This window comes from Streptomyces sp. NPDC104106 (genome assembly GCF_055584345.1).
This window is the reverse complement of sequence record NZ_JBVJMF010000006.1, coordinates 1-56110: the sequence shown is the minus strand read 5'-3', so window position 1 is coordinate 56110 and position 56110 is coordinate 1. Positions and strand designations below refer to the sequence as shown.

The window sequence follows — 56110 nt, the reverse complement described above, 5'->3', positions numbered from 1 at the left end:
CAGCCTCTCCCACGCCCAGGACATCGCCCGCCGGGCCGGGGAACGCGGCCGGATCGTCCTGGCAGTCGGCGGGGACGGCATCGCCGGCGGCATCGGCGGCGCACTGAGCGGCACCGGGGCCGTCCTGGGGCTGGTTCCCGCGGGACGCGGCAACGACTTCGCCCGCGCGCTGGACCTGCCCTCCGACCCGGCAGCCCTCGCCGCCCTCCTGCTGAACGCAGACCCCCGGCCCGTCGACACCATCGAGGTGGAGTCGGCCGGCCATGAGCGCACAGTGGTCCTCGGCAGCGTGTACGCCGGAGTCGACGCCGTGGCCAACCGCTACGCCAACCACGCCCGACTGCTGCGCGGCGCGGCCTCCTACTACGCGGGCGGCCTGCGCGCCGTCACCACCTGGCGCACGGCCGACTACCGCGTCACCGTCGACGGCGAGGACCACACCCACCGCGGCTACACCGTCGTCGCCGCCAACTCCCCCTACTACGGCTCCGGCCGGCTCATCGCCCCCGGTGCCCGCGTCGACGACGGCCTGCTCGACGTCGTCATGATCCGCGAGGCACCCCGCCGGCTGTTCTTCGCCCTCATGAACGAGTTGAAGACCGGCGGTCATGTGCACCGCCCCGAGGTGCGCGTCCTGCGCGGCCGGGAACTGCGCATCGAGGCGAGCCGGCCCGTCTACTACGGCGCCGACGGCGAGGTGGAGGCTACCGTGCCCGTGACGGTGCGGGTCCGGCCCGGGGACCTGCCCGTGCTGTACTGACCGGCGCCCACCGTGCGTGAGCCGTGGCGGCGGCGGAGAAGTGACCCGCCCTCGGTGCATGACCGCCCGGCCCTGGGTAGGGGAGGAGAGCCCGGCCGAGCGCGCCGGGGGAGGGGTTGGTCGGTCATGACGCTGGAGCCCGCCGACGGTGTGGTGGAGGCCGTCGTCCTGTACGACGGGCGGCTGCTGCTGGCGGAGCGGGGCGAGGGCTGGAGACTGCCGTCCGGCACTCCCGAAGAGGCCGAGCCGGCCGAGGCCACCGCGGCGCGCGTCGTCTACGAACTCACCGGCTACCTCGTCGACGGCACCGAGAGCCTGAGCACGGACGACGGAGCCACGCCCGTGGTGTGCCAACTGCTGAGCGAGTCCCCGTCCGGCGGGGCCCGCCTCGCGCCGGAGCAACTGCGCTGGGCCTCGCTCGCCGAGACCGCCGACGCGGACCTTCCGGCGGCCGTACGGGCCTACCTGGAGGGGCACACACCGGTGTGAACCGCGCCGGTCAGCGATCGTCGTCCGGGTCGGGTGCCTGCGCGAGAAAGCCCTGCCGGTCCACGATCGCCCGGTCGATCTCGCCCGTCGCGACCAGCCGGCCGGCGCCGTCGACCGACGAGCGTCCGGGCACTGTACTCGACCACGCCTTCATCAGCGCCCACACCACCGGCTTCGCCGAGTTCGCCGAGCATGTCCGCAAGACCGCCTGGAAGGACGTCCTGGCCGCGACCGGACTGAGCCGCGAGGAGATCGAGGCCGTCCACGACCGGGTGCTGCGCAGCGGAAAGATCATCGTCTGCTGGGCCATGGGACTCACCCAGCACAAGCACGGCGTCCCGACCATCCGCGAAGTCGTCAACTTCCTTCTGCTCCGCGGCAACCTCGGCCGTCCCGGCGCCGGCGTGTGCCCGGTGCGCGGGCACGGCAACGTCCAAGCCGGCCACGACCCTGGACGAGTTCGGCCGGGACCTGACGGAAGAGGCCAGGGCGGGCAGACTCGACCCGGTGGTGGGACGTGCCGAGGAGATCGAGCAGACCGTCGAGGTCCTCTCCCGCCGCTCCAAGAACAACCCCGTCCTCATCGGCGAACCCGGCGTCGGCAAGACCGCGATCGTGGAAGGGCTCGCACAGCGCATCGTGGCGGGCGAGGTCCCCGACACCCTGAAGGACAAGCGGGTCGTCGCCCTGGACCTGTCGGGCATGGTGGCGGGCGCGCAGTACCGCGGCCAGTTCGAGGAGCGGCTGAAGAAGGTCATAGAGGACGTGCAGGCCGCCAAGGGCCGGATCATCCTGTTCATCGACGAACTGCACACGGTCGTCGGCGCCGGAGCCACCGGTGAGGGCTCCATGGGCGCGGGCAACATGCTCAAGCCCGCACTCGCGCGCGGCGAACTGCACGTCGTGGGCGCCACCACCATCGACGAGTACCGCAAGTACGTCGAGAAGGACGCGGCCCTGGAGCGCCGCTTCCAGCCGGTGACGGTTCCCGAGCCCACCGTCGAGGAGACCGTGCAGATCCTCGAAGGCCTCCGCGACTCCTACGAGGCTCACCACCAGGTCCGCTTCGACGACGCGGCGCTGGCGGCGGCCGCCGAGATGTCCGACCGCTACATCACCGACCGCTTCCTGCCCGACAAGGCCATCGACGTCATGGACCAGGCCGGCGCCCGGGTGCGGCTGCGCAGCGTGGGCCGCTCCACCGAGATCGTCAGGCGCGAGGACCGGATCGCCACGCTGCGCCGGGAACTCGAACAGGCCGTCTCCGCCGAGGTCTTCGAGCGGGCCGCCGAACTGAAGCGGGAGATCGCCGAGGTGCAGGGCGAACTCGCCGGGATCGAGGAGCACCGGGAGGGCGTCGTGTCCGTCACGGCCGCCGACATCGCCGACGTCGTCTCGCGCCGCACGGGCATCCCGGTGGCCCAGCTCACCGCCGGCGAGAAGGAGAAACTCCTCAGGCTGGAGGAGGAGATGCACGCCCGGATCGTCGGCCAGGACGAGGCTGTCACGGCCGTCTCGCAGGCGGTGCGCCGCAACCGCGCGGGCATGGGCGACCCGAACCGGCCCGTCGGCTCGTTCCTCTTCCTCGGCCCCACCGGTGTCGGCAAGACCGAACTGGCCAAGACCCTCGCCGCGTTGCTGTTCGGCGAGGAGGACCGCATGATCCGCTTCGACATGAGCGAGTTCCAGGAGAAGCACACCGTCACCCGGCTCGTCGGCGCCCCGCCCGGGTACGTCGGCTACGAGGAGGCGGGCCAGCTGACCGAGAAGGTGCGCCGCCGGCCGTACAGCGTGGTGCTGTTCGACGAGGTGGAGAAGGCCCACCCCGATGTGTTCAACACCCTGCTGCAGATCCTCGACGACGGCCGGATCACCGACGGCCAGGGCCGCACCGTCGACTTCCGGCACTGCGTCGTGATCATGACGTCCAACATCGGGGCGCACCGCATCCTCGACCACAAGGGCGATGTGTCCGAGCTGAAGGACGCGCTGACGGACGAGCTGCGGACCCGTTTCCTGCCGGAGTTCCTCAAACGCATCGACGACATCATCATCTTCCACGGCCTGACCGGGGACGACCTGAGCCGGATCATGGACCACCTGCTGGACCAGAGCAAGCGCCGGGTGCACGCGCAGGGCATGGGTCTGGAGGTCACACAGTCCGCGAAGAAGCTGCTCATCGCACACGGCCACCAGCCGGAGTTCGGCGCCCGCCCGCTACGCCGCACCATCCAGGCCGAACTCGACAACCGCATCGCCACCCTGCTGCTCAGCGGCGAGGCCGGACCCGGGGACACGATCGTCGCGGACGTGGTGGACGACTCGCTGCACTGCTCGGTGCGGAGGAACGGCGACTCGGGCGACCGTGCGGATCCCGCCGGAACGGGCACCACGGTGACGCAGCGGTGACGGCCGTGGCAGGTGCCGTCAGCCGTCCTCGCGGGCCTGGTCCGCCTCGCCGATCGCCACCACCACCGCGCTCGCCGGACCGCCCGGGGTGGTGAAACGGACGGTGTCGCCGGGCCGGTGGCCGAGCAGGGCACGGCCGAGCGGGCTGTCCGACGTGACCAGGTTCTGGTCCAGCACCTCGGCGACCTCGCCCACCTCCAGCGTGTCCACCGAGCCGTCGGGGAAGCGGACGGTGACCGTACTGCCCACGCCCACAGCGTCCGTGGGCGGGGGACCGGCCGTCTCCGCCTGACGCAGCCGTACCGTGATGTCCTCGATACGGCGGTCCAGGCGGCCGAGCTGGTCGGCGCGCCGCAACTCGTCGGCCTCGTCGGCGCTGTCCCCCACCTCGCTGGTGTCCCGCACGGTACCGGCGACGAGCCGCCGTTCCTCACGCAGGTCGGCCAGTTCCTGCTCCAACGCGCGGCGTGCCGTGGCGCTGATCGGTTCCGGATCGCTGGTCATGTCCGGCTCCTCTCCGATGCGTCCGAGATGCGAGGAATCCACACAAGAAGCATATTTTTCTTATCGTATAGCGCATCACTCCCCGTTGTTCTCCCCTCAGGAGGCCGTCATGTCCTCGAAGCGACGCAGGAAGAAGAAGGCGCGCCGCGGTCACGCCGCCAACCACGGCAAGCGGCCCCAGTCCTGAGCCGGGCCCCGCCCGGTCCCACGGGTTACGATCGTTCCGGCCGTGTGATTCGACGGCGTAACCCCCTGGGGGCAGGGCATGACATCCGCGGTCGTGGTCGGCGCCGGGCCCAACGGGCTCGCCGCGGCGGCCTTTCTCGCCCGGGCCGGGCTCGACGTGACGGTCCTGGAAGCCGCGGACGAGGCCGGCGGAGGCACCCGCAGCTCCGCGGCCCTCCTGCCCGGCCTCCGCCACGACCACTGCTCGGCCGTCCACCCGGTCGCGGCCGCCTCCCCGGCCCTGCGCGCGCTCGGACTCCAGCGGCACGGGCTGCGCTGGCGGACGGCCGACGTCGACTGCGTCCACCCGCTGGACGACGGCAGCGCCGGGGTCCTGCTGCGCTCCGTGCCGGACACCGCCCGCCTCCTCGGCGCCGACGGCGACCGCTACCGGGCCCTCCTCGGCACCCCGGTACGGCACTGGGACGCCCTGGCGCGCGACGCGCTGGGACCGCTCACGCGCATGCCCGCCCATCCGCTGCTGCTCGCCCGCTTCGGCCTGCCGACCACCCTGCCCGCCACCGTCCTCGCCCGGCTCTTCCGCACACCGCGGGCACGGGCCCTGTGGGCCGGAGTCGCGGCACACGCCATGCGGCCGCTGTCCCGCCCGTTCACCTCGGCCGTCGGACTCGGCATCCTCACCGCGGGCCACGATGCCGGCTGGGCCGTGGCCGAAGGTGGCTCGCGGTCCATCACGCTCGCCATGGAACGCGTGCTGCGCCGGCACGGCGGCACCGTCCACACCGGTGTCCGCGTCACCGACCACCGGCAGCTCCCGGCCGCCGACGTCACCCTCCTCGACCTCGACCCCGGCCAGGTCGCGGCCCTCTACGGCGACCGGCTGCCGGACCCGGTGCGCGCCGCCTATCTGCGGTTCCGCCGGGCACCCGCCGTCTTCAAGCTCGACCTGGCAGTCGAAGGCGGAGTGCCCTGGACGAACGAGCAAGCGCGCCGGGCCGTCACCGTGCACCTCGGCGGCCCGCTCGCCGAGGTGGTGCGGGCCGAGCGGGACGTGGTCGCCGGACGCATGCCCGAGCGTCCCTTCGTCCTGGTCGCCCAGCAGTACCTGGCCGACCCCTCCCGCTCGGCCGGTGACATCCACCCCGTGTACGCCTACGCCCATGTGCCGTACGGCTACGACGGCGACGCCACCGACGCGGTACTCCGCCAACTGCAGCGCTTCGCCCCCGGCGTCCGCGACCGTGTCGTGGCCCAACAGGCCACCTCGCCCGCCCGGTTCGCCGCCGCCAATGCCAACTTCACCGGCGGCGACGTCATCACCGGAGCCAAGACCACCCCTCAGCTCCTCCTGGGCGCCCGTCCGGCCCTCGACCCCTACGCCACCGGCCTGCCCGGGGTGTTCCTCTGTTCGGCGGCCACCCCGCCGGGCCCCGGCGCGCACGGCATGTGCGGAGCCCGAGCCGCCGCGTCCGCACTACGCCACCTGGGCATCCCCGTCTCCGGGCCGCCAGGCGGACACGACACCCGCACCCCGCGCCCGTAGCGTCGCCGCGTGCCTCGACAGACGCGGCCTGAGCACCGCCCGAGCCGTCTGCTTGCCCGCGTCCGCGAACGCACCGGTCAGGATTGCCTGGGCCCAGCGGCGAGCACGGCACGAAGGCCACGCCCGTCCGGCCGGGGGAGCGTTCGGCTTACGGCGCGTTCGGCGGCCCGGGGCGAGCCGGGGCGCACGGGCGGGGAGCCCCCTGCGCCCCGGCCCGCTCATGCCGCGTAGCCGCCGTCCACCGACAGCTCCGTACCGGTCATGTACACCGCCTCCGGGCCCGCGAGGTAGGCGACCGCGGACGCCACCTCCTCCGCGGTGCCGAAGCGGCCGAGGGCGGTCATGGCCGCCTGGCCGTGGGCGAAGGGCCCGTCGGCGGGGTTCATGTCGGTGTCGATCGGGCCCGGGTGGACGATGTGTGCGGTGATCCCGCGCCCGCTCAGCTCCCGTGCCAGCGCCTTCGTCAGCCCCACGACGGCCGACTTGCTCATCGCGTACAGGGTGGCGCCTGGGCCGGGCACGCGCCGGGTGACACAGCTGCCGACGGTGATGATCCGGCCGCCGGGTCCCATGAGCGCGGCAGCGGCCTGGGAGGCGAGGAACACCCCGCGGATGTTCACCGCGATCAGCCGGTCCACGTCGGCGAGCGACATGTCCTCCAGCGGCTGCATCAGCCCGAGGGCCGCGTTGTTCACCAGCACGTCCAGGCCGCCGAGCGCCTCCGCCGCACGGTGCACCGCCGCGGCTGACTCCTCCGCGTCGGCGGCATCGGCCCGCAGGGCGACCGCCCGCCGACCGAGTGCCCCGACGGCCCGTACCACCTCCTCCGCCGCCTCCTTTCCGTGCACATAGGTCACGGCCACGTCCGCGCCTTCCTGTGCCAGTCGTCGTGCCGTCGCCGCGCCGATGCCCCGGCTGCCGCCGGTGACCAGTGCCTTCTTGCCGTTCAGGTCTGCTCGTGCAGTCATGGGTCCATTTCACGGGCCTGGCGCACGGCACGCTGGCGGTGAACGGACCTCGACCTGACCGCGGGGCGCTGACCGGGACACCCATGGTCGGCCGGCAGGCGACGGGCCGGTGACGGCTCGTCAGATGAGAAAGCGCGGACGCTTCGTCCTCCCGCGAGGGTCCGTACAGGCCGTGCCGAAGGCCGCCGTCAGCAGCGCGGCCACGACCAGGGTCGCGGCTCAGCTGCCCAGGCCCAGCGGGTAGCCGGTCCACACCAGCAGGCTGCCGCGGTATCCGGGATGGCCTATGAGGCGGTACGGACCCTCCTGGTCCACCCGTTGATCGTCGACCGGGTGCGGGTGTAGTACTGCTCCAGAGTGCGCATGCCCCAGGCTCGCAGCGCCAGCCCGCCGGCCAGGGCCGCGCCCCCGAACCAGTGCACGCAGACGGGTAGTTGATCCGACGATGCCCAGTAAGGCGGACCACACTCGGAAGAGCCATCGCGTACGCTCCTCACCTTCGGCGATGTCACCATCCACGGTCGCCGACCGGTCCGTCGGCCGCACGCGCCCACGGGTGGAACAAGGGTGGAACGCGGGTGGAAAGCCTCTCCACCCCCCGGGTGACTGGGGTCCGGCGCGGCCGGAGCCACGAGTCGGAACTATTAGTCGTTCGGTATGAATTACCGTCGGGGAATCATTTCTTCATGATGACGGCCGTTAATGTGGACGAGCGAGGGTAGACGACGGAAAGCCGAATTCCTCCCACGCTCAAAAAAGTCGTGCGGAGGAAGAGAAATAAGGCTGCGAGGCAGTCGGCTGACAAGCGGCCGGCGGCGGTCTCAGGGGGAGCGGACCGCCGCCGGCACCCCGTCGTCGGGTCGGCTCAGGCGGTGTGCAGGGCCGAGTGCAGCGTGCGGATCGCCAGGTCGATGGCCGCGCCCGCCGCCTGGGTGCCACGGAGCGCGTCGAGCATCACGAAGTCGTGGATGACGCCCAGGAAACGGACCGCCGTGACCGGTACCCCGGCCGCCCGGAGTCTGCCCGCGTAGGCCTCGCCCTCGTCGCGCAGCACATCCGCCTCGGCGGTGATGACCAGCGCCGGCGGCAGTCCCGACAACTGCTCGATGGTGGCGCGCAGCGGCGAGGCAGTGATCTGTGAGCGCTCGTCCTCATCGGTCGTGTACTGGTCCCAGAACCACTGCATGGCATCCCGGCGCAGGTGGTACCCCGTCGCGAACTCGCGGTAGGAGGACGTGTCGAAGCCGGCTTCGGTGACCGGGTAGAACAGCACCTGCTGGACCAGCTCGGGACCGCCCCGCTCCTTGGCGATCAAAGTCAGGGCGGCGGCCATGTTCCCGCCGACGGAGTCGCCGGCCACGGCCATCCGCGCCCCGTCCAGGTCCTTCGTGGCACCCTGCTCGACCACCCAGCGCGCGACGGTGTGGTTCTGCTCGACGGCGACCGGATAGCGGGCCTCGGGGGAGAGGTCGTACTCGGGGAAGACGACCGCGGCGTCCGCGCCGACGGCCAGTTCGCGCACCAGCCGGTCATGGGTGTGGGCGTTGCCGAACACCCAGCCGGCGCCGTGGATGTACAGGATCACCGGAAGCATGCCCTCGGCCCCGGCGGGCCGGACGATCCGCGCCTGGACACTGCCGGTCGGGCCGCTCGAGACGGTGATCCACTCCTCGTCGACGGCGGGCTTCTCGATGTCGCCGGCCTGCACCTCGTCGAGTGCCTTGCGGCCTTCCGCCGGTGGCAGCTCGAAGAGGAACGGCGGATCGGCGGCCGCCTTCGCGAACTCCGCCGCTGCGGGTTCCAGGACCGGCTGGACCGGCGCTACGGCATCGGCCATCGCATCTCCTCGTGTGCACGGGGGCCGGAACCTCCGGCTGTCGTCCGGGCTCAGGCCCGCGTCCTCCGGCGTCACCGGACGCCGTCACGACACCATCCGGCGCAGGGCGATCCGCCCGTGAGCGTGCCGCTGCCATTCCACAGTGCACGGCATCGTCCGGCTCCGCACGCGGTGTGCTCCGGGACAGGCCCGGCACGAGGACCCGCCCGGGGCCCTCCGTGCCCGTGTGCGCGCCCGCCTGTCCGCCCCCGGCCTCCGCCCCCGGTCTGCGGTATCCGCTCGGCCGCCCGGGCCCGGCTCACCGCGCGGAGCGGGCGCGGCGGTGGGCCGCGACCCTTTCCCGGGTGGCACAGCGACGGGAGCAGTAACGCCGCTCGGGGCCGGGACCCTGGGTGATGAAGACGTTGCCGCACGCGGCCGAGGCACAGACCCTGCCGGGGGGTTGCTGGCGGTCCCACACGAGCACGGTCAGGGCCAGACAGGACGACGCGAGGAACCACTCGTCCCAGGGGGAGTCGTCGTCGCCGTCGACGTGCGGATGCCAGGGTGTGCGGCCGCCGTGGGAGGTCAGGCGCAGCGGCCCGGTGCGTGTGAGCAGCAGGCGGTTCAGGGCGCCGGCCGCCTCGTCCGCGTGCTCGGCGGCGAACACCTCCCGCAGCAGGACGGCGCCGGCACGCATCCGCGTGACATCCGCGGACGTGAGGCCGACCGGATCCGGCTCGCCGTGCGCGCGCAGCACCTCCGCCACGGCGACGGGGTCGGGGTCCTCCCCGGCGAGCGCGTTGACCAGCGCGGCGGTGCGGCGCGCCATGCTCAGCACGGAGTGCCGGGTGGACCAGTCGGCGTAGGTGCCGTCGCTGAGGGACATGGGCGCAATGTAACGCATATTGATGAGTTTTGGGTTACGTGCGTAACGTCAGCGACGTGAAGACGCGTGACGCGATGGTCCCCTACCTCGCCGGGGCGATGGCGGCCCGGACCGGCGACGAGATGTCGGGCCCGGCGCTGATGCTGGCGGGATTCGCGGTCGCCGGCTCGGCCGGTCAGGCGTCCGCCCTGCTCGCGGCCATCACGATGGCGGCCGCGACGGGCGGCCCGGTGCTCGGGGTCGTACTCGACCGGCAGGCGCGGCCGGGGCGGCTCCTGGCCGGTGCGCTCGTCCTGTACGCCCTCGGCCTGACGGCGATCCTCCTCTGCCTCGGCCGGCTCCCATTCCCTGTCACCGCGCTGATCGCCGTGCTGACAGGTCTGCTGGGCCCGGCCCTGTCGGGCGGCTGGACGGGGCAACTGCCCCGAGTCGCGGACCACGGCCGGCTGCCCCGGGCGAACGCGCTCGACGCCATGACGTTCGGCGCGGCCGGCCTGGCCGGCCCGGTCCTCGCCGGTGGCGTCGCCCAGGCGTGGGGAGCGGCGACGGCGGTCATGGTGGCGGCGGCCCTCGTCGGGGCGGCGGCGCCCGCCGCGTGGACCTTGCCGGTACCTGCCGTCCGCGAGCGTGAGGCACGGCGGCGGCCGCTGGGCGACGACCTCGCCGCCGGGCTGCGGGTCGTCGTCGGCGCATCCCGGCTTCTCCGGGCGACCCTGGTGTCGGTCGTGTGCAGCGCCGCTCAGGGCATGCTGACCGGCTGCGTCCCGATGCTGGGCGAACGCGTCCTCGGCGGCGCCGGGCGGGGCGCGCTGGCGCTCTCCTGCACGGCCGTCTCCGCGCTCGCCGCCAACGCCGTGCTCGCGCGGTTTCCGCACGCCCTGGCGCCGGACACGGTCATCTGGGTCGCCGCGCTCGTCCAGTCCGGCGCGTTCGCGTCGGCCGCGCTGGGCGGCCCGGTCCCCGTCCTGGCGGCCCTGTTCATGACCGGAGTCGCCGAAGGACCGCAGCTGACCGCCCTGTTCGCGGTACGGCACCGCGAGGCCCCGGACCGACTGCGCGGCCAGATCTTCACCACCGGCGCCAGCTTGAAGATCACCGGGTTCGCGGCCGGGGCGGCCCTCGCCGGACCGATCGCGAACCGGTCCCTGCCCGCGGCACTGGCGGCGGCAGCGGGGCTGGCGGCCCTCGCCGTACCGACGTACTTCGCCGTCACGGTGGTCAGCGCCGCCGACCCTCCGCGCCGGGCCGTACGGCGGTGAGACGCCCGCCGGACCGTTCACCGGCGGTGTACCGCACGGTGGCGGCCGTGCGGCTCGGCTGTGGCACCCGTCCCACGTCCGGGCATGAACCCCCTGCGACGCAACGTCTTTCCACCTGATGTGGCACACCGCGGAACAGGGCCATGATGACTCCATGGCATTGTCCACCGCGTTCACGAAGCTGTTCGGTGTGGAACATCCGATCGCGCTCGCGCCGATGGGCGGTTCGGCCGGCGGGGCCCTGGCGGGGGCGGTCTCGCGTGGCGGCGGGCTCGGACTGCTGGGCGCCGGGACGGACAGTCCCGACTGGCTGGCCCGCGAGGCGGCCGTCGTGGCCGCGAAGAGCGCCGGACGGCCCTGGGGCGTGGGCTATTTGGCGTGGGCGGTGGACGCAGGCGTGGTCGAACGGACGCTGGAGTACGGCCCCGCGGCGGTGATGCTGTCCTTCGGCGACCCCGAGCCGCTCGCCGGGCCCGTCCGGGACGCGGGCGTGCCGCTGATCGTCCAGGTCACCGACCTGGACGAGGCCCGCAGGGCGGTGGACGTGGGTGCGGACGTCATCGTGGCCCAGGGGACCGAGAGCGGCGGGCACGGTGCGCGCCACGGCCGCTCGACGCTGCCGTTCGTGCCCGTCGTGGTGGACCTGGCCGCACCGGTGCCCGTGCTCGCCGCCGGTGGGATCGCCGACGGGCGGGGTCTGGCGGCGGCCCTCGCGCTGGGGGCCGCGGGGGTACTGCTGGGCACCCGCTTCCAGAGCACGGCCGAGGCCCTGGTCGATCCGGGGACGGTCCGGGCCATCATCGAAGGGCGCGGTGAGGACACCGAGCGCAGCCGGGTGCTGGACGTCGCCCGGGGCTCGGCCTGGCCCGAGAAGTACACCGCCCGCACACTCGGCCATCCCTTCCTCGACCGGTGGCGTGGCCGGGAGGCCGATCTCGCCGGCGACCCCGAGGCCGTGCGGGCGTACCAGGCCGCTGTCGCGGCCGGTGAGATCCCCGCGCTGCCCCGCTGGGCCGGCGAGGCGGTCGACCTCATCGACGACCTGCCGTCCGCCGCCGAACTGGTCGGCGCCATCGCCGTACAGGCCGAGGAGGCGCTGGCCCGGGCCGGCCGGGGATGACCACGCGCGCGTCCGCGTTCCGGCCGCACGTCACGTGTGTCGTTCCGGCCCAGCGGCACCGGCGGGCTCGACGCCTCCCGCATGCCGCTTGACCTGGCTTCCCGTGCGCCGGCTGCCCCGGCCTCCCGCACACCTGCTGCCGCGGCCTCGCTCGCGTCGGTCGTCGCGGCGTCTTGCACACTCCTGCCGCGGACACCCACACCACCGGCCGTCACACCCACCGCACACGGGCCATCACGCCCGGCCGGTGCTGTCGGCCACGTGCGAACCACGGGTGTGGTGCACGGACGACACGATGGACCGCCGCCCCGTCCACGGCGGCAGCCGACGGTGCCGTCGACGACCGGTCCCGAGCGATCGGTGACACTTCTTCGACGCCCGGGCGGCACGGTCAGGACGGCAGGGATGTGACCGATGCGGTCATGGGCTACTCGGCACTCTCCGGCTTGGTGTCCGCCTCGCTCGCCGTCGCGGGCTCGGCGGGGGCGGCGACGGTGTAGAAGACGGACGTGCCCTGCTTGCTGCGCTGGGCGGCGTTGCGGGCGACCAGGTTCTCCAGCGTCGTGCGGATGACCTTGGTCTGGATCTCCCGGTCGGGGTGCGCCTTGCCGAGCGCCTCGGCGACCTCCGCCGCGGAGCGGGGCTCCTTCTGGTCCGTCAGGTGGCGGCGGACCAGTTCGACGAGCGTGGGCTGAGCGGCCTGCGGAGCCGCCTTCTTCGCCGTCGGCGCCTTCTCGGCGGACGCCTTCGACGTGGACGCCTTGGCGGTGGACGCCTTCGGCGCGGCCTTCTTCGCCACGGGCTTCTTGGCGACACGCTTCTTGGGCTCGGGCTCCGGCGTGCTCGTCTTCTTCGGGGCCTTGCCCGCGCTGGAGGCGGCCGTGCTCTTCTTGCGCGGCGCGGGCACCACGGCGCCCCCGGGCGCGGCAGGTGCGTCGGCCGGGGCGCTGATTCCGAGCGCCTGCCGCATGTTCACCAGCACACCGTGGTCGTGCTGGAGGGAGGCCAACTGCTGCTGGAGCGCCGCGATTTCCGCGGTGATGCGGTCCTGCTCCTTGACGTTGTTCTCCAGGTCGTTGGCCACCTGGCTGACGTACTGCGAGGTCAACTCGGTGACGGGTGTGGTGTTCTCAGACATCTGTTCCTCCGTGTCCGACGGTGATGTGCCGCTCCTCGAGGCCGACACCGGAAGGCGGGGAGCGGGAGTTGCGCTTCAAGCACGCACAACACATGGATGATACGGGTGGGTCGGCCTGTTTTCTGCTGAGTGAAACCTGTGCGTTGCGCCGAGTGAAGCTCATACACTACGCGCCAACAAGATGTGCCGCAGCCGCCGTTCATGTGTTCAGCCAATTCTCAGCGGCGCGGAGGAGGCGCGGGACCCGGCGCGGCACAATCCGATGGCCGGGGTGCGGCGCGGTCCGCACACTGTCTGCCATGGGATCCTTCACCTCCTACGACGGCACCGAGCTGGCCTACCGTGTCTCCGGCGACGGCGAGCCCGTGGTGTGCCTGCCCGGCGGCCCGCAACAGTCGACCTACCTCGGTGACCTGGGCGGACTGTCCGCACACCGCACACTGATACGACTGGACCCGAGGGGCACCGGCCGGTCCGCGACGCCCCGGGACATCGCCTCCTGCCGGTGCGACCGCCTCGTCGCCGACGTGGAGGCCCTGCGCACACACCTCGGTCTGGAGCGGATGGACGTGCTCGCGCACAGCGCGGGCGCGAACATCGCCGTGCAGTACCTGGACCGTCACCACCGACGCATCGGCAGACTCGCCCTCATCACCCCGAGTGTCCGGGCCGTCGGTCTGCCGATCAGCGACGGGCTGCGGCGCGAGACCGTACTGCCCCGCCGGGACGAACCGTGGTTCCCTGCCGCTTTCGCGGCGCTTGAGGCCATCGGCGCGGGCGCCGCCACCGCCGAGAACTTCCAGGCCATCGCGCCCTTTTCGTACGGCCGCTGGGACGAGGCGGCCCGGGCGCACAAGGCGGCGGAGAACGAACAGACGAACCGCGCGGTGGTCGCCGCCTTCGGCGCCGAGGGTGCCTTCGACCCCGACGCCACCCGCGCGGCGCTCGCCCGTTTCGAAGGGCCCGTGCTGCTGCTCGCCGGGGAGGTCGACCCCGGCGCCCCGCCGCCCGTGACAGCCGAGTTCGCCGCCCTGTTCCCGCACGCCGAACTCGTCGTACAACCCGGAGCCGGGCACTTCCCGTGGCTGGACGACCCGGACCGGTTCCGGTCGGCCGTCCTCGCGTTCCTTCACGGCCGACCGCACCGCCGTCATGGCTGACTGGCGGACCCGGCGGGCGACGCCCGCGGACGTCGAGGCGGTGGCCGAGTTGCGGGCCCTGGTGCTCAGGGCGGACCTGGAACGCCTGGGGCGCTACGACGAGCAGCGGGTGCGGCAGCGGCTGCGCGACGGGTTCGCCCCGGCGCACACCTGGGTGGTGGAGGTGGCGGGCGCGCCGGTCGGCAGTGTGGCGCTGCGCCCGGCGCCGGACGCTCACTGGCTGGAGCACTTCTACCTGGACCCGGCTCTGCAGGGCCGGGGCATCGGCTCGGCCGTGCTGAGGACGCTGCTGGAGCGCTGCGACGGCGCGCGTGTTCCGGTCCGGCTGAACGTGCTGCGCGGCAGCCGGGCCCGGCGGCTGTACGAGCGGCACGGCTTCCGGGCCGAGTCCGAGGACCCGGTGGATGTCTTCATGGTCCGCGCGCCGATGCCCGGTCCGGCGGCCGACGACCACTGAGGTCCCCGGCGGGCGGGGCGTGGCGGTCAGGAGGCGGGGGTGTGCCGGCCATGGGCGCGCACGGCGGCGGCGACCGCCACGTCATCGCCCCGCCGGCGCGCCTCCAGGCCGGCCATGACCCCTTCGACATTGCGCTCGGGCTGGTTCTGGCTGAGCTTGGCCTTGGCCTCGATCCGGCTGATGACGACCTCGACGCCGACGACCGCGCGCACCTGCCCCTCGAAGAACTTCGCCGGTGCCTCGTCGACGGACCAGGGCTCGGCCGAGCCGGCCTCGTGCCGGTCGGTGAGACGGCGCAGTTGGGCCTCGATCCAGGCGGGATCGTCGTGCACGACCAGCTGCCCGTACACGTGCGCGATGACATAGTTCCAGGTGGGGACCACTCGGTGATGCTCGGCCTTCGTCGCGTACCAGGTGGGCGAGACATAGGCCTGCGGCCCGTGGACGATCACCATGGCCTCGCCCCGCACCGGCTCCCGCCAGTGGCCGTTCGCGCGCGCCATGTGGCCGATCAGAGAGCCGTGTCGACCCGCGTCCGGGTCGTACTCGAAGGGCAGCAGGGTGGCCTCCAGGCCCCGCGGCGTCATGGTGACCAGGTCGGCCGCTCCGAGGCCGGCCAGCAGGTCACGGACGGTGGCGTCGTCGGGTGCGAAGGGCTTGGGGACGTACACGGGCGGGGCCTTTCGGTCGGTCGGTTGGCCGGAGTCGGGGGCAGGGGACACTCATGGGAGGGAGCCGGTGGCCGCTCGCTGCATCGGGTGTGCGCGCAGCCAGGTCAGGACCTCCTCGGCGTGTTCGTCCGGTGGGAAGACCGGATGGAAGACATGCTCGATCACGCCGTCCCGGACCACGAGTGTCAGCCGTGTGAACAGCCGCCTCCCCTCGGCCTCGAACGTGGGCAGGCCCAGCGCGTCGGCCAGGGCGAAGGCGGGGTCGGAGAGCATGTCGAAGGGCAGCCCGAGGCGCTCCACGACCTCGCTCTGGTACGGGCTGTCCTGGCTGGACAGCCCGTACACCCGGCCGGCACCGGCTTCCAGCAGGTCCTGGAAGTGGTCACGGAAGCCGCATGCCTCGGGTGTGCAACCACGGGCTCCGGGAATGGAGTTCCAGCCCTCGGGCAGATCGGTGCCGGGGCGGCCGGTGAGGGGATAGACATAGACGACCGTGCGGCGTGGCCCGAGTCCGTCCAGGCGGACCGCCCGGCCGGCCGTGTCGCGCAGGGTGAGCCGGGGCACGGCCGTGCCGGGCAGGTGATCCGTCGCGCCGTCGTCCTCGGGGACGGGCAGGCCCGGCGGCAGGGTCGTACAGGTGTCTGCCGCGGTCCCGTTCCCCTCGGGCGGTACGACGGTGCTGCCGCGGTGGGCGGCGGCGTTCAGGCTGGTGATCAGCGTCGTACGGCGGGCGGTCAGGGCCTCGATGCGGTCGGTCAGCTCGTCGATGGCCTCGCGATAGGTCGCCAGCGAGGCGGGGCAGTCGTCCGCGTACGCGCGCCCTGCCGCCAGGCACTCCAGGAAGGGCCGCGTGCGCGCGACGGGAATTCCCAGGCGGTGCAGTGCCCTGATCTCCCGCACGAGGCGTACGTCGTCCTCCTGGTAGTCCCGGTAGCCGTTGGCGAGACGCTCGGGCGTGATCAACCCCAGCGACTCGTAGTACCGCACCGCTTTGGTCGTCACGCCGGACCGGCGCGCCAGCTCACTGATCTTCATGCCGCTCACCTCGCTCCACGCTAAACCTTGCCCTCCGGGGCAAGGTCAAGGCCGGGATCCATGCCCGGCGGCGTGACCGACCCGACGCCCCCGAATTGACGCGCGGCGTGCGCCTTCGGCGCGGCACGCACCCTGTACGCACCAGGCGTAACCCCGTTGATCATATGAAGAATTGCCGTCCGTTTTTCAGGTGGACGTCACTGCGGAATTCCGATGACAGGAGCGGATATTCGCTCCGGCCCAGTCAACGGACGCCCGGGAGAAGGAGCACAGTGGAGGTCGAAGACCTGTTGGCCGATTGTCTCCGGGACGCACGCGCCATTTCGCTCGGCACCGTGCCCATCGTCTCCGAGGGGCCCGCGTACGCAGCGGCCCGTCGTACGTTTGTGACGGCCGGCCTGTCCGCCCTCCGTGCGACCGCGCCCGAGACGGGCTGGGTCCAGGTCAATCTCGCCCCCCGCGCCTCGGCCTGGCACCAGACATACCGCCTCCTCGCGGCCGCGGCCCGCGACCTCATCGACTCCGGCACGGTGGGTTCCTTCTTCTTCATGCACAAGCCGCCCGGCCTGCGCGTCCGGTTCGAGGCCCGCGAGCCGGAGCACGGCCTGCTGCGGTCGGAGCTGCTGCGCCGCGTGAGCGCCCTGGACGGGCAGGCCGCCGCCCCGGTCTGCGGGGTGTACGAGCCGGAGACCTATCTCTTCGGCGGTCCGCGGTCCATGCGGCTCGTGCACGAGCTGTTCACCGCGGACTCGCTCGCCTGGCTCGACCACCACACCCACGGCGGTCCGGGGACCCTCGCCGACTGGCGGTTGTCGCTGGCGCTGCTGGACGAACTCCTCGACGGGCTCGGCGTCGTCGGCTGGGAGCACCGGGGAGTGTGGGAGGTGGTGCGCGACGAGACCGGGCGCAGGCTGGGCGCGGGCCTCGACGCGGACACCCGACGGGCCGCCGCCGGCATCCTCGACGCCTGGCGCGCCGGTCCCGGTGCGCTGCTCGCTCCGCTGCCCGACGGGCCTCGATCGGTCTTCGAGGCGCACGCGCAAGCGGTGCGCCGGGGCGCCGAGCGGTGGCGCACCGGGTACTTCGAGTCCGGGGACGCGATCGTCGGCCCCCGCCGCGCCGCGGCCTACTACGTCATCTTCCACTGGAACCGCGGACGGCTCTCCCTCGGCCGGCAGAGCCTGCTGACCCACGCCCTCGCCGGCGACGGGAGGTGCCGAGATGAGTGACACCCCGATGCTGGGCGGCACGGCGCTGCTGCGAGTCGCCGGGATGCCCCTGGAGGCCTGGACGGCGGCGGGCAACCCCGAGCTGTTCGCCCGTCTCACCGAACACGCCCGCGACGGCGAACGGCGCGCCGGAGACGCCCGCGCGCTGGCCGAAGGGCTCGGCGTCACCGTCGTACCCCACCCCTCGCTGACCACCGCCGACCGGCGCGCGGTCCTGGCCCTGCGCCGCCGGCTGCACGCCGGCACGGCTCCGCGCCCGGCGGACTGCCGGCTGCTGGAGGACCTGCCCGCCGCCGGTGACCTCGCGGCCGAGGCCGTCCGGCTATGCCGTGACGCCGAGTCGGCGCAGCAGGCCCTGCGCGAGCTGGAGCGGGCCGTCGCGGCGGAGCGCGTCCGGGTGGGCGAGCTGGGCTGGTCACTGGTGGGTGCAAGCCCGGTCATGCGGGCGTTCCTGCAGGAGGCGGCCCCCGGGGTGGCCGAGGACATCGTGCGGCGGCTGGCCGAGGGCGAGTCCTGGAACGGGCAGCTGCGCAAGCGCGCGGCGTACCTGTGGCGGGCCCTGGGCCGGGCCGCCGCGAAGACCACCCCGCGCGGCTGGGCCGGTCAGGTCGTCCAGATGCCGGTCGCCACGGCAGCCACCGGCGACAGCGAGGATCGCGCCAGCACCCCGCTCATCGCACCCGGTACGGCGCTCGGCGCGCTGGCCGCCGAGGCGGTGGAGAACGTCCACATGCTGCGCGGCAGACTCGGCGCCCTGGACCTCAGGGCAGCGGACCGCACGACCTTCCTCGCCCCCGCGCCGCTGCACTTCCTCGCCCGGTCCGGCGACGGCACGGACACCGGCACAGGGGTGCTGCGCTGCTGGGTGATCGACCCGCACCGACGCGACAGGATGCGGCAGGTCGTCCTGCGCCGCACCCGGCCGCTGGACGCGGTGCTCGCCCAACTCGCCGACAGACCAAGGAGGTTGGGTGATATCGAGACGGCACTGCTCGGCACCGCCGCGATCCGGGCGGCCGATCCGGGACCGGCCGTGCTGCGCGGCTTCCTGGCCCACCTGGCCGAACTCGGCGTACTCCAGGTCTGCGCGGCCCCGCGCCGGCGCAGCACGGCATGGGTGCCCGCCCAGACGGTTCGTGAACGAAACGCCCTGCCCCGTCCCGCCCCGGCACCGATCACCCCGCGCCACGCCTCCCCGCGCCACGCCTCCCCGCCCACCGCCGGCGCCGTACCGCTGAGCGGGTGCGGCCCCGCCGAGCCCGGGACCGCACCCCCGCAGAGGCCCGAGCACGGTTCGATCCGGCCCCGGCCGGACAGCGCCCCCGCCCAGGCCGCGCCGGCCGGTGCGGCCGACGCGTGGTTCATCGACTCGTACCGCACGGTCTCGGCCGCCGTGCCCGGCGCGGCCGTCGAGCGGGTGCAGCGCGGGCTGCGGATCGCCGGCCGGCTGGCCCTGCTGCGCGACGCGGACCGGTCGACCGCACCCCAGGCCCGCCCGCTGCTCCCGGAGACCGCGGCGCTCGACGAACGGCCGCGCCCTCTCGGCGAGATCCTCGCCCGCAACCTTCCGGAGGGCACGGCCCCGGCCCCGCGCACCTCACGTCGGTACGCCGGCTGGCATCCGGCCGAGACCGCGGGCTCCGGCTACGCCCGGCTGCTGGCCCATCTGACGGCCCACGCCGGCGAGGAACAGCTCGACCTGGACGAGACCCTGCTGGACACCCTCGGCGCACCACCGGCCCGGACGGCGCTGCCGGCCTGGCCACTGGACTGCCTGTTACGCCCCCTGCCCGGCCCCGGACCGGTCGCCGTGCTGGAGACAGCCTCACCCGCGGGCATCCTGGACGCCCGGTTCGCCGACGCGCTGCACACCCTGTACGGCAGCTACGCCGGGCCGGACGGCTACCGGGCCTTCCTCGCCGCCGTGGAGCGGCTGACCGGCGCCCGGTTCGTCGAACTGCTGGTGCCCCCGCTCGCCGAGCGCGCCGCCAACGCCGTACGACGCCCCGTCGTCACCGAGTGGTGGACGGCAGACCCGGACCCCGGGCCGTACCACGGACCGGCCGGCTCCTCCGCCCGCTATCTGCCGCTGGACCGCATCACACTGCGCCGCATCGGCCCGCAGGTGATCGCCGAGGCCGACGGGCGGCGCATCCTGCCCGTCCACCACGCCACCCGCTCGCCCCTGCCCCCGTACGACGTCCTCGTCCGGCTGCTGCTGGCCGCCGGCCACCCCGCCGCCTCGCGGGTGATCCGGCTGGACGGGCTGTCCGAGGCCTTTCCCGGCACCACCCGGCTGCCCCGCGTGACCGCCGGCGGAGAACTGGTCGTCAGCCCCGCCCTGTGGCGCGTGCCGCGAGCCCGCCTGTGGCGGCCCGGCGACACCGACCTGGCCAGGGCGCGCGCGCTCGCCGCCCTGCGGCACTCCACCGGACTGCCCCGCTTCGCCTTCGTACGAGCCGTGCCCCAGGCCAAGCCGGTGCCCGTGGACTTCGAGGCGCTGACCGCCCTGTATCTGCTGGAGCGGATCTGCGCCCACCATCCCGGCCCGGAACTCCTTGTGGAGGAGATGCTTCCGGCCCCCGGGCAGCTCCCGCTGCGCGACCCGCTGCACGAGGGTGCCGCCGTGGCCTCCCAACTGCTGCTGAGACTTCCGTGTGACCGGAGCGCCGAGGACCTCGCCGCGCTGGCCGCAGCCGCACTGTGCGGCACCCCAGACGTCCCCGCAGCGCCCGTCCCGCGTGGGCGGGTCGCCTCCGGGGCGGCTCAACACCCAACCCGTCCTTGAAGGAGGACAGCAATGCCCGGAATCACGCACCTCTCGGATCTCGACGCTCTCATCGGCGACCTGGACGCCCGGATCACCGAGACCAGTCTGCCGGCGGCAGCGGCGGACAGCGAGGGCTGCAGCGGTCTCTGCACGATCATCATCTGTGACACGGTGGTCATCTGCGGCGGCTGACGGTCCGTCAGTACCCATTCCGTGACGGCCCCAGGGCGCGGCCAGGGTGCCCCGAGGCCTGATCCCGATGGTCTCATGCAGTGAGCGATCGCGGCATGGGAGCGCCGTACCGGCGCCCCGCCCGGCCCCTTCCGATCCCGTCCGGGCGGGCGCCGGCCGGGTCCTCGGGCCGCTGCTCCGGCTGCGGGGGAAGCCCCGTCTCCGGGCCCGCAGCAGCCGTGTTCCGCGCCCCGCTGGTCGCGCGGCCCGGGGCGCCGTCAGCTCCGCACCTGACGAGGAGATGCCCATGCCCCGAGGCACCCACGACGCCGAGCACACCGAGCACACGGAGAACACCGGCACGGCCGTCATGGCACTCGCCGGCCGGCTCTTGGAGACATGGTCCGCCGGCACGGGTGACGGGGGAACGTTCGCGGAGCATCCCTGCGACCCCGGAATCCCCGTCCTGGCCGCCCTGTCGCACGAGACGGGGGAGCCGGAAACCACGGCGAGGGCGGGCGGCGCGGTGGCCGTGTGGGCCCGCACCGCGGGGCGGGGGCCGGGCCATTGCGGGCTCTACGACGGCGGGCTGGCCGGAACCCTGGTGGGCCTGCGCCTGGGCGCTCGGCTGCACCCGCAACTGCACCCGGTCGCCGACCGGTTGCGCGACCAACTGGTCCGCCTGGCGCCGACGCGCGGCTGGCGCCGCGAACATGTCTCCTTCCCCGACTACGACGTGATCCTCGGACCGTCCGGCCTGCTGCTCGCGCTGTGCGTCGCGGCCAAGCCCTCACCGGCCGAACTGGAGCCGTTCGCCGGCCATCTCGCGGCGCTGTGCGACGCGGACGACCTGCCGCGCCTGCGCACGGCCGGCTACGGCGGACATCCCCACCTCGACTGGCTGGACGGACGCGTCAACACCGGTATGGGGCACGGCACGGCCGGGGTCGTCGCCGCGCTCACCGCCGCCGTCCGCCACCTGGGCCCCCGCCCGGACCTCACCCGTGCCCTGCGCCGTGCGACCGGGTGGCTGACCCGGCAGTCCTTCGTCGACGCCGCGCCATCCGCAGCTGGGACGGTGCCGGGCTCGACGGCCCGTCGCCCACCGGACCCCGCGCCCGCCAGGCCTGGTGCTACGGCACACCAGGAGTGTCCTGGGCCCTGTGGGACGCGGCCGACGCGCTGGGCGACCGGGACGCGGCCGCCTGGGCCGCCGGGGCCTTCGCCACGCTCGCCCAGCGCTACGACGAGACCTTCCACCTCTTCGGCGACCGGCCGGGCGACGTCCTGGGGCTGTGCCACGGCGCGGCGGGCGTGCTGGCCGCGGCCGACGCCTTCGACGTCCACGCACACCTGCCCGCGGCGGCCGAACTGAAGGCGCGACTGCTCGCCCACCTGCTGGACCGCCTGCCCGAACTGGACCGTCTCGGCGCGCAGAACAGGGGACTGCTCAGCGGGGCGGCGGGGGTGCTGTGCGCCCTCCTCACCACGGCACACGGCGCCTCACGGGCCTGGCTGCCGTGTCTCGGCCTGCGCTGAGGCCGCGGCGAGGCCCCGCCGTTCAGGCGGACTCGTCCGCCAGCCGCCGGAGCACCTCGACCGCCCGCTCGGCCTGCTCGTAGGGCACGAAGAGGTGGTCGTGGTGGAAACCGGCGACGACGTTGCAGCTGAGGTCCGCCTCGGCGAGGGCGCGGGAGACGGCCGCGGTCAGGCCGACCGCCGCGAGCGCGGAGTGCACGCGCAGGGTGATCCACCCGGCCGCATAGTCGTACGCCATACCCGCCGCGTCCGCGTCGGCCTGCGGCACCACCAGGGTGAGGCCCTCCTGTTCGGCGACCGTCACCACCGGGCTGACTCCGGAGGGCACACCGCCCTGCGCCATGGTGAAGACATAGCGCCCCGGATTCAGCTCCGGACGCATGCCGCTGAGCAGTCTGCGCAGATCGGTCTCGCCGGTCATGCGCCCACAGTACGGGGCCGAGCGGGCCTCATGACCGAGCCGCGGCCTCGCCGTCGCCGATGTGGAGGATCGCGTCGGCGGTGTCCAGCGTGGCCCGGTCGAGCGGGAAGTAGCCCAGCGGCGCGGTGGCGTGGTTGCGGGTGCGGGCGGGGCCGAGCGTGCCGGGTGCGGCCAGGCCCCAGACGGGGAGGCGGCCCTGCAGCAGACCCTCGTAGGTGTCCGGCCCGGGATCGCCGAGAGCGAGGGGGCCGCTGCGGCCGAGGCTTCCCGCGACGAAGCGGTACCGCTCGCCGAGCAGCCGCGCCACGACGGAGCCGGCCCCCCACCAGTCGGCGCCCGTGTCGCCCTGGCGCCAGCGGCAGCGGTCGCGCCGCAGATGGAGGTTGTGCGCGAAGACCAGGGTGGCCCCGCGCCCGGCCTCGATCTCCCGGATGTCCAGCAGGTTCCGGGCCATGAGGGCGTCCCGGGTGGCTGCCAGGGCGGCGACCCGGGGGCCGCGGTCGGCGGGCTGGGTGGCCGACTGGTGGTGGTAGCTGAGCAGGCCGAGGCCCGCGGTGAGATGGATCCGCGCCGTGTGCCACCGCTCGCGCGAGGTGGCCTCCATCAGTTCGGGTGCGCGGGTGTAGAGCGTGGCCAGCATGTCGTCGCCGATCAGGCGCAGTGTCCCGGCCTGCGCCGTCGCCCCGGGTGACATGGCCGGGTCCAGGACCGCCTCCACGCGGCTCCACCGTTCGTCGTCCCCGGCGAGGCCGGTGAGGTCGAGGTCGAGACCCAGATAGGCGCGGGTGTGTTCGAGGTAGGGGCGCGGGCTGGGCGCGCTGTAGCTCTCCGTCGGGATGTCGAAGCCGTGGAAGGCCAGCCGGTCCCGCGGCGGCCGGTGCCGGTTGTGGTCCCGCATCCAGGTGATCAGTCGCCGGTTCGGGGCCGACGCGCCGAAGCCGTGCGAGAAGCCGTCGCGCAGCAGGGCGTCCAGGCCGCCGGTTCCTCCCTGGACGTAGTCGTTCACGGCGAGCGCGGCCACGCGGTCGGTCTCCAGGGCGATGGACCTGAAGCCGTGCTCGACGAGCCGTGCGAACAGCTCGTTGCGCACCCGTCCGAAGGCGGGTTCCCGGTGTGTGGGCTCCCCCAGCGCAAGGAGGTCGCACGAGGGGGTCACGAAGTCTCGGATGTCCTGGGTCATGGGCTTCAAGCGTATCCTTGAAAGGCCGGTTGAGACTTCAGCCGATTCCATGCCCGCTGTTCCCCGGAGTCCTCCGGCAGAGTCTCAACCGGTGAGCACCTTGCGACCTACCGACCTCGCCCGCGAGCACGGCATCTCGACCCAGGCGGTCCGCAACTACGAGCGCGACGGGTTCCTCCCTCCCGCGGAGCGCACGCCGAGCGGCTACCGCGTCTACACCGAGGTGCACGCCGTCGCACTGCGTGCCTTCCTCGCGCTCGTCCCGGCGTACGGGCACGCGGCGGGCGGCCGGATCATGAACGCGCTGCACCAGGGGGCGCTCGACGACGCCCTGGCGATCATCGACCGGGGGCACAGCCAGGTGCTCCGCGACCGGGACACCCTCGACGCGGTGCGCCGGGCGGTGGACCACCTGAGCGCCGCCTCCGGCACGGCACCGGCGTCTTCGCCGGCACAGGGCGGCCGGACCGTCGGGGAACTCGCGCACCGGCTCGGTGTCACACCGGCGACCGTGCGCAGCTGGGAGGAGGCCGGCATCCTCGGTCCCGGAAGGGACCCGGCCACCGGCTACCGCGTCTTCGACGCCGCCGACATCCGCGACGCCGAGCTGACGCACCTGCTCCGCCGCGGGGGCTATCCGCTCGACCACATCGCGGCGGTGGTCCGGCGGATCCGGACCGCGGGCGGCACGGACGCGCTGGCCGCCTCCCTGGACGACTGGCAGCGCAAACTCACCGCCCAGGGCCTCGCGATGGTCCGCGCGGCCGCGCAACTCGATGCCTACCTCCGGCTGTTGAACGCCACCGCGCCGCCGCACAGCGGGCCCCGGCCGCACCCCGAGTGAGCCGGAAGCGTCGTGTGTCCCGCCGTGTGAGCCGCACCGAATCCCGGCCCGTCGGTCTTCCGTGGCGGTAGCCTGCCGGGAATGGGAGTCGGCGGCGCACACACCCGCCGGATCGTGCTGCGCGGCGACAGCGCCTCGGGGAAGTCGTCCGCCGCGGCCGCCGTCCGTGACCGGTTCGGGCGCGGTCTCGCGCTGGTCGCGCAGGGCGACCTGCGCCGGATCGTGCTGCGGGAACGCGACCGGCCGGGTGCGGCGAACATCGGTCTGATCGCCACCGTCGCCCGCTATGCCCTGGACGCCGGCTATCACGTCGCCGTGGAGGGCATCCTCGACGCCGACCGCTACGGCGACATGCCCGCCCGGCTGCGGACCGGCCACCGTGGGCCGACCCACGGCTACTACCTCGACGTACCGTTCGCCGAGACCCTCGCCCGCCACGCGACCACACAGGTCGCCGACCAGGTGGACGAGGCCGACCTGCGGGACTGGTACCGGCCACGCGGTCTGCTGCCCGGAGGAGCGGAGACGGTCGTCGACGCCGGGAGTTCCCTGACGCGGACGGTCGACCGCATCCTGCGCGACACCGGCCAGGCCTCGCTCGCTGCCCCGGACATCTGAACCCGCTCGGCGAACGGCCGTCCCGGGCGGCGCGGGAGAGGTGGGCCCGGTACGGCACGCACATGGCCGCACCGCATCCCGCCGGGTCAGGGTCACGACCTGCCCGGCGTCGGCGAGTCGGGCCTGCCGGCCGGTCAATGCACGTGACGGCCGAGGCACGGAGGGCGAAGGAGGGTGCGGCGGCGGGGGGGGGGCGAGCCACCGGGGTGGCTCGCCCCCACCCGCCGCCGTGGTCGTTTCCCGACGGGGTGGGCACGGGTGCGGGACAGGTCCGAGGGCAGGCGGACCGGACACATACCGTTCCGCGCCGGGTGGCGGAATACCGCTCCCCGCCGGGTGGCGGATGCCGGGGAGGTGCCGGTCAGGCGGTGGCGGCCGGGGTGCGGAAGTAGTGGCCCTTGTCGAGGTCGTCCAGGAGGCCCGGCCGGGTCGGCTCCCAGCCGAGCAGCTCACGGGTGTGGGTGCTCGTCATCGGGGCGTCGAGCGCGATGAAGGACCCGATCCAGCCGAAGTGCTCGGCCGCGGCCTCAGGGGCCACGGAGGTCACCGGCACACCGAGGTGGCGGCCGATCACCTCGGCGACCTCGCCGATGGTGACGCCCTCCTCGGCGGCGCCGTGCAGGACCGAGCCGGCGGGTGCCTTCTCGACGGCCAGGCGGAACAGGCGGGCGGCGTCGAGGCGGTGCACGGCCGGCCAGCGGTTGGTGCCGTCGCCGACGTAGCCGGAGGCACCCTGGTCGCGGGCGACGGCGACCAGGGACGCCATGAATCCGTTGTCCCCCTCGCCGTGGCAGGTCGGGGACAGCCGGACCACGGACGAGCGGATGCCGTGCGAGGCGAGGTCGAGCACCGCCAGGGAGGTCGCCGCCCGCACCGACATCGGTGAGCCGTCGAGGTTCGGCATGTCCCGTTCCGTCGCCACCTGGCCGGGCTTGAGACCGGCCACGCCGGAGGCGAGGACCAAGGGACGGTCGCTGCCGGCCAGGACCTTGCCGAAGGTGTCGACGGCGCGGCGGTCGGCCTCGGCGGCGTCCTGGAAGCCGCCGGAGAAGGCGATGTCGTGCTTGAAGGCCAGGTGGACCACCCCGTCGGAGGCGGCGGCCGCCTCCCGCAGGACGTCCAGGTCGTCGATGGTGCCGCGGACGACACCGGCGCCGGCCTCGGTGAGCGCCGCGGCGGAGGCCTCGGAGCGGGCGAGCCCGACGACCTGGTGTCCGGCGTCGAGGAGTTCGGGAACGAGGGCGGATCCGATCCAGCCGGAGGCGCCGGTCACGAAGATGCGCATGGGAAACCCCAGAGAGTCGATGTCAGTGACTGTCATAGACGGTACACTCGATGTCAGTCGCTGTCATCACGTAGGATGCGGCGCATGGGCAGATGGGAGCCGGACGCGCGCGGACGCCTCGCGAAGGCGGCACTGGAGCTGTACGGCGAGCGTGGGTACGAACAGACCACGGTGGCGGAGATCGCCAAACGGGCCGGGCTCACGGAGCGGACTTTCTTCCGGCACTACGCCGACAAGCGTGAAGTGCTGTTCGCCGGCTCCGATGAGCTGGAGAACCTGTTCGTGACCGCCGTCATGGACGCCCCGCACTCCGCCTCGCCGCTCGACGCGCTGGCGCGCGGGCTGGACGCCGCCGCCGAGATGTTCGCCGACCGGCGGGAATTCGCGCGCACCCGGCAGGCGGTCATCACGGCGAACGCCGAACTGCGGGAGCGCGAGCTGGTCAAGCTCGCCTCGCTGGCGGCCGCCCTGGCGGGCACCCTGCGCCGCCGGGGTGTGGCCGAACCGACCGCGAGCCTGGCCGCCGAGGCGGGCGTCGCCGTCTTCAAGGTCGCCTTCGAGCGCTGGATCGCCGAGGGCGAGGAGCGCGCGATGGCGGAACTGACACACGAGTCGCTGGACGAGCTGAGGGCCGTGGCCTCGGGCGGTCAGGCGTAGCGCACCGGCGTGTTGTTCGCGTGGCCGACCGGCGGGCGGCCGGGCCTCGGGCTACGGCAGGCCCCAGGCCGGACCCGGCTCGTTGACGCCGACGGGCACGATGACGAGGTCGGGCCGGGACCGAAGTGGACGATGTCGCGGTCTGGCCGCCGCCGGTCAGTGGCTGCAGTACCTGCTCGGTGCCGTCGGCGGTGGTGCGGGTCGTCCAGGCCGGGTTGGCGGTGCAGCCCGGTGACGCGCGCGGCGAAGACCTCGTCGTGGATGAGGGCGCGGAGGGTGAGTGTGCCGACGGTGGTGGTGACGGTGCCGGTCGGCTCGGCGTCGTACAGGCTGAGGCGCCGGTCGACGGCGGTGATGGCGCCGACCGGATCGGGTGTCAGATGCCCGACCCGCAGCCGGCAGGTGCCCCAGCCGCTGCCGGATTTCGGGCCGGTGGTCCTGGACTCGGCCGTGCTGGACGGTGAAGCGGATCCTGTCGGCGCCGGGCTCCCCATGCTGCCGCGCAGCCCTTCCCCGAGGACGAGCCCTCGTGCCACACGGTCGCAGCCTGGTGCACACCAGGGCCTGGACGCGCAGTGGTCATGGTGTCGCGCAGTCTCTCCGGCTGTGAAGTCCTCGGAGGTCTCCCCAGCCTGACGACTCATCGAAACACCGGGTATGCCGCGGAACGTAGGGATCCCACGGGTGGCTGTCAATGGCTTCCGTGCGGCTTCTCGGGTGCTCATCCGATGTCTGTCGCGGGCCACCGGCGAGGCAGGCCAGAGCTTGACGTTCCGATAACGATCTGCCGAAGTCCGGCACGGAACTGCATGGAACGTACATACGATCCGGCGCATGAACAGAGCTGTGAAGATCGGCCTCGCCGGTACCTGCACCGCGCTGCTCGCTCTGGGGGGACTCGGCACGTACAACCTTCTGCATGGCCTGACCTCTGGTTCCGCGGGTGGCGCGCAGCCCACGGCGGGGGACACGTTCGACGCGTCGCGGCTGTCGGACACGCCGCCCTCGGGTGCGGAGTCGGTGAAGCTGGCACGGGCGTTCCTGGGCAGCTGGTCCCAGCAGCACGTCGAGGGTGCCGCGAGCGACACCGACGTACCGGACGCCGCCGCACGGGCGTTGCGCGGCTACGCCGACGGTCTGCGGCTGAAGAAGCTGGCGTTCGACCACATCGCCGCCGTGGGGCCGTCGGCGGTGACGCCGGGCGCCACCAAGGTCACCTTCGACGTCATGGCCCAGGTGGCGGGCGGCACGTGGACCTACTCCAGCGCGGTCGCGGTCCTGAAGAGCACCCAAGGCGTCCTCGCGGTGCACTGGAACAACTCGGTGCTGTATCCGGGCATGAGCGACGGCCAGTCGCTGATCGCGGGCAGGCTGCCGGCCGACCCGGACGCGGCGAAGGTGGTCGCGAGCGACGGTACGACCGACCTGTCCGCCTTCCCCTCCCTGCGGGACATCACGGCGACGCTGCGCAAGAACGCCGAGCCCACGGGTGGCAGCGCCGAGACGGGCGTGGCCGTGGTCGACGGCGAGGGCGGGGCCGTGCAGACGGTGCGGGTGTTCACCAGGGGGCGCACCCCGGTGATCAGGACCACCATCGACGCCAAGCTCCAGGCACTGGCCGAGAGCGCGGTGCAGGACACCCGCCTCCAGGGCAAGCCCGCCGGAACCGTGGCGCTCGACTGGCGCACCGGCGGCATCCTCGCCGTCGCGCACAGCGGCGCCGACGGCGACATCGCCATCAACGGCATCAAGTCACCCGGCTCCACGATGAAGATCGTCACGGCGGCGGCCCTCTTCGACCAGGCGGGCCTCACGCCGGACAGCCCGGCGCCGTGCACGGACTCGCTGATGGCCAACAGCCAGCTGTTCCACAACGACCCGGGCGTCCGGCCCGATCCGGGGGCCACGCTCGGCCAGGCGTTCACGGTGTCGTGCAACACCTCGTTCGTCAAGGACGGGTTCCACTATCTGGTCCACGAAGGTGACGCCTCCGCGCTGCACGACGAGGCCGTGAACGTCTTCGGCCTGGGCGGCTGGTCCATCGGCGGCGGGATCGCCACCACCGATCCGAGCGTCCCGCCGGACGCCCAAGGCGGCGACCAGGCGGCCCAGTTCATCGGCCAGGGCAAGGTCACGGCCACTCCGCTGGTCATGGCGTCCGTCGCGGCGACCGTCCGCAACGGCGGCTTCGAGCAGCCGGTCATCCTCCCCGGACAGCACCAGCAGAGCGCGCCCCGGCCGATCCCGGCCCGCACGGCCGGCTACCTCCAGTCGATGATGCGGGGCGTCGCCACCAGCGGTACGGCGGCTCCGCGCCTCGGCGGACTCCCGGGCGTCGGGGCCAAGACCGGCACCGCCGAAGAGGGGGACCACACCAACGGCTGGCTGACCGCCTACGACTCCCGGATCTCGGTCGCGGCGCTCGTCGAAGGGGGCAGCTCGGGCGTGGACTCCGCCGGATACGTCGTACGACGGCTGCTGACCGGAAGCTGATCCCCGGTCCCCGGCCGGGCCGCGCTCACCCGGCCGCCGGGGCGCCGGTGACCATGGCCAGAGTGAAGCCGTCGTAGCCCTTGCCGCCGACCGTCTGGAGGGTGGTGGCGCTCAACTCCGGGTGCTCCGCGATGAGTTCGGTGAAGCGGCGCACCCCCTGGACGCGCGGGTCGTCGCTCGCCGCGTCGGTGACCGCGCCCTCGCGGACGACGTTGTCGCCGACGATGACGCTGCCGGGCCGGGTGAGCCGGAGGGACCACCGCAGGTACTCGGGGTTGGACGGCTTGTCCGCGTCGATGAAGACCAGGTCGAACGGGCCCGCTCCCTCGGCCGCGAGCCGGGGCAGGGAGTCCAGGGCCTTGCCGACGCGGATGTCGACGATGTGGTCCAGCCCCGCCCGGGCGATGTTGGCCGCGGCGACGGCGGCGCAGTGCGGGTCGCTCTCCAGTGTGACGAGACGGCCGTCGTCCGGCAGCGCCCGGGCCAGCCAGATGGTGCTGTAGCCGCCGAGGGTGCCGATCTCCAGGATGCTGCGGGCACCCCGGATCCGGGCGAGCAGGTGCAGCAACTTGCCCTGGTTGGGAGCCACTTGGATGGGTGGCAGCCCCGCGGCCTCGCTCTCGGCGGCCGCCGCGCGAAGGGCGTCGTCCTCGTGCACGAGCAGACCGTTGAAGTAGTCGTCGACGGCGGTCCACGTCCGCTGAGACACAGTGGGTTCCCTTTCGATACTCACTAAGTTCTGAAACGGAACCTACTATGGGGGTCCGACAGCCTGTCAACGGTCTTTTCTGGGAGCACGACGGTGAGTGCACGGCGGGTGGCCGACGACGCCTGCGGCATCGCGCAGGCCGCGGCGGTGGTGGGCGACTGGTGGAGCCTGCTCGTCCTGCGCGAGATCGCCCGCGGGCATGTGCGCTTCGATCAGCTCGCCGGCGAACTGGGCGTCTCCCGGAAGATCCTCACCGAGCGGCTGCGCACCCTGACCGGGCACCAGGTGCTGGAGCGGCGCCCCTATCAGGACCGGCCGCCCCGCTACGAGTACGTCCTGACCGAGCGGGGCCGCGGACTGGTGCCGGTCCTGGTGTCGCTCCAGGACTGGGCCGACCGCTGGCTCCTCGGCGACGGCACGCTCACGGGCGAGGCCCCCGGCGACGGCGCCGAGGCGCAGCGGGTGGCGTCGCTCGTCGGTGAGACCGTCCCGGCCGGGCTCCGGCTGCCCGCGACCGACGGCCACACGCGCGATCCCGTGGCCGAGGCCCCTCGTGCCACGGTGCTGTTCGCATACCCCGCCGCCGGCATCCCCGGGGTCCCCGCCGACCTGGCCGGCCCCCCGATTCCGGGCAGCGCAGGCTGCACGCTGGAGAACCGCCAGTTCCGCGCGGCGTGGCCGCGCTTCGAGGCCGCCGGCATCGCGGTCCACGGCGTGAGCACCCAGACCCCCGAGGAACAGGCCGCCTTCGCCCGCGCCGAGGACCTGCCTTTTCCCCTGCTGTCCGATGCCCAGCTGCGGCTCACCGCCGCGCTGCGCCTGCCGACCTTCCGGGCCGGGCAGGCCCTGCGCGTCAAACGGCTCATCCTCGTCATCGGCCCCGACCGCACCGTACGGCACATACTCTTCCCGGTCACCGACATCCCCGGCGCGGTCACGCAGGCGTTCGACCTGGCTGTCGCGGAGGGTGTCAGGGGGCGCCGAGACCCCGCACGGTGACGGGGGCGACGGCCCGGGGTCCGGGCGTCGGACAACCGCGGGGCGCAGGCCGGTGGCGGTCGGTCCTGCCGGTGCCGACGGTCCGCGCCGTCCCCGCCGGCAGCCGGGGGCCAGGCGGCCGACCGCCATGCCGTGGCCAACTCCCCTTGTCGCGCCGGTAGTCTCCGTGGGATGAACGAACCCGCATCGACCGGACCGCTCGCCGTGCTCGGCGCGCTCGGCGCGCCGTTCCGTGTCCATGAGCATCCCGGTGTGGTCGACGCCGTGGAGGTCTGCGCCGCGCTCGGCGTCCCGCTGGAGCGGACCGTGAAGACCCTGGCGTTCGTCACCCCCGACGACCGGCTGGTGCTGGCGGCCGTGCCGGGTCACGCCCGCCTGCGGTACGGCGCGCTGGCCCGGGCGGCCGGCATCCGCCGCACCGACCTCGCGCCGGCCGGCGCCGAGCGGCTGGCCAGGGCCGGGATGCGGCCCGGCGGGGTGTGCCCGGTGTCCGGCGAGCCCGGCGCGCTCGTGGTGTTCGACGAGAGTGTCGGCGGCCTGGGCCGGGTGCACTGCGGCAGCGGCCGGCCCGACAGCAGCATCGAGATCGACGTCGCGCGGCTGATGGCCGCGGTCCCCACCGCCGCGACCGCCCCGATCGCCGGCATCCCGGCGACCGAGCCCCCAGGACCGTCTGCGGCGCACGCGCGGAGCGGGAGCTGCGGCGACGAGCGGTGACTGTCCCCTCTGCCGGATCGCGCGCGGCGAGCCCGACACCGAGCTGATCGCCCTCCGCTCGGCGAACGTCTTGTCATCCCCACCCTCATGGCGCGCCGGGACGAGCCGGGGCACACGCTCGCCCTGCCTGTCACCCGTGTGACCGGGCGCGACGAGGCACCGCCCCGGCCGCTGTCCGAGGTGCCCGCCGTCCCGCGCCGACGCGCCGCCGCGCTGCGCGATCTGTGCTCGGCCCGGGGCGGAGGGCGCTGTCACACGGCCGTCATGAGTTCGTCATGCGGGGGCCGGAATTCCCGTACCCCGTGCGCCGGTTGCCCCGACCATGACCATGGGAGCAGCCTTCTCCGTCCAGAACCCGATCGACACCGTGGTGCGCGAGGCCCGGGAAGCCCATGCGGCCGGGGTGCGCTCGGCGTGGTTCGGGCAGACCTTCACCTACGACTCCCCGATGCTGGCCGCGATCGTCGGGCGCGAGGTGCCCGGCCTTCAGGTCGGCACCGCCGCGATCCCCGTCTTCGGCCGCCATCCGCTGATCGTCTCCGGCCAGGCGCAGACCGCGCAGGCCGCCACCGGCGGCCGCTACCACCTCGGGCTCGCGCTCGGCACCCAGCACCTGACCGAGACCGGTTTCGGCATCCCGCACGAGCGTCCGGTCGCCCGGCTCCGTGAGTTCCTCACCGCCCTGCGCCCGCTCCTGGAGACCGGCAGCGCCGACTTCCACGGCGAGCTGCTGACCGCCACCACGCCGCTGCCGGCCGCGGTGCCGGGCGCCGCGCCGCCGGTGCCGCTCCTGGTCGCGGCCATGGGGCCGCGGGCCCTGCGGGTCTCCGGTGAGCTGGCCGACGGCATCCTTCCGCTCCTGGCCGGCCCGCGCGCACTGGCCGAGCACATCGTCCCGGCGGTCACGGCAGCGGCCGAGGCGGCGGGCCGGCCGGCGCCCCGGATCGTGGCCTTCGTCCCCGGCGTGGTCACCTCCGACGTCGAGACGGTACGGGAGCGGGCCACCGAGTCACTCGCCTTCTACGAGCGGTTCCCCTCCTACCAGCGGGTCATCGGGCTGTCGGGCGCCACCCGGGCCGCCGACCTGGCGGCCATCGGCGACGAGGAGACCGTCGCCGCGGAGGTACGCCGCTATCGCGAGGCCGGAGCGACCGAGGTGGTGTTCACCGCGACCGACCTGGGTGGTGCGGCGGACCAGCGCCGCACCTGGAAGCTGCTCGGCGAGCTGGCGCGAGGCTGACGGCCCCGCGCGCTCAGCCCCGACGGGGCCGGCGCGCTCTGGGCCGAAGGGCCGGGTGGGCGCCCGTCCGCACCGGATCGGCGCCCCGACTATGCATGGCCATACGGAATAGTGCATACTCTTCCTATGTCCAAGGTCCTCACCTCCCTTCCGGTCGGCGAGCGCGTCGGCATCGCCTTCTCCGGCGGCCTCGACACGTCGGTCGCCGTCGCGTGGATGCGCGACAAGGGTGCCGTTCCGTGCACCTACACCGCCGACATCGGCCAGTACGACGAGCCCGACATCGCCTCCGTGCCGGGCCGTGCGACGACCTACGGTGCCGAGATCGCGCGCCTGGTCGACTGCCGCGCGGCCCTGGTCGAGGAAGGGCTCGCCGCACTCGCGTGCGGCGCGTTCCACATCCGCTCGGGCGGGCGCGCGTACTTCAACACCACGCCCCTCGGCCGCGCCGTCACCGGCACCCTGCTGGTGCGCGCGATGCTCGAGGACGACGTGCAGATCTGGGGCGACGGCTCCACCTTCAAGGGCAACGACATCGAGCGGTTCTACCGCTACGGCCTGCTCGCCAACCCGCACCTGCGGATCTACAAGCCCTGGCTGGACGCCGACTTCGTGACCGAGCTGGGCGGCCGCAAGGAGATGTCGGAGTGGCTGCTCGCGCACGGTCTGCCGTACCGCGACAGCACGGAGAAGGCGTACTCGACCGACGCCAACATCTGGGGCGCCACCCACGAGGCGAAGACCCTGGAGCACCTGGACAACGGCGTGGAGACCGTTGAGCCGATCATGGGCGTGCGGTTCTGGGACCCGTCGGTGGAGATCGCCGTCGAGGACGTGACGATCGGCTTCGACCAGGGCCGCCCCGTGACGATCAACGGCAAGGAGTTCGCCTCGCCGGTCGAGCTGGTCATGGAGGCCAACGCCGTCGGCGGCCGGCACGGACTCGGCATGTCGGACCAGATCGAGAACCGGATCATCGAGGCCAAGAGCCGCGGCATCTACGAGGCGCCCGGCATGGCGCTGCTGCACGCGGCCTACGAGCGTCTGGTCAACGCGATCCACAACGAGGACACCCTCGCCCAGTACCACGCCGAGGGCCGCAAGCTCGGCCGGCTCATGTACGAGGGCCGCTGGCTGGACCCGCAGGCGCTCATGATCCGTGAGTCGCTGCAGCGCTGGGTCGGCGTGGCGGTCACCGGCGAGGTGACGCTGCGGCTGCGGCGCGGTGAGGACTACTCGATCCTGGACACCACGGGCCCGGCGTTCAGCTACCACCCGGACAAGCTGTCCATGGAGCGCACCGAGGACTCGGCCTTCGGCCCGTCCGACCGGATCGGCCAGCTCACCATGCGCAACCTCGACATCGCCGACTCCCGTGCGCGGCTCGAGCAGTACGCCGGTCTGGGCATGGTCGGCACCGAGCACCCGGCGCTGATCGGCGCGGCGCAGGCGGCGTCGACGGGACTGATCGGCGCGATGGCCCACGGCGGCGCCGAGGCGATCGCCTCGCGCGGCGAGGCCCCCGAGGAAGAGGACCAGCTGCTCGACCGCGCCGCGATGGAGTCCGGCACGGACTGACCCCGGGCAGCGCGCGCAAGCCTCCCGGAGTTCCCGGGCAGCGGGCCCCGCCGGTGCACACCGGCGGGGCCCGCTGCCCTGTCCGAGGGGGCGTCACCAGGGGCGCAAAAGAGTCAGGTCCATGATCTGTCACCTGTGGTACACATGCTCTTCGAACACGAGGTGCGCCCCCCATGGCTCGAGGAGGATCCCGGCCGTCGTCCACCTCGACAGCACGGCGCGGCTCCAGACGGTCTCCGCGGACGAGGCGCGGGCCGGGGACCGGCGGCTGACCGCGTACGTGGTCCCCGTAGGCCCGGAAGTCCCCTTCGAGCAGAGGGAGTTGCGGGGCCGGCTGCGGTCCCTGCTGCCCGGCCACCTCGTCCCCGCCACGGTCGTGACGCTCGACCGGCTCCCGCTCACCCCGCACGGCAAACTCGACCGCGCCGCCCTGCCCGCGCCGCCCGCCCCGGCCCGGTCGGCGCCGGTGCCGCCCGACCCCCGCGAGGAGATCGTCGGCCAGCTCTTCGCCGAGGCCCTCGGCGTACCGTGTCCCGACCCCGGCGACTCCTTCTTCGACCTCGGCGGCGACTCGCTGCTCGCCACCCGGCTGGTCGCCCGGATCCGGGCGGTGACCGGAACCGGGCTGTCCGTCCGCACACTCTTCGAAGCGCCCACCGTCACGGCACTGGCCCGCAGGCTCGGCGCCGAACACCCGGACGCCGGCCTCGGCCCGCTGCTGCCCCTGTGCCAAGGGCCGCTCCCGAGCCCGCTGTTCTGCGTCCACGCGGCGAGCGGCCTCGCCTGGCCGTACGCCCGGCTGCTCCCGCACCTCGACCCGGACCTGCCCGTGTACGGCCTCCAAGTGCCCCGCCTCACGACCCCGGACGCGGCCCCCCACGCGCCGGCCGGCCTCGTCCGCGCGCACGTGGAGTCGGTGCGCTCGGTCCAACCGCACGGCCCCTACCGGCTGCTCGGCTGGTCGCTCGGGGCGGTGTGCTTCCGGGCCGCCGCACAGGACGGCGGCGGCGCCGATCCGGCGGCGTGGCAGCCGTACTGCACCGGCCCGGTCACCTCGTACGACCTCGACTGCGGCCACCACCGGATGCTCGACGTCGCTCCGCTCGCCCGCGTCGCCGCCGTGCTCGGGCCGGTCTGGCGCGCTGCCGCCCGCCCGTCTGACCCCGACCTTGGAAAGGCAGGACGTCGCATGCGGACGCTCGCGGACCTCGATCTGACCGACCCCGGGCTGCACGCGGAACAGGACCTCGGCGAGCTGTGGCGCCGGCTGCGCACCGAGGACCCCCTGTACTGGCAGCCGGCGCGGGCCGGACGCCGCGGATTCTGGTCGCTGACCCGCTACGCCGACGTGACCGCCGCCTACCGGGACCCCGAGCGGCTGCGCTCGGACCGCGGCAACGTGCTCGACACCCTGCTCGGCGGCGCGCCCCTGGCCGACGGACGGCGTGAGCACCCGCAGCCTGTACATCGAACCGGGCGCCGTGCCGTGGTGGCCGGCCACCTGCACGGTCGTGGACGTGCCCCCGCTGCTGCGCGAACTTCTCCTGGCCGCCGTGGAGTTCGCGGCCGACTACCGCCTCTCCGGCCGGGAGGGGTGCGTCGTAGAGCTGCTGCTGCACGAGATCGCCGCCCGTGCCCCGCTCCCGTTCCACGTGGCGGTCCCCGCCGCCCCCGACCTGGCGGAGATCTGCCGCGCCTGCCTGGCCGCCCCGGACGCCGGCGTCACCAACACCGAGTGGGCCGTGCGGACGGCCATGAGCGAGCGGGCCTTCACCCGGCGCTTCCGCGTCGAGACCGGCGAGAGCCCGGCGGTCTGGCGGACCCGGGCACGGCTGCTCGCCGCCGTCCCGCTGTTGCGCACGGCCTCGGTCACCGAGGTCTCCGGCCGCCTCGGCTACGCCTCGCCCGCCGCACTGACGGCCGCCTTCACCCGCGCCTTCGGCATGCCGCCGTCCCGCTTCGCCGCGAGCCACCGCACCGGCGCCTGCGCGCGCGCCCGCCCGGCCTGAGCTTCAGGTTCGTGCCTTCGCCCGGCCGCGTGACGGAAGCCGGCTCGCAGAATGGCTGCGCACCCATGCTGTTCCGCGGGGTCAAGGCGCCGCTCTGGTTCGAGGCGGTGACACGTTCGCCCTGGTGATCGGCCTGGTCGCGGGCCACCTGGTGCGGCGGCCCGGCGACGGCAGGCACGCCGATCCGTCCCGCTCGGGTCGCGCCGCACTCGCCGCCCGAGAGCGGCGCCGGGGCGTTCGCCGGCACCTCCCTCCTGCTGCTCGCGGTGGTGCGGAAGGTACGCACCGGGCTGAGCCTGCGGCAGTTCGTCCGCCACATCCGAGAGGAACTGGTGCTCGCCCTGTCCGCGTCCGCACCCGGGTTCATCCCCGCCGTCGGCACCCGCGTGACCGCCTTCGCCGTCGTCGGGCCCGCCGACGTCCGGCGACCCTCCCCCTGATGCCTCGTCAGGCCGCCTTGCGCCACCGCCTGATGGGCTCTCCCACCCGGTGCATGTGCGTCAGGGCTTCGCGGTAGGACTGGACGAGCCCCGTCTCGTGGTACGGCACGCCGATCTCCGCGCAGTACTGGCGCACGATGACCTTCGCCCGGCGCAGGTGCGGCGTGGGCATGTTCGGGAACAGGTGGTGCTCGATCTGGTGGTTGAGTCCGCCGAGCATCACGTCGGTGAGCAGGCCGCCGCGCACATCGCGGGAGGTGAGCACCTGGCGGCGCAGGAAGTCCGGGCGCTCGTCGCCGGTGAGGGTGGGCATGCCCTTGTGGTTCGGCGCGAAGGTGCAGCCGAGGTAGACACCGAACAGGCACTGGTGGACGGCGAGGAACGCCACCGCCCTGCCGGGCGAGAGCACCAGGAACAGGGCCGACACATAGGCCGCCATGTGCACGAACAGCAGGGTGCCCTCCAGCCACCGCTTCTTCATCGACGGCGAGCGCAGCGCCCGCACGCTGGAGACATGCAGGTTGAACCCCTCCAGCGTCAGCAGGGGGAAGAAGAGCAGGGCCTGGTGGCCGCCGATCAGCCGGGCCAGTCCGCGGCTGTCGCGGGCCTGGCCGGTGGACCACACCAGGATGTCCGGGGAGACATCGGGGTCGAGTTCCTCGTGGTTGGGGTTGGCGTGATGGCGGGTGTGCTTGTTCATCCACCAGCCGTAGCTCATGCCGATGCCGAGGTTGCCGAAGAGCCGGCCCCAGATATCACTGCGCCGGGCACTGCGGAACACCTGACGATGGGCCAAGTCATGGGCCACAAGGGCCACTTGCCCGAACATCAGCGCCAGGAAGGCGGCCACCGCCAGTTGCCACCAGGTGTCGCCGAGCGCGACGAAGGTACCCCAGCCGGCGGCCAGCAGCGCGATCACCAGACCGAGCCGTGCCGTGTAGTAGCCGGGGCGCCGCTCCAGCAGGCCCGCCTCGGCGATGCGCCGGGACAGCCGGGCGAAGTCGCTGCCGGCCCCCGGGCCGGACGTACGGGAGCGGGCGGCTGGGGCGTCGGCCGCGGCGGAGGTGTCGGTGGAAAGCGTCATGCAGACGAGTCTGCGAACGGCGGGAGCGCCGAAACAGCCTGCCAGTCACCGTCCCGCACCGGGGGTTGTCCCTACGCCGCCCGGGGTGTTTCCATCACTACACGCCCCTGACCTTGATGTTTCTCCCGACCCGGTGACCGCTCACCGGGCGGGGAGCGCCGTGGCAGTCCCGACGGCCCGGCCCGCCAGGGCTCACCAGGCGCTCTCCAGCAGCCGCGTCACCGCCGCCACGTCCGGGGTGCGCGGGTTGGGATAGGGCTGGGCGGCGACCCGCTCGGCGACGGCCCGGAGCCCGTCGCGCGGTACGCCGAGGGCGCCGAGGGTGGTCGGGCCCGTGTGGCGGTGGGACAGCTCGCCGATGACCGTCACCGGGTCACCGCCGGTGATCCGCGCCAGCCGGACGGCGGCCTTCGGCGCGCAGGGCAGGTTGAAGGCGAGGACGTGCGGGAGCAGCAGGGCGTGGAGTTCGGCGTGCGGCAGGCCGAAGGTGCCGCCGAGGGCGTGGGCGAGCTGATGGTGCAGTCCCATCCGGGTCTGGGCCAGGCAGAGCCCGGCGAGCCAGGCGGACTGCTGGAGGCGTTCCCGGCCGGGGAGTGCGCCGGGATGCGCGAGCACCTCGGGCAGGGCGGTCAGGACGCCGCCGGCGCCCTCGGTGGCCAGGGCGTCGCTCACGGCGGTCGCGTTCGGCGCCCACAGGGCCTCGACCGCGTGGGCCAGGGCGTTGAGCGCGCTGGTCAGGGTGAGGCCGGGCGGCATGCCGAGGGTCAGCTCCGGGTCGTAGACGACCGTGCCCGGGGCGATGGCCGGATCACGACGGGTCGTCTTCACGCCGTCCTTCGTCTCGCCGAGGACCGGGGTCACCTCGGACCCGGCATAGGTGGTGGGAACGGCCACCTGGGGGAGTCCCGTACGGGCCGACAGCGCCTTGCCGAGGCCGACGGCCGAGCCGCCGCCGAGAGCCACCACGCTGTCGGCGTCCGCGGCGCGCAGCAGCTTCAGCGCCTGGTCGGTCACGGCGACCGGGGTGTGCGCCACGGGCCCGTCGAAGCGCCCCGCCAGACGGGGACCGAGGGACCGGGCCAGCTCGTCGGCGGCACACCGGGCCGAGCCCGACGCGACGAGCAACACCCGGCGTGAGCCGAGCCGTTCGGTCTCCTCGGGTACGGCGTGCCGGGCGCCGGCGCCCAGCAGGACCCGGGAGGGCGGCGAGGTGTGGACGGTGACAGGCCCGATGCCGCGCTCGGACACGGCCGTACCTCCGGTCGGAGAAGGTGGGCTGCCGGTGCCCCGCTGCTCCGGCTCCGGACACGGGTCCGGCTGCGCCCCGGTCACGGGCCCGCCTCGCGCCGGACGGTGACGGGGAAGTCGACGTGGCGGAACGGGCTGGGCAGGCCGTACTCCTCGGCCCGGGCCGGGTCGTCGACCTCGGTGAACGTGCGGACGAGGCTCTCCTTGACACCGAAGACGGCGTCGGAGCCCAGGTAGGGGGAGCCGGCGACGAAGACATGGGTGGTCAGGGTGCGGACGCCGGGCGCGGACACCTCCACATGCAGGTGCGCGGCCCGGTACGCGGGTCGCCCGGTGGCCTTGAGCAGGCCGCCCACCGGACCGTCGACGGGCACGGGGTAGTGGCGCGGCACGATGGAGCGGAACCAGAACCGCCCGTCGTCGTCGGCGGTGAACAGCCCGCGCAGATTGCGCTCCGGGACCTCACCGGGCCGTTGCACGTCGTAGAAGCCGTCCGCGTCGGCCTGCCACACATCGATGTGAGCGCCCGCCACCGGCCGCCCGCCGGTGTCCGTGACCCGGCCGGTGACCAGGCACGGCTCACCGCCCCGGGCCGCCTCGTCGATGGTGTCGCCGAGGGCGCGCGGCGGCGAGTCGACCAGGTGGAACGGGCCCTCCACAGTCGACTCGGTGACCCCGCCGTCGGCCGGGTGGTTCACCGCGTCGACCAGCATCGACACCCCCAGCACATCGGAGAGCAGGATGAACTCCTGCCGGGTGCCGTCACACATGTGCCCGGTCTCGGTGAGGAAGCGGATGCCCGCGGCCCACTCCTCGGTGGTCAGCCCCACCTCCTTGACGAAGGCGTGCGTGTGCCGCACCAGGGAGGCGAGGATCTCCTCCAGGCGTTCGTCGGCCGTGCCGGCGAAGCTCGCCACGACGACCTCGGCGGACCGATCCGCCTCGAACGCCCCCGACGGCGGGGCGGCGCTCGGCTGTTGGGTGTCTTCGGCCATCTCTTAAGCTTCCCGGTCGGCCGCGACGCGTGGCCGGCGCCGCGGCCGGCCTGATGGTGGGGGACGACAGGGACCGGCACGGATCAGTATGGGGCGCCGGGCCGGTGAACGGCAGGGAGGAACCCGTCGCCGAGCGGGTCGCAAGGGCCCGTGCCCGGCTGCGTGGACCGCCCGCTTCGGCGACGTCAGCGAGGACCGACGGCACAGGGCGCCCACGCCCACGTCCCGGACGGCCGAGCAGACTTCCGGTCTCCTGGGACCGCCGCGGAGGGCGGCCTGATGATCGCCGCCGGGCTGCGGCCGAGTGGAGAGCGCGTCCTGCGCGCCCGCTTTCCCGCGGTGCCGTGCCAGTGCTCAGTACGGCTCGATCAGCCCTGCCTCGTACGCAGTGATCACCAACTGCACCCGGTCGCGGGCGTCCAGCTTGGTGAAAAGGCGTGAGACGTGCGACTTGGCGGTGGCGACCGTGATGCCGAGGTCCTGCGCGATCTCGGTGTTCGAGCGACCGCGCCCGATGAGGGTCAGCACCTCCCGCTCCCGCTCGGTGATGCCGCCCAGCCGCCGTGCCGGGCGCCGCGGGGCGGCCGTGGGACGGCCGACGAAGTCCGCGATCAGACGGCGGGTCACCCCGGGCGCGATCAGGGCGTCTCCGGCGGCGACGACCCGGATCGCGCCGAGGATGTCGTCCAGTGCCATGTCCTTGACGACGAAGCCGCCGGCGCCCGCCCGCAACGCGCCGTACACGTGGTCATCCTCGTCGAACGTGGTCAGGACGAGGACCCGGGCCGCCGCGGGGCCGGCGGTGATCCGCCGGGTGGCCTCGATGCCGTCCATGCCGGGCATCCTGATGTCCATCACGACGACATCGGGGCCGAGTTCCTCGGTCAGACGGACCGCCTCGTCACCGGTGGCGGCCTCACCGACGACCTCCAGGTCGGGGTGATCGGCCATGAGGACGCGCAGCCCGGACCGCACCAGCGGCTGGTCGTCGGCGAGGACGACCCGGATGCTCATCGTGCCTCCGCCCCGGCCACGACGGTCTGCGGCAGCGGCAGCCGCGCCGCCACCCGGTAACCGCCCTCGGGCCGTGGCCCGGCGCTGAGCCGGCCGCGCAGCAGCTCCGCCCGCTCCCGCATGCCGATGATGCCGAAGCCGTGCCCCCGGCGGGGCGCGGTGGCGCCCCGCCCGTCGTCGACGACCTCCACCGTCAGCTCCTCGTCCCCGTAGTCGACGGCCACCCGGCAGGACCCGGTGCCCGCGTGGCGGACCACGTTGGTCAACGCCTCCTGCACGATACGGTAGGCGGCCAGATCGAGGTCGGCCGGCAGGGGCCGCGGCTCCCCGCCGACGGACACCTCGACCCGGACCCCCGCGTCGGCGGTCGCCGCCGCCAGCCGGTCGAGATCCCCGAGCCCCGGCGAGGGCGCCGGCGACTCCTGCCCGCCGCCCGCGGCGGCCGCCCGGTCCGGGTCGGCCCTGCGGAGCGCCACCAGGGTGCGCCGCAGCCCGGACAGCGTCTGCCGGGTGGTGGTCTCGATGGCCCGCAGCGCCTCGCGCGCCGCCTCGGGCTGGGTGTCGATGACCCGGCCGGCCACCCCGGCCTGGATGGTGACGATGCCGATGCTGTGCGCGACCATGTCGTGCAACTCCCGTGCAATCCGCAGCCGTTCGGCCGTGACGGCCTCCGCCACCTCCTTGGCGCGCAGAGCCGTGGTGTGCTCGCGGCGCTCACGCAGCAGCAGCCCGACCATGCCGGACGCGACCAGGGCCAGCAGACCGATCACACCGTTGAGGATCGAATAGTCCCCGTGCGAGAAAGAGCCGATCACCAGCAGCTGCACCGTGAACGCCAGCCCCACGGCGACCGCGCAGACGCGCCGCGAGCGGGTTGCGACGATGTACCCCAGCACGAGGTCCGCCGCCAGGAACGACAGAAACGCGGCCTGGTACGACAGCGTCAGCGCCGCGATGGCCGGGCGCGGCGGAACGACCACCACGGCGGTGGCCCCGACCAGGGTCAGGGCCAGGACCACCAGCGGCCGCCGCCGCACCACACCGGCCAGCAGGCCCACCGCCAGCAGGGACCCGACGGCGTGCAGGGCCCTGGGGCCCCGGGGCGCCCCCGTCAGCAGAATCAGCACCAGAAGCACGTACAGCACGCCGCACGCCGCATCCGTGACCGTCTTTCTCCCCATCCGCGGGTCCCTCCCAGAGCGAGGCCGGCGAGTGGTCCGGCCGGCGGCTGATCACGCCGTGACACTAACCAGCCGTCAGGGCCCTGGCATCGGCCCGGCGACGTACACCCGCGGGCGAATCCGGCGGCGCCCGGTGCCTTGGCGGACCCGTCACCGGGCGACGAGATCCCGGGCAGGCCGTCCCTGCCCGACGCCGGCGCGCTCAACCCCTCCTGACGGGGAGCGGGACTGCCCCGGGTCGAGGTCCGGGGTCCGCCGGGCTCCCGGTCGAGGACATCGACCGTCGCGTACCGGCCCGCGGCGAGGACGGCCCGAGCCGTGTCCCGGTCCGGCGCGCGCACCGGGGCCGTGCCGAGCCAGGCCGTGCCGTCGTCGGACAGCAGCGGGCCCGTACGCGATCGGCTCCTCCCGGTCGGCCGGCACCGCGGCCTCGTCCGCGGGCTCCGCGCCGCGGCCGAGCACCAGGTACCGGTTGCCGCCGTCCGGCCGCCGGTGAAGCCCTCCACGGTGCGCCCGAGCACACCGGCTGTCGGTCCGGCGGCCCCGGCGGGGGCGGACCGTGCCGCATGACGGGTGATTCTGGACGACCTCTTACCGGCGCTTACCGGCGTCTTCACGGCCGGAGCCGCTGCGCTGCGTACCGTTGCCGACGTGGTCGGCCGTCGGCTGTGACGGCCTTTCACCAGGCTGTTGGGGCATGTTGGATCAGGTGTGGAGGAGCGGACGGATGACTGCCGGTCGTCGCGCGGTGCTCGCCGCCATGGCGGGAGGTGTGCTCGCCGGCTGCGCGGGCCGGAAGACGGGCAGCGAGGCCGCCTCCTCCGGTCCGCCGCAGACGAGCCCGGCCCCGGCCCCCCAGGCCTCCGGCGCAACCGCCCCGGCATCGCCGGCCGCCGGACGCACGGTCACCCGCGCCCAGGTCGTCGCCCGCTACGGGCACAGTGTGCCGCACTCCTGGGGCTTCGACGCGCCCGGAGTGGTGCACTCCCTGCCGAACGCCAAGAACGAGATCGCGCTGACCTTCGACGCCTGCGGCGGCCCCGGCGGCAGCGGCTTCGACCGCGCGCTGATCGACTTCCTGCGCACGCGGCACATCCCGGCGACCCTGTTCATCAACTCCCGCTGGATCGACGAGAACCCGGCGGAGTTCCACCGCCTGGCCGGCGAGCCGCAGTTCGAGATCGCCAACCACGGCACCCGGCACCTGCCGCTGTCGGTCAGCGGCCGCTCGGCCTACGGCATTCCCGGCACCCGCGGCGCCGGCGAGGTGTACGACGAGATCGCCGGGAACCGCGCCAAGCTCACCCGGCTGCTCGGCGCTCCGCCCCGCTACTTCCGCTCCGGCACCGCGTACTGCGACGACGTCGCGGCCCGTATCGTCCGCGATCTCGGCGAACGCTTCGTCAGCTTCTCCGTCAACGGTGACGGCGGCGCCACCTTCACCCATGAACAGGTCCACGAGACCGTCGCGGCGGCGCCCGGCGGTTCCATCGTCATCTGCCACATGAACCACCCCGAGGGCGGCACGGCAGCGGGCATCGCGAGCGCCGTCCCGCGGCTGCTGGCCAAGGGCCACCGCTTCGTCCGCCTCTCGGACGCGCTGCACGCCTGACAAGGACCCTCCCCACGACACCCGACGGCCTCGCGTCCGGCACCGCCGGATCCCCACCCGAATCCGAACTCGAATCCGCATCCCGGCACTCGTCACCGCGCCCCGGCGGGAGAACAATGTCCCTCAGGGACGGACCGGGCACGGGAGGCGTCATGACCACTTCAGCGGAGCCGAGACTGTCGGGGCTCGAGGTCCGGTCCATCGACTACGTCCCCCTGGACGAGCGGCACGGCAAGCTGTGGCACCTCGGCCCGCTGTGGTTCATGTCCAACGCCCAGATCGCCACCCTGGCCGTCGGGCTGACCAGCATCACCTCGGGCGGCAACCTGATCTGGTCGCTGCTGGCCATCGTCGCCGGCACGGTCGTCGGCACGTTCTTCATGGCCTTCCACTCGGCCCAGGGCCCCCAGCTGGGCCTGCCGCAGATGATCCAGTCGCGCCCGCAGTTCGGCTACGTCGGCGCCCTCCTCGTCTGGCTGTTCGCCTTCGTGCAGTACGCGGGCTTCAACGTCTTCAACAGCATCCTCGCCGCCGACTCCCTGCACACCACCCTGCACGGCGGCGTCAAGCTGTGGGTCGTCGTGGTCACGGTGGTCGCGCTGGTCGTGGCGCTGGTCGGCTACGACATCATCCACAAGGCCGAGCGGATCCTGACGTACACCTTCCTGGTGATCTTCGGGATCTTCACCGTCGGCGTCCTCGTCACCCTGCACTACCCGGCGGGCTCCTTCGACCTCGGCGCCTTCAAGTGGACGCCGTTCCTCGCCCAGTTCGGCGTGGTCGCGGGCTACCAGATCAGCTGGGCCATCTACGTCTCGGACTACTCGCGCTACCTCCCCCCGGACGTCACGGTCCGCAAGACCTTCTACTGGACGTACTTCGGCTCCGCGCTCGGCGGCATCTGGCTGATGGTGCTCGGCACGCTGCTGGCCGCCTGGGCCGGCAAGGGCTTCGACACCATCACGTCGATCAACGCCGTGGGCGACAAGGTGTTCACCGGCTTCGGCGCCGTCGTCCTGCTGTTCGCCGCCCTGGGCCTGGTGTCCGTCACCGCCCTGAACATGTACGGCGGTTCGCTGACCCTGATCAGCGGCATCGACTCGTTCCGACGGGTACGGCCGACGCTGGGCGTACGCCTGCTGACCCTCGGCGTGACCGCGGCCCTCTCCCTGATCGGCGCGCTGGCCGCGACCGCCCACTTCCTTGAGAACTTCAATAACTTCCTGCTGCTCGTCCTCTATCTCTTCATCCCGTGGACCGCGGTCAACCTCATGGACTACTACGTCGTGCGCCGCGGCCACTACGCCATCGCCGAGATCTTCAACCCCCGTGGCATCTACGGCCGTTGGGGCTGGCACGGCATCATCGCCTACCTGGTCGGCTTCGCTGCCATGATCCCCTTCTTCTCCGTCGGCACCCTGTACGTCGGCCCGGCCGCCAAGGCCCTCGGCGGCGCCGACGTCTCCCTGTTCATCGGCCTGCCGGTCTCCGCGCTGCTGTACTGGTGGCTGACCCGCTCGATCGACGTAGAGGCCGAGGCCCGCCTGGCCCAGGAGGAGGCCGCAGCGCTGGAGCGGGCCGCACAGGAACACCGCGAGCCCTGAGAGACTTCGCCCGGCCCGGACAGGGTGATGAACCCGGCAGACGGGTACTTTCCGTAAAGATAGACAGACGTAGGCGGCACACGGTGTCGTCAGCCCGCCTCGGGGTTCCGACCAGCAGGTTCGTGGGCTGTCCGAGCGTCGACCGCTGGTCCGGCTCTGTGCGAAGGGATGCCGGTCATGAACGAGGACACGAGGAGCCTGCCCCCGGAGCGGCAGCCCGAGGACATCCAGCGCCCGGCCGCCTGGGGCGATCCGGCACCACTGGGCCTGGCCGGCTTCGCCCTCACCACCCTGCTGCTCTCGATCATCAACACCAATCTGCTGCAGGAGAGCGGCGCGATCATCCCGGTGCTGGGAGTCGCCGCGTTCTACGGCGGTCTCGCCCAGTTCGCGGCGGGGCTGTTCGAGTTCCGGCGCGGCAACACCTTCGGCGCGACGGCGTTCGTCTCGTACGGAGCCTTCTCGCTGGGCTACTGGTGGATCGCGCCGCGCCTGGCCCTCGCCGGTGACGCGCACAACGCCCTGGGGCTGTTCCTGCTCGGGTGGGGCATCTTCACCGCCTACATGGCCGTCGCCGCGCTCCGGGTCAGCCTCGCCGTCCTGGCCGTCTTCGTGCTCCTGGTGGTCACCTACGTCCTGCTGGCCATCGGGGCGTTCCAGACCGGGGCCGAGCCGCACGTCGCGACCGAGGCGGGCGGGTGGTTCGGGATCGCCACGGGGCTGGTCGCCTGGTACGCCTCGGCGGCGACCGTCATCAACGAGACACACGGCCGTACGGTCCTGCCGGTGTGGCCACGCCACCCGGGCCCGGCGCCGGCCCGCACGTCGAGCATCCCTCCCGAGGCGTGACGGCCGAAGGCCGCCACGGCCGGCCCGCACGCGGCATGCCCTGATGACCAGGCCTGCGCCCCACCTGGCCGCGGCCCAACGCTCGGTACGGCTTCCCGCGGGGGCTCGCCAAGCCGCGCCCGTCCGCCGCGGCGCGGCCCGCTGCCGGGGCTCGGCACATTCGTGCCTCCGTGGGGTTCTCGGTCGTGGCCTGGGACGTCACTCCCAGGCGCGGGCCCCAGCCAGGCCCGCCGCCTGGCACGTTGCGCCTGGTGCGGATCATGGACCTGGCGCGGCTCGCCGCCCCGAATGCGGCTGCCCGCGTGGGACCGGGCCCCGCCGCGGCGCGCCCAGGCATGGCCGTGTACTCGGCCTCGGCGCACCCCGGCCGGCCACCGCGCTGCTCCGCCTCGGCCCGGCCCATCGCCCGCGTCCCGGCCTTCCCGGTCCGGTACCCGGCTCCCATCCCAGGCTCGGCTCGCCGTATGGCCCGGTGCCCGCCGTCGCGGGTGGGGCCGGGACAATCCTCCCCATGAACGACGACATGGATGACGCCGAGAGCCGGCTCGCCAGGATCGAGCGGTTGCTGGAAAGCGGGGAGCGGGGGCTCGTGCCCGCCTGGCGCCGGGCGACCCGGGGTGAGCCGCGCTGGACGGTCACCGCCGTGATCCTCGCGGCCGTCGCCCTCCAGCTCACCCTGCCGCACCGGCTCACCCTCCTGCACCCCGTCTGGGCCATGCCGGTGCTGGAGCTGGTGCTGCTGGCCGGACTGGTGGCCGCCAACCCCCGCCGGGTGGAGCCCGCCACCCGGTGGCTGCGCTGGCTCGGTCTGGCCCTGATCTGCGTCATCAGCCTCGCCAACGGCTGGTCGGCGGTACGGCTGGTGGTGGATCTGGTCAACGGCAAGGGAGGCGACCAGGCGGTACCGCTGCTGCTCACCGGCGGTGTCATCTGGGTCACCAACGTGATCGTGTTCGCCCTCTGGTACTGGGAGTGGGACCGGGGCGGCCCCATGGCCCGGGTCCAGGGACAGCACGCGTACGCGGACTTCCTGTTCGTGCAGATGCAGAACCCGGAGATCGCACCACCCGACTGGGAACCGGAGTTCCTGGACTACCTGTACCTGTCCTTCACCAACGCCACCGCCTTCAGTCCGACCGACGTCATGCCGCTGTCGCGCTGGTCCAAGACGCTCATGATGCTTCAGTCCTCGGTGTCCCTGGTCACCGTGGTCCTCGTGGTCGCCCGCGCCGTCAACATCCTGAAGTAGCGCGGCCGGCGGCCGGCGCGGGAGGGCGGGGGCGGACGAGCGCCAGGAGCATCACCGTGCCCGCCGCCACGGCCGCCGCGTGCAGGGCGGTCGCGACGGCGAGGTTCTCCGGCAGGGACGCACCGCGGGGGCGTGCCGCCCACAGGTACAGCGTGAACGGAAGATTCCAGCCGCTCCATGCGAACAGCGAGCCCGATCCGAGCCAGCCGAGGGCCGGCGGCACCCAGCGGGGCGGACGGCCGCTGCGGCGACCGAACGCCCAGGTGGCGGCGGCAGCGGTGACCGCCCAGACCCCGCGCACACCGGTCAGCATCCGCCAGCTCGCGGCCCGGTCCGCCGGGTGCGCGACACCGGCGGTGCCGCCGATCGCCCAGTAGAGCCAGACCAGGCCGACCACGGCCCCGGCGGCCACCGCCCACGGCACACGGCGCGAGCCGCTCCCGACGGCGCTCCCGTCGCCACCGGCCCGCCCGGCGAACGCGTCCGGCCAGCGCCGCCGCGGATACGCCGGCAGGGCCACGGCCGGCCCCAGCCCCATGCCGACGAAGCCGATCTGGATCAGGGCGGCTTCCCAGCCCGGCATCGCCGGGCCGTCCTCCTGGTGCCCCCCGCCCCCCGCTCGACGCACCGAGCAGCGAGTCGGCCACGGCGTACGGCAGCATCGGTACGAGGAATCCGGTGCCCACCCAGGCGACGAACGCCACGAGCGGCCCGGGTAACCGCATCCCCCAGGGCCGTACGAGGGCGAGGGCCATCAGGATGCCGACGGCGGACATGCCGATGGTCGCGACGTTCAGCACCACCCACCCGGTCCGGTCGAACCCGCGTCCGATCGGCGGCAGCCCGGCGATCGACCCGACCACCCAGGACACCTTGATCAGCAGATGGGGCGCCATCACCAGCGCCGCCCCCTAGCCGGCCACGCGGCCCGCCCGGTCCAACGGTCCATGGATTCCCCCTGGTTCACCCGTCCCGGACCCCACTCCCGCCGCTCGGCCGCCACCGCCGCATCGCTCTCAGGCCGTACCCGGGTCAGCCTCAGGCCGTACCCCGGGTCAGCCTCGGGTCGGGATTCCGGCGACAGCCGGGCTGTCCATGTAGTCGCGGACGCGGGTGAGCAGCCCGTCCCGGACGTGAAGGATCAGCAGACCGGGGACGGTGAAGGCGGTCCGCCGCTCCGGCAGGGTTCCCATCACGACGTGTTCGGCGACGAGCACCTGCGGATCGGTGGTCTCGTACGTCGCGATCCGCCTGACCTCCGCCACCCGGGCCGGACTGGCGCCCCAGGCCGCCCGGTATCCGGCGCGCACGGCCTCGCGTCCGTCGAAGCGGGCGGGGAAGCCGGGAGTGGTGAACGGGAACTCGTGCACCGCGTCCACGGCGTACAGACCGGCGAGATCGTCCGCGGACATGTCCCGCATGGCCTGGTAGTAGCGGTCCAGCACATCGCGCGGCGTACGGGTGCGGACGGCGGGTTCGGTCGGATCCGGCACGGGAATCGCCCCATTCACTCAACGCTTGTTGACCCACTCAGCGTAAAATCCGGCCTCCGACTCGGTCAACGGTTGTAGAGTGAATCGGTGTCCACGCCTCACCCGTCCCGCGCCGAACGCCGCCGAGCCACCGAGGCGCGCATCCTCGACAGCGCCAGGGAGCTGTTCGCCGAGAAGGGCTTCGACCGCACCACCATCCGCGCGGTCGCGAGCGCCGCGGGCGTCGATCCGGCGCTCGTGATGCAGTACTTCGGGTCCAAGCGTGAGCTGTTCACGCAGGCCGCGCAGACGATGCCCGCCCTGCCGACGGCCACCGACGAGGACGCGCTCGTGGACCAGTTGCTGGCCACGCTCGGCCTCAAGCTCGGGGGCCTGCCCGAGGGAGCGCTGGCGATGTTGCGGTCCATGCTCACCGACCCGGCGGCGGCCGAGCAGGTCCGCGATGCCCTGGGCCGCCAGATCGACGCCGTCGCGGCGGCCATGCCCGCGGCCGGGGACCCGCAGCTGCGTGCCGCCCTGCTCGTCAGCACGTTGCTGGGTGTCACCATCGGCCACCAGCTCCTCGGGCTGGCCCCGCTGCGCGAGGCCTCGGACGACCGGATCGCCGGCATCCTCCGGCCCGCCCTCAGATCCCTGGCGGCACCGGCGGACCCGGCACGCCCCTGAGCGACACCGGCCGCCCGCCCGGCCGCCGTGTCCCGGTGAGCGGGTGACCGTGGCCCGCATGAGGGCCTGGAGCCGGTGCGCCGTGCCCCCTCCTGCCTGGCTGACGGTCTGCCTCCCCACACGAGGACCGCAGGATCTTCGTCCTGGGAGCGATCACGACGAAGGCCGACCCGGCCGCCCAACCGAGGGCAGCGGACCGTGCGTTGGTGGACCCCTGGATCTCGCCGGGCCCGCGCGGTGCCGCGTCAGGGGGCCGGGGCGGCCGCTTGCGCGGCGCTCAGCACGGTGGCGGTTTCGCGGTGCCCGCCGTCGCGCGCCCACTCAACGGCGGTGCGGCCGGGGCCGTTGTCCTCGCGCAGCGGAGGTCGGCACCGTACGCCGGCAGCTCAGGCACCGCTTCGGTGTGTCCCCAGCAGGCGGGCGGCACACAGAGGCGTGCCCTCCGAGCCGGCTCCGCCGCTCTCGGTGCCGGGGCAGGCGCCGGCCGCCGGGATCAGACGGGCTTCCCGTCCAGGCCGTTCACGGACGCGGGGTACAGCGGTGTGCTGCCCTCGCTGCTGCGCTGCCGCCGGCCTTTCCGGGGCCGCTCTCAGGCGGGGCCCAGCCACTGGCCGTCGCGCATGATGAGCCTGCCGCGCAGCTCCGGCTCGCCGCGCCAGGCGCGCACCGTCTTCGGCGCGACGCGCAGGTACACGAAGGGGCCGTCTTCCCGGCGCGGGTCCCAGCCGAACTTCCCGGTGTACGCCTGCGCCGCCTCGGCCGGCACCTCCCGGTCGCTGAAGCACTCCGCCTCACCTTGGACGAGCACCACGTCGAAGGTGTCCGGCAGTGCCAGACGGACGCGTGCCTCGGCCCGCACGTTGCGTACCGTCGCGGACGTCGCGCCGGTGCACATCCACATCGCCTGCCCGTCCCACAGGAACCACAGCGGCACCTGGTGCGGCCCGTGGTCGGGATGGGCCGTCGACAGCCACACATCCCGTTCCTCGGCAAGCCGCTTCAGGGTGTCACGCGTGCGTTCCGGCAGCTCGCGGCGGGCCGCGTCCTCGATCTCCATGAGGCCGGAGCCTAACCCACCGAGCACGTCAACTCGCCCGCGCCGAAAGGGCGATCGCCCCAGGGCCCCCGCGCGCTGCCGGGGCCCGGGGGCATCCGGTGTGTGATCAGCTCCCCGCCACCCGCAGCAGCAGCTTGCCCGTGGAGGTGCGCCCGCCCATCAGCCGGTGGGCCCCGGCGGCGTCCGACAGGGCGAACTCCGCGGTGACGGGCAGGTGCACGGTGCCGTCGGTGACCGTACGGAAGGCGCGTTCGGCGAGGGTGTGCAGCGCGTCGGGCGCGGACTGCGCGAGGTTCAGGATGGAGAACGCCGCGACGGAGCGGCCCAGCGCCCCCAGCTCCGCCTGCCCGGCCTGCCACGGCCGCGCCCCGCTCGCGTTGCCGAAGGACACCAGGCGGCCGTAGACGGCCAGGGCGTCGAGGCCGCGGCGCAGGGTGTCGCCGCCCACCGGGTCGAGCACCAGGTCGACGCCCCTGCCGCCGGTCGCGCGGTGGACGTCGGCGGTGAAGGTGTCGGCGGTGAACACCTCGTCGTAGCCGTGCTTGAGGGCGTACTCGGCCTTGTCGAGGGAGGAGACGACGCCGTACACGGCACCCGCGCCCGCCGCTCGGGCCAGCTGGCCGGCCGCCGTGCCGACGCCTCCCGCGGCACCGTGCACCAGCACGCTCTCCCCGGCGCGCAGCCGCCCCACCTCGTGCAGCAGGGCGTGGGCGGTCGGCAGCACGGTGGGCAGCGCGGCCGCGGTCCGCAGGTCCAGGCCCTCGGGCAGGGGGAAGACGGCCGCGGAAGCGGCGACCACGACGTCCGCGTACGCCCCGCCGCCGACGAACGCGACCACGGCCTGGCCGGGATGCAGCCCCTCGACGCCCCGGCCGACGGCCCGGATCCGGCCGGAGACCTCCAGGCCGGGACGGAACGGCAGCGACCGCACCCGGTATCCCTCGGCGCGCGCCTTGAGATCCGCGAAGTTCACGCCGGTGTAAGCGGCGTCGACGCTCACCTCGCCCGGTCCGGGTTCGGGGATGTCGGCGTCGACGAGCTTCAGAACCTCGGGACCGCCGTACTCATGGAATTCGACCGCGCGCATCAGCGGTAACCGCCCTTCCGCAAGGTTGGCCACACGGGCCAAGTGTTCAACGAAAAGCGAACAGTGAGACTGTAAGATACTCATCGAACACTCGGCAAGGAGTCCGGGCACGAGGAGAGCACATGGCGGACCAGACCGCGGGCGCGCGTCACCGTACGGCGCCGGTCCACACGGATCCCGAGGACGTCTCCGTGCTGACCGCGCTGTCCGCGGTCGCCGATCCCGTGCGCCTGCAGCTGATCCGTGAGCTGGCGGGCTCGCCGGACTGGGCGCGCGCCTGCGGCAGCTTCGACGTGCCGGTCGGAAAGGCCGCGCTCAGCCACCACTTCGCGGTCCTGCGCGGCGCCGGACTGGTCGAGCAGCGCGACGAGGGCCCTCGCCGGGTCAACCGGCTGCGCCGCGAGGAGTTCGAGGCGCGCTTCCCCGGCCTGCTCGCTCTCCTCCTGCGCCCGGACGGCGACGCCGGCTGAGCGGCCGACGGGCCGGCGCCGGATGGGCCCAGGCGTCGCATCGTCCGCGGACGGTCGCCCGTGGACCGGTGTCCGTCGGCCGCCCGACGCCTGCCGGGGGCGTGGGCCGAGCACCTCGCGGGCAGGCACTCGGGCGCCCTTGACGCTCCTCGGTCGGTCCGTCCCGTGCTCAGCCGTGGTCGGCACGGCGGCCTCTCGCGTCCGGCCTGCGTCACGGGCCGCCCCGATCGCCGGTGACGTGCCCGGAGCCTTCCGCGCGGCCGTGCGGTTGGGCGCCGTCGCAGCGCTTGACCCGGCTCACGCCGGCGGCCGTCCCACCCGCCCCCACGGGGGCGACTTTGCGTCCGCCCATGGCTTTCTTGGGCTGAACACGACATGACGGTCCGCTTCCGTACATCTTCCTCCTCTCGGATGTCGCTGCACGGTTCGCAGTGCGCTCGCTCAGCACAGTCCGAGGAGAACCCTTGTCCCGACGCCCGTCCCACCCCGTACGCACCGTCACGGCGGCGGCCGCCGCGCTGGCCGCCGCCGGCGCGCTCACCGCGGCAGCGCCCGCCTCGGCGCACGTCCCCGCGCAGCGGCACGCGGCCGCCCGGCACGTCCTGCTCGTGTCCGTCGACGGACTGCACCAGTCCGACCTCGCCTGGTACGTCGCCCGGCACCCGCACTCGGCGCTCGCCCGGATCGCCGGCGGCGGTGTGCAGTACACCCACGCGGCGACCACCAACCCCTCCGACTCCTTCCCCGGCATGGTCGGCCAGCTCACGGGCGGTGGCCCGGGCACCACGGGTGTCTACTACGACGACACCTACAGCTCCGCCCTGCTGCCGGCCGGCACGACCAAGTGCGCCGGCGTCAAGCCCGGCGCCGAGGTCGACCTCACCGAGGACCTCGACAGGAACAAGGACTCCCTCGACGCGGGCCAGGGCCTGAAGGGGCTGCCCGGCAGCATCCTGAAGATGACCGGTGACCCCACCCGCCTGCTCGACCCGTCGAAGCTGCCGGTCGACCCCAAGACGTGCAGGCCGGTCTACCCGCACTCCTACCTGCGCGTGAACACCGTCTTCGAGGTGGCCCGCACGGCGGGTCTGCGCACCGCCTGGTCCGACAAGCACGCCGCCTACGACATCCTCAACGGCCCCTCGGGCAAGGGCATCCAGGACCTGTTCGCGCCCGAGATCAACAGCGCGGCCACCGGCTACGCGGCGGGCGACGACTGGACGAAGGACAACGCCGCGACCCGGCAGTACGACGGCTACAAGGTGCGGGCGGTCCTCAACCAGATCGACGGCTACGACCACAGCCGTACCCACAAGGTGGGCACCCCGGCCGTGTTCGGCATGAACTTCCAGTCCGTCTCGACCGCCCAGAAGCTGCCGTCCTCCGACGGCCTGGCGGGCGGTTACCAGGCCAAGGGTGTGCCCGGCCCGCTGCTGGCGAAGAACCTCGACTTCGTGGACCAGCAGGTCGGCGCCCTCCTCGCCGAGCTGCGCGCGCGGCACCTCGCCGACAGCACCACGGTCATCCTGTCCGCCAAGCACGGCCAGTCGCCGACCGACCCCAAGGCGCTGACCCGCGTCGACGACGGCCCGCTGCTCGACGGGCTCAACTCCGCCTGGAAGGCCGCCCACCCGGGCGCCGGTGACCTCGTCGCCCACGCGGTGGACGACGACGCCATGCTGCTCTGGCTCACCGACCGCTCGAAGACCGCCACCGCCTTCGCCAAGGCCTACCTCCTCGCCCGGTCCGGTACGGGCAACGGCATCGACGGCAAGGCCCGGCCCTTCACCGCGAGCGGCCTGAAGACCCTCTACGCGGGCGCGGACGCCGCCCGCTACTTCCACGCCCGCCCGGGCGACTCCCGCGTGCCCGACCTGGTCGGCGTCACCCAGTACGGCGTCGTCTACACCGGTGGCAAGGGCAAGATCGCCGAGCACGGCGGGGCCCACGCCGACGACCTCGACGTCCCGCTCGTCGTGTCCGGCGCCGGCGCCCCGCACGGCGTCCGCGTCGACAGCCCGGTGCGCACCACGCAGATCGCCCCCACGATCCTGCGGCTGCTGGGCCTCGACCCGCGCGCCCTGGACGCCGTCCGCGTCGAACACACCCCGGTCCTGCCCGTGCGCTGACGCGCGGCGGACTGCTCCGGCCGGCCCACACGCCCGTTGCCCACTTTCGAGTGGCCGCATGGCCGGCGAACGGCGTGTGGGCCCGTCGGGCCGTCGAAACGCTCCATTCACGACATGAATGGTCGTTGCAGCTGAGAGTCATGGATCGCTGCGGGAACCGTAATGTCCCGCGCGTTTGCCCCGAAAAATCCCCCGCGCGCTGCAGGGTGTGCGTGCGCGGCCGCCCCGGCCGCCGACCCGCACCAACGCGCTTCCTCGCGAAGGGGGACCCTGTGTCCGTTTCTTCTTCCGTCCGCCGTGTGACCGCCGTCGCTGCCGTGGCCGCCGTCATGGCGGGCACCGCCGCCCTGCCGGCCGCGGCCGATGGCCGGCACCTGGGCCGTCCGCACCCGGTGGTGTACATCAGCGGCGTACGGCACGACGGGCAGAGCCGGGCGGACCACTCCAACCGCACCCTGAACAAGCAGTGGGTGGACGTCACGAACAGCTCCCGCCGGGAGGTGGACCTGGACCACTGGACACTGTCCGACCGGCATGGCCACACCTACACCTTCCACCACGTCCGGCTCGCCGGCCGGGCCACCGTCCGTGTCCACACCGGAGTCGGCCGGGACACCAGGACCGACCTCTACCAGGACCGGCACACCCGTGTGTGGTCCGACGACGCCGACACCGCGATCCTGCGCGACGCCCGCGGCCGCGTGATCGACACCAGCTCCTGGGACCGTGGCCACCGGCGGAGCGGTGACAGCCGCCACGAGGGGTCCGGACGGCACCGCGCGGCCGGGCACCGCGCCGACCACGACCGCGCCGACCACGACCGCGGCCACCGCCGCTGACACCCTCTCCCCCCTCCCGGGGGGGGGGGGGGGGGGGGCGGGGGCGCGGGGGGGGGGGGGGGGGGGGGGGGGGGGGCGGGGGGGCCGGCGGGGCGGGGGCGGGGGGGCGCGCGGGCGGCGGCAGCCCTGCGGGAAGGGGGTCCGGTGGTAAGGGCCATGCGGAGGGGGGCCTTCCGGACAGAGGCGTTGCGGTCGGGGGCCCTGGGGGCGGGGTGCTCGCCGGGGCCGGG

51 protein-coding genes and 5 pseudogenes (1 of these 56 cut by a window edge) are annotated in these 56110 nt (G+C 73.6%); 34 read left to right on the top strand and 22 right to left on the bottom strand.

What is annotated here, in order from left to right; translation table 11 throughout:
* The 4 genes and pseudogenes from ACZ60X_RS16100 to ACZ60X_RS16085 form a co-directional block, all read left to right on the top strand.
* Nucleotides 1–760, top strand: the 3' portion of a protein-coding gene (locus ACZ60X_RS16100) for a diacylglycerol kinase family protein (RefSeq protein WP_469598558.1). It extends 122 nt beyond the left edge of the window; only the last 760 of its 882 coding nucleotides appear in the window; its start codon lies off the left edge, out of view; it ends in the stop codon at nucleotides 758–760.
* A 126-nt stretch (nucleotides 761–886) separates the two neighbouring features.
* Nucleotides 887–1249, top strand: coding sequence for an NUDIX domain-containing protein (locus ACZ60X_RS16095; protein ID WP_469598556.1), 363 nt, complete (start codon nucleotides 887–889; stop codon nucleotides 1247–1249).
* Between the two features lie 116 nt (nucleotides 1250–1365).
* A pseudogene (locus ACZ60X_RS16090) lies at nucleotides 1366–1704 on the top strand (hypothetical protein); the annotation flags it as partial.
* A pseudogene (locus tag ACZ60X_RS16085) lies at nucleotides 1685–3658 on the top strand (ATP-dependent Clp protease ATP-binding subunit); the annotation flags it as partial. The pseudogenes ACZ60X_RS16090 and ACZ60X_RS16085, both read left to right, overlap by 20 nt.
* A gap of 18 nt (nucleotides 3659–3676) precedes the next feature.
* Here ACZ60X_RS16085 and ACZ60X_RS16080 read toward each other — a convergent pair.
* On the bottom strand, nucleotides 3677–4162 hold the full coding sequence (locus tag ACZ60X_RS16080) for a GreA/GreB family elongation factor (protein WP_469598554.1): 486 nt from the start codon (nucleotides 4160–4162) through the stop codon (nucleotides 3677–3679).
* On the opposite strand from ACZ60X_RS16080, the gene ACZ60X_RS16075 reads away from it, so the two are divergent.
* Both ACZ60X_RS16075 and ACZ60X_RS16070 read left to right on the top strand, forming a co-directional pair.
* A complete protein-coding gene (locus ACZ60X_RS16075; RefSeq protein ID WP_469598552.1) occupies nucleotides 4161–4349 on the top strand; it encodes a hypothetical protein in 189 nt (62 codons plus the stop codon). The two genes, ACZ60X_RS16080 and ACZ60X_RS16075, sit on opposite strands and share 2 nt — an antisense overlap.
* A gap of 78 nt (nucleotides 4350–4427) precedes the next feature.
* Nucleotides 4428–5891: a phytoene desaturase family protein gene (locus ACZ60X_RS16070; RefSeq protein WP_469598550.1), complete on the top strand. Its 1464-nt coding sequence runs from the start codon at nucleotides 4428–4430 to the stop codon at nucleotides 5889–5891.
* Nucleotides 5892–6109: 218 nt separating this feature from the next.
* Here ACZ60X_RS16070 and ACZ60X_RS16065 read toward each other — a convergent pair whose 3' ends face one another.
* From ACZ60X_RS16065 to ACZ60X_RS16055, 3 genes are all read right to left on the bottom strand, one after another.
* On the bottom strand, nucleotides 6110–6859 hold the full coding sequence (locus ACZ60X_RS16065) for an SDR family oxidoreductase (protein ID WP_469598548.1): 750 nt from the start codon (nucleotides 6857–6859) through the stop codon (nucleotides 6110–6112).
* Between the two features lie 865 nt (nucleotides 6860–7724).
* Nucleotides 7725–8696, bottom strand: a complete 972-nt coding sequence (locus ACZ60X_RS16060) for an alpha/beta hydrolase (RefSeq protein ID WP_469598546.1) — start codon at nucleotides 8694–8696, stop codon at nucleotides 7725–7727.
* A gap of 298 nt (nucleotides 8697–8994) precedes the next feature.
* On the bottom strand, nucleotides 8995–9564 hold the full coding sequence (locus ACZ60X_RS16055; protein ID WP_469598543.1) for a CGNR zinc finger domain-containing protein: 570 nt from the start codon (nucleotides 9562–9564) through the stop codon (nucleotides 8995–8997).
* Between the two features lie 74 nt (nucleotides 9565–9638).
* On the opposite strand from ACZ60X_RS16055, the gene ACZ60X_RS16050 reads away from it, so the two are divergent.
* Together ACZ60X_RS16050 and ACZ60X_RS16045 are read left to right on the top strand one after the other, a co-directional pair.
* A complete protein-coding gene (locus tag ACZ60X_RS16050; RefSeq protein ID WP_469599216.1) occupies nucleotides 9639–10823 on the top strand; it encodes an MFS transporter in 1185 nt (394 codons plus the stop codon).
* A 154-nt stretch (nucleotides 10824–10977) separates the two neighbouring features.
* Entirely contained in the window at nucleotides 10978–11943 is a 966-nt protein-coding gene (locus tag ACZ60X_RS16045) for an NAD(P)H-dependent flavin oxidoreductase (protein ID WP_469598541.1), read from the top strand.
* A 427-nt stretch (nucleotides 11944–12370) separates the two neighbouring features.
* Here ACZ60X_RS16045 and ACZ60X_RS16040 read toward each other — a convergent pair whose 3' ends face one another.
* Nucleotides 12371–13081 carry a BlaI/MecI/CopY family transcriptional regulator gene (locus ACZ60X_RS16040; RefSeq protein WP_469598539.1) on the bottom strand — a complete coding sequence of 237 codons (711 nt, stop codon included), beginning with the start codon at nucleotides 13079–13081 and terminating at the stop codon, nucleotides 12371–12373.
* A 299-nt stretch (nucleotides 13082–13380) separates the two neighbouring features.
* On the opposite strand from ACZ60X_RS16040, the gene ACZ60X_RS16035 reads away from it, so the two are divergent.
* Complete coding sequence (locus ACZ60X_RS16035; RefSeq protein ID WP_469598537.1) at nucleotides 13381–14241, top strand: alpha/beta fold hydrolase; 861 nt, start codon at nucleotides 13381–13383, stop codon at nucleotides 14239–14241.
* The gene (locus ACZ60X_RS16030) at nucleotides 14234–14698 is read left to right on the top strand and encodes a GNAT family N-acetyltransferase (RefSeq protein WP_469598535.1); all 465 of its coding nucleotides are present in this window, start codon (nucleotides 14234–14236) and stop codon (nucleotides 14696–14698) included. Before ACZ60X_RS16035 ends, ACZ60X_RS16030 begins: the two co-directional genes overlap by 8 nt.
* Before the next feature lie 26 nt (nucleotides 14699–14724).
* On the opposite strand, the gene ACZ60X_RS16025 is transcribed toward ACZ60X_RS16030, so the two are convergent.
* Nucleotides 14725–15369, bottom strand: a complete 645-nt coding sequence (locus ACZ60X_RS16025) for an FMN-binding negative transcriptional regulator (RefSeq protein WP_469598533.1) — start codon at nucleotides 15367–15369, stop codon at nucleotides 14725–14727.
* A 51-nt stretch (nucleotides 15370–15420) separates the two neighbouring features.
* On the bottom strand, nucleotides 15421–16404 hold the full coding sequence (locus tag ACZ60X_RS16020) for a MerR family transcriptional regulator (protein ID WP_469598531.1): 984 nt from the start codon (nucleotides 16402–16404) through the stop codon (nucleotides 15421–15423).
* 335 nt (nucleotides 16405–16739) lie between these two features.
* Here ACZ60X_RS16020 and ACZ60X_RS16015 point away from each other — a divergent pair, with 335 nt between their 5' ends.
* From ACZ60X_RS16015 to ACZ60X_RS16000, 4 genes are all read left to right on the top strand, one after another.
* A complete protein-coding gene (locus tag ACZ60X_RS16015; RefSeq protein WP_469598529.1) occupies nucleotides 16740–17633 on the top strand; it encodes a thiopeptide-type bacteriocin biosynthesis protein in 894 nt (297 codons plus the stop codon).
* The gene (locus tag ACZ60X_RS16010; RefSeq protein WP_469598527.1) at nucleotides 17626–20421 is read left to right on the top strand and encodes a lantibiotic dehydratase; all 2796 of its coding nucleotides are present in this window, start codon (nucleotides 17626–17628) and stop codon (nucleotides 20419–20421) included. Before ACZ60X_RS16015 ends, ACZ60X_RS16010 begins: the two co-directional genes overlap by 8 nt.
* Nucleotides 20422–20433: 12 nt before the next feature.
* Nucleotides 20434–20595, top strand: coding sequence for a hypothetical protein (locus tag ACZ60X_RS16005; protein ID WP_469598525.1), 162 nt, complete (start codon nucleotides 20434–20436; stop codon nucleotides 20593–20595).
* Nucleotides 20596–21600: 1005 nt separating this feature from the next.
* Nucleotides 21601–22113: a lanthionine synthetase LanC family protein gene (locus tag ACZ60X_RS16000; RefSeq protein WP_469598522.1), complete on the top strand. Its 513-nt coding sequence runs from the start codon at nucleotides 21601–21603 to the stop codon at nucleotides 22111–22113.
* A gap of 22 nt (nucleotides 22114–22135) precedes the next feature.
* On the opposite strand, the gene ACZ60X_RS15995 is transcribed toward ACZ60X_RS16000, so the two are convergent.
* On the bottom strand, nucleotides 22136–22534 hold the full coding sequence (locus ACZ60X_RS15995; RefSeq protein ID WP_469598520.1) for an ACT domain-containing protein: 399 nt from the start codon (nucleotides 22532–22534) through the stop codon (nucleotides 22136–22138).
* Between the two features lie 28 nt (nucleotides 22535–22562).
* On the bottom strand, nucleotides 22563–23714 hold the full coding sequence (locus tag ACZ60X_RS15990) for an erythromycin esterase family protein (RefSeq protein ID WP_469598518.1): 1152 nt from the start codon (nucleotides 23712–23714) through the stop codon (nucleotides 22563–22565).
* 91 nt (nucleotides 23715–23805) lie between these two features.
* Between ACZ60X_RS15990 and ACZ60X_RS15985 the strand changes: the two genes are divergently transcribed.
* Together ACZ60X_RS15985 and ACZ60X_RS15980 are read left to right on the top strand one after the other, a co-directional pair.
* Complete coding sequence (locus ACZ60X_RS15985; RefSeq protein WP_469598515.1) at nucleotides 23806–24558, top strand: TioE family transcriptional regulator; 753 nt, start codon at nucleotides 23806–23808, stop codon at nucleotides 24556–24558.
* A gap of 81 nt (nucleotides 24559–24639) precedes the next feature.
* Entirely contained in the window at nucleotides 24640–25176 is a 537-nt protein-coding gene (locus ACZ60X_RS15980) for a P-loop NTPase family protein (RefSeq protein WP_469598513.1), read from the top strand.
* 361 nt (nucleotides 25177–25537) lie between these two features.
* On the opposite strand, the gene ACZ60X_RS15975 is transcribed toward ACZ60X_RS15980, so the two are convergent.
* On the bottom strand, nucleotides 25538–26461 hold the full coding sequence (locus ACZ60X_RS15975; RefSeq protein WP_469598511.1) for an SDR family oxidoreductase: 924 nt from the start codon (nucleotides 26459–26461) through the stop codon (nucleotides 25538–25540).
* 84 nt (nucleotides 26462–26545) lie between these two features.
* On the opposite strand from ACZ60X_RS15975, the gene ACZ60X_RS15970 reads away from it, so the two are divergent.
* A complete protein-coding gene (locus tag ACZ60X_RS15970) occupies nucleotides 26546–27118 on the top strand; it encodes a TetR/AcrR family transcriptional regulator (RefSeq protein WP_469598509.1) in 573 nt (190 codons plus the stop codon).
* Here ACZ60X_RS15970 and ACZ60X_RS15965 read toward each other — a convergent pair.
* Nucleotides 27109–27654, bottom strand: a complete 546-nt coding sequence (locus tag ACZ60X_RS15965; RefSeq protein ID WP_469598507.1) for a hypothetical protein — start codon at nucleotides 27652–27654, stop codon at nucleotides 27109–27111. The two genes, ACZ60X_RS15970 and ACZ60X_RS15965, sit on opposite strands and share 10 nt — an antisense overlap.
* A gap of 298 nt (nucleotides 27655–27952) precedes the next feature.
* Here ACZ60X_RS15965 and ACZ60X_RS15960 point away from each other — a divergent pair, with 298 nt between their 5' ends.
* Complete coding sequence (locus ACZ60X_RS15960; protein WP_469598505.1) at nucleotides 27953–29611, top strand: penicillin-binding transpeptidase domain-containing protein; 1659 nt, start codon at nucleotides 27953–27955, stop codon at nucleotides 29609–29611.
* Between the two features lie 25 nt (nucleotides 29612–29636).
* On the opposite strand, the gene ACZ60X_RS15955 is transcribed toward ACZ60X_RS15960, so the two are convergent.
* Nucleotides 29637–30320, bottom strand: a complete 684-nt coding sequence (locus ACZ60X_RS15955) for an O-methyltransferase (RefSeq protein WP_469598503.1) — start codon at nucleotides 30318–30320, stop codon at nucleotides 29637–29639.
* Nucleotides 30321–30413: 93 nt separating this feature from the next.
* On the opposite strand from ACZ60X_RS15955, the gene ACZ60X_RS15950 reads away from it, so the two are divergent.
* The 7 genes and pseudogenes from ACZ60X_RS15950 (at nucleotide 30414) to ACZ60X_RS15920 (ending at nucleotide 37303) form a co-directional block, all read left to right on the top strand.
* Nucleotides 30414–31319: a winged helix-turn-helix transcriptional regulator gene (locus ACZ60X_RS15950; protein ID WP_469598500.1), complete on the top strand. Its 906-nt coding sequence runs from the start codon at nucleotides 30414–30416 to the stop codon at nucleotides 31317–31319.
* Nucleotides 31320–31490: 171 nt separating this feature from the next.
* Nucleotides 31491–32036, top strand: a complete 546-nt coding sequence (locus ACZ60X_RS15945; protein WP_469598498.1) for an aminoacyl-tRNA deacylase — start codon at nucleotides 31491–31493, stop codon at nucleotides 32034–32036.
* Between the two features lie 322 nt (nucleotides 32037–32358).
* Nucleotides 32359–33276 carry a TIGR03564 family F420-dependent LLM class oxidoreductase gene (locus tag ACZ60X_RS15940; RefSeq protein WP_469598496.1) on the top strand — a complete coding sequence of 306 codons (918 nt, stop codon included), beginning with the start codon at nucleotides 32359–32361 and terminating at the stop codon, nucleotides 33274–33276.
* 126 nt (nucleotides 33277–33402) lie between these two features.
* A complete protein-coding gene (argG, locus tag ACZ60X_RS15935) occupies nucleotides 33403–34854 on the top strand; it encodes an argininosuccinate synthase (RefSeq protein ID WP_469598494.1) in 1452 nt (483 codons plus the stop codon).
* A gap of 121 nt (nucleotides 34855–34975) precedes the next feature.
* Nucleotides 34976–35818: pseudogene (locus ACZ60X_RS15930) on the top strand (phosphopantetheine-binding protein); the annotation flags it as partial.
* A gap of 478 nt (nucleotides 35819–36296) precedes the next feature.
* Nucleotides 36297–36863: pseudogene (locus ACZ60X_RS15925) on the top strand (helix-turn-helix domain-containing protein); the annotation flags it as partial.
* Nucleotides 36864–37132: 269 nt separating this feature from the next.
* Nucleotides 37133–37303 carry a hypothetical protein gene (locus ACZ60X_RS15920; RefSeq protein WP_469598492.1) on the top strand — a complete coding sequence of 57 codons (171 nt, stop codon included), beginning with the start codon at nucleotides 37133–37135 and terminating at the stop codon, nucleotides 37301–37303.
* 7 nt (nucleotides 37304–37310) lie between these two features.
* Here ACZ60X_RS15920 and ACZ60X_RS15915 read toward each other — a convergent pair whose 3' ends face one another.
* The 6 genes and pseudogenes from ACZ60X_RS15915 to ACZ60X_RS15890 all read right to left on the bottom strand — a co-directional run.
* Nucleotides 37311–38387: a fatty acid desaturase family protein gene (locus tag ACZ60X_RS15915; RefSeq protein WP_469598490.1), complete on the bottom strand. Its 1077-nt coding sequence runs from the start codon at nucleotides 38385–38387 to the stop codon at nucleotides 37311–37313.
* 192 nt (nucleotides 38388–38579) lie between these two features.
* Entirely contained in the window at nucleotides 38580–39635 is a 1056-nt protein-coding gene (locus ACZ60X_RS15910; RefSeq protein WP_469598488.1) for a maleylacetate reductase, read from the bottom strand.
* Nucleotides 39636–39715: 80 nt separating this feature from the next.
* Complete coding sequence (locus tag ACZ60X_RS15905; RefSeq protein ID WP_469598486.1) at nucleotides 39716–40630, bottom strand: dioxygenase family protein; 915 nt, start codon at nucleotides 40628–40630, stop codon at nucleotides 39716–39718.
* A gap of 354 nt (nucleotides 40631–40984) precedes the next feature.
* Entirely contained in the window at nucleotides 40985–41644 is a 660-nt protein-coding gene (locus ACZ60X_RS15900) for a response regulator (protein WP_469598484.1), read from the bottom strand.
* A complete protein-coding gene (locus ACZ60X_RS15895; protein ID WP_469598482.1) occupies nucleotides 41641–42825 on the bottom strand; it encodes a sensor histidine kinase in 1185 nt (394 codons plus the stop codon). The genes ACZ60X_RS15900 and ACZ60X_RS15895 overlap by 4 nt, the downstream gene beginning before the upstream one ends.
* 251 nt (nucleotides 42826–43076) lie before the next feature.
* A pseudogene (locus tag ACZ60X_RS15890) lies at nucleotides 43077–43343 on the bottom strand (YciI family protein); the annotation flags it as partial.
* A 209-nt stretch (nucleotides 43344–43552) separates the two neighbouring features.
* Here ACZ60X_RS15890 and ACZ60X_RS15885 point away from each other — a divergent pair.
* From ACZ60X_RS15885 to ACZ60X_RS15870, 4 genes are all read left to right on the top strand, one after another.
* Entirely contained in the window at nucleotides 43553–44437 is an 885-nt protein-coding gene (locus ACZ60X_RS15885; RefSeq protein WP_469598480.1) for a polysaccharide deacetylase family protein, read from the top strand.
* A gap of 152 nt (nucleotides 44438–44589) precedes the next feature.
* Nucleotides 44590–46041: a purine-cytosine permease family protein gene (locus ACZ60X_RS15880; protein WP_469598478.1), complete on the top strand. Its 1452-nt coding sequence runs from the start codon at nucleotides 44590–44592 to the stop codon at nucleotides 46039–46041.
* A 177-nt stretch (nucleotides 46042–46218) separates the two neighbouring features.
* Nucleotides 46219–46890 (top strand): acetate uptake transporter, encoded by a 672-nt coding sequence (locus tag ACZ60X_RS15875; protein WP_469598476.1) that lies wholly within the window; start codon nucleotides 46219–46221, stop codon nucleotides 46888–46890.
* 511 nt (nucleotides 46891–47401) lie between these two features.
* A complete protein-coding gene (locus ACZ60X_RS15870) occupies nucleotides 47402–48139 on the top strand; it encodes a hypothetical protein (RefSeq protein WP_469598474.1) in 738 nt (245 codons plus the stop codon).
* Here ACZ60X_RS15870 and ACZ60X_RS15865 read toward each other — a convergent pair.
* Complete coding sequence (locus tag ACZ60X_RS15865; RefSeq protein ID WP_469598472.1) at nucleotides 48123–48722, bottom strand: hypothetical protein; 600 nt, start codon at nucleotides 48720–48722, stop codon at nucleotides 48123–48125. The genes ACZ60X_RS15870 and ACZ60X_RS15865 overlap by 17 nt on opposite strands.
* 95 nt (nucleotides 48723–48817) lie before the next feature.
* Here ACZ60X_RS15865 and ACZ60X_RS15860 point away from each other — a divergent pair, with 95 nt between their 5' ends.
* Nucleotides 48818–49054, top strand: coding sequence for a hypothetical protein (locus ACZ60X_RS15860; protein ID WP_469598471.1), 237 nt, complete (start codon nucleotides 48818–48820; stop codon nucleotides 49052–49054).
* Between the two features lie 140 nt (nucleotides 49055–49194).
* Here ACZ60X_RS15860 and ACZ60X_RS15855 read toward each other — a convergent pair whose 3' ends face one another.
* A complete protein-coding gene (locus tag ACZ60X_RS15855; protein WP_469598469.1) occupies nucleotides 49195–49632 on the bottom strand; it encodes a nuclear transport factor 2 family protein in 438 nt (145 codons plus the stop codon).
* Between the two features lie 87 nt (nucleotides 49633–49719).
* Here ACZ60X_RS15855 and ACZ60X_RS15850 point away from each other — a divergent pair, with 87 nt between their 5' ends.
* Nucleotides 49720–50298 (top strand): TetR/AcrR family transcriptional regulator, encoded by a 579-nt coding sequence (locus ACZ60X_RS15850; protein WP_469598466.1) that lies wholly within the window; start codon nucleotides 49720–49722, stop codon nucleotides 50296–50298.
* A 589-nt stretch (nucleotides 50299–50887) separates the two neighbouring features.
* Here the strand turns inward: ACZ60X_RS15850 and ACZ60X_RS15845 are convergent.
* The gene (locus ACZ60X_RS15845; protein ID WP_469598464.1) at nucleotides 50888–51355 is read right to left on the bottom strand and encodes a pyridoxamine 5'-phosphate oxidase family protein; all 468 of its coding nucleotides are present in this window, start codon (nucleotides 51353–51355) and stop codon (nucleotides 50888–50890) included.
* Between the two features lie 106 nt (nucleotides 51356–51461).
* Nucleotides 51462–52442 (bottom strand): quinone oxidoreductase family protein, encoded by a 981-nt coding sequence (locus ACZ60X_RS15840; RefSeq protein ID WP_469598462.1) that lies wholly within the window; start codon nucleotides 52440–52442, stop codon nucleotides 51462–51464.
* A 122-nt stretch (nucleotides 52443–52564) separates the two neighbouring features.
* Between ACZ60X_RS15840 and ACZ60X_RS15835 the strand changes: the two genes are divergently transcribed.
* The 3 genes from ACZ60X_RS15835 to ACZ60X_RS15825 all read left to right on the top strand — a co-directional run bounded on the left by ACZ60X_RS15835 (nucleotide 52565) and on the right by ACZ60X_RS15825 (nucleotide 55880).
* A complete protein-coding gene (locus ACZ60X_RS15835) occupies nucleotides 52565–52912 on the top strand; it encodes an ArsR/SmtB family transcription factor (RefSeq protein ID WP_469598460.1) in 348 nt (115 codons plus the stop codon).
* A 464-nt stretch (nucleotides 52913–53376) separates the two neighbouring features.
* A complete protein-coding gene (locus tag ACZ60X_RS15830) occupies nucleotides 53377–55041 on the top strand; it encodes an alkaline phosphatase family protein (RefSeq protein ID WP_469598458.1) in 1665 nt (554 codons plus the stop codon).
* A gap of 299 nt (nucleotides 55042–55340) precedes the next feature.
* Nucleotides 55341–55880, top strand: a complete 540-nt coding sequence (locus tag ACZ60X_RS15825; protein WP_469598456.1) for a lamin tail domain-containing protein — start codon at nucleotides 55341–55343, stop codon at nucleotides 55878–55880.
* Nucleotides 55881–56110: the final 230 nt, after the last annotated feature.

Coding starts and splice junctions, on each gene's coding strand:
- ACZ60X_RS16095 (WP_469598556.1), top strand. CDS start 887: ATGACGCTGGAGCCCGCCGACGGTGTGGTGGAGGCCGTCGTCCTGTAC.
- ACZ60X_RS16075 (WP_469598552.1), top strand. CDS start 4,161: ATGTCCGGCTCCTCTCCGATGCGTCCGAGATGCGAGGAATCCACACAA.
- ACZ60X_RS16080 (WP_469598554.1), bottom strand. CDS start 4,162: ATGACCAGCGATCCGGAACCGATCAGCGCCACGGCACGCCGCGCGTTG.
- ACZ60X_RS16070 (WP_469598550.1), top strand. CDS start 4,428: ATGACATCCGCGGTCGTGGTCGGCGCCGGGCCCAACGGGCTCGCCGCG.
- ACZ60X_RS16065 (WP_469598548.1), bottom strand. CDS start 6,859: ATGACTGCACGAGCAGACCTGAACGGCAAGAAGGCACTGGTCACCGGC.
- ACZ60X_RS16060 (WP_469598546.1), bottom strand. CDS start 8,696: ATGGCCGATGCCGTAGCGCCGGTCCAGCCGGTCCTGGAACCCGCAGCG.
- ACZ60X_RS16055 (WP_469598543.1), bottom strand. CDS start 9,564: ATGTCCCTCAGCGACGGCACCTACGCCGACTGGTCCACCCGGCACTCC.
- ACZ60X_RS16050 (WP_469599216.1), top strand. CDS start 9,639: ATGGTCCCCTACCTCGCCGGGGCGATGGCGGCCCGGACCGGCGACGAG.
- ACZ60X_RS16045 (WP_469598541.1), top strand. CDS start 10,978: ATGGCATTGTCCACCGCGTTCACGAAGCTGTTCGGTGTGGAACATCCG.
- ACZ60X_RS16040 (WP_469598539.1), bottom strand. CDS start 13,081: ATGTCTGAGAACACCACACCCGTCACCGAGTTGACCTCGCAGTACGTC.
- ACZ60X_RS16035 (WP_469598537.1), top strand. CDS start 13,381: ATGGGATCCTTCACCTCCTACGACGGCACCGAGCTGGCCTACCGTGTC.
- ACZ60X_RS16030 (WP_469598535.1), top strand. CDS start 14,234: ATGGCTGACTGGCGGACCCGGCGGGCGACGCCCGCGGACGTCGAGGCG.
- ACZ60X_RS16020 (WP_469598531.1), bottom strand. CDS start 16,404: ATGAAGATCAGTGAGCTGGCGCGCCGGTCCGGCGTGACGACCAAAGCG.
- ACZ60X_RS16010 (WP_469598527.1), top strand. CDS start 17,626: ATGAGTGACACCCCGATGCTGGGCGGCACGGCGCTGCTGCGAGTCGCC.
- ACZ60X_RS16005 (WP_469598525.1), top strand. CDS start 20,434: ATGCCCGGAATCACGCACCTCTCGGATCTCGACGCTCTCATCGGCGAC.
- ACZ60X_RS15995 (WP_469598520.1), bottom strand. CDS start 22,534: ATGACCGGCGAGACCGATCTGCGCAGACTGCTCAGCGGCATGCGTCCG.
- ACZ60X_RS15990 (WP_469598518.1), bottom strand. CDS start 23,714: ATGACCCAGGACATCCGAGACTTCGTGACCCCCTCGTGCGACCTCCTT.
- ACZ60X_RS15980 (WP_469598513.1), top strand. CDS start 24,640: ATGGGAGTCGGCGGCGCACACACCCGCCGGATCGTGCTGCGCGGCGAC.
- ACZ60X_RS15975 (WP_469598511.1), bottom strand. CDS start 26,461: ATGCGCATCTTCGTGACCGGCGCCTCCGGCTGGATCGGATCCGCCCTC.
- ACZ60X_RS15970 (WP_469598509.1), top strand. CDS start 26,546: ATGGGCAGATGGGAGCCGGACGCGCGCGGACGCCTCGCGAAGGCGGCA.
- ACZ60X_RS15960 (WP_469598505.1), top strand. CDS start 27,953: ATGAACAGAGCTGTGAAGATCGGCCTCGCCGGTACCTGCACCGCGCTG.
- ACZ60X_RS15945 (WP_469598498.1), top strand. CDS start 31,491: ATGAACGAACCCGCATCGACCGGACCGCTCGCCGTGCTCGGCGCGCTC.
- ACZ60X_RS15940 (WP_469598496.1), top strand. CDS start 32,359: ATGACCATGGGAGCAGCCTTCTCCGTCCAGAACCCGATCGACACCGTG.
- argG (WP_469598494.1), top strand. CDS start 33,403: ATGTCCAAGGTCCTCACCTCCCTTCCGGTCGGCGAGCGCGTCGGCATC.
- ACZ60X_RS15915 (WP_469598490.1), bottom strand. CDS start 38,387: ATGACGCTTTCCACCGACACCTCCGCCGCGGCCGACGCCCCAGCCGCC.
- ACZ60X_RS15905 (WP_469598486.1), bottom strand. CDS start 40,630: ATGGCCGAAGACACCCAACAGCCGAGCGCCGCCCCGCCGTCGGGGGCG.
- ACZ60X_RS15900 (WP_469598484.1), bottom strand. CDS start 41,644: ATGAGCATCCGGGTCGTCCTCGCCGACGACCAGCCGCTGGTGCGGTCC.
- ACZ60X_RS15895 (WP_469598482.1), bottom strand. CDS start 42,825: ATGGGGAGAAAGACGGTCACGGATGCGGCGTGCGGCGTGCTGTACGTG.
- ACZ60X_RS15885 (WP_469598480.1), top strand. CDS start 43,553: ATGACTGCCGGTCGTCGCGCGGTGCTCGCCGCCATGGCGGGAGGTGTG.
- ACZ60X_RS15880 (WP_469598478.1), top strand. CDS start 44,590: ATGACCACTTCAGCGGAGCCGAGACTGTCGGGGCTCGAGGTCCGGTCC.
- ACZ60X_RS15875 (WP_469598476.1), top strand. CDS start 46,219: ATGAACGAGGACACGAGGAGCCTGCCCCCGGAGCGGCAGCCCGAGGAC.
- ACZ60X_RS15870 (WP_469598474.1), top strand. CDS start 47,402: ATGAACGACGACATGGATGACGCCGAGAGCCGGCTCGCCAGGATCGAG.
- ACZ60X_RS15865 (WP_469598472.1), bottom strand. CDS start 48,722: ATGCCGGGCTGGGAAGCCGCCCTGATCCAGATCGGCTTCGTCGGCATG.
- ACZ60X_RS15845 (WP_469598464.1), bottom strand. CDS start 51,355: ATGGAGATCGAGGACGCGGCCCGCCGCGAGCTGCCGGAACGCACGCGT.
- ACZ60X_RS15840 (WP_469598462.1), bottom strand. CDS start 52,442: ATGCGCGCGGTCGAATTCCATGAGTACGGCGGTCCCGAGGTTCTGAAG.
- ACZ60X_RS15835 (WP_469598460.1), top strand. CDS start 52,565: ATGGCGGACCAGACCGCGGGCGCGCGTCACCGTACGGCGCCGGTCCAC.